General features: G+C 71.8%; 22 protein-coding genes and 1 tRNA gene (1 of these 23 running past the window's edge). 5 read left to right on the top strand and 18 right to left on the bottom strand.

What is annotated here, in order from left to right; translation table 11 throughout:
• Positions 1–132 precede the first annotated feature (132 nt).
• The 5 genes from KR546_RS04640 to KR546_RS04660 form a co-directional block, all read right to left on the bottom strand.
• Positions 133–1,155, bottom strand: a complete 1,023-nt coding sequence (locus KR546_RS04640) for an oxygenase MpaB family protein (protein WP_238443538.1) — start codon at positions 1,153–1,155, stop codon at positions 133–135.
• Positions 1,156–1,208: 53 nt separating this feature from the next.
• Positions 1,209–1,526 carry an acylphosphatase gene (locus tag KR546_RS04645; protein ID WP_238443539.1) on the bottom strand — a complete coding sequence of 106 codons (318 nt, stop codon included), beginning with the start codon at positions 1,524–1,526 and terminating at the stop codon, positions 1,209–1,211.
• Positions 1,527–1,674: 148 nt separating this feature from the next.
• Positions 1,675–1,747, bottom strand: a tRNA-Thr gene (locus tag KR546_RS04650).
• 196 nt (positions 1,748–1,943) lie between these two features.
• Positions 1,944–2,816: a molybdopterin-dependent oxidoreductase gene (locus KR546_RS04655; RefSeq protein ID WP_238443540.1), complete on the bottom strand. Its 873-nt coding sequence runs from the start codon at positions 2,814–2,816 to the stop codon at positions 1,944–1,946.
• Positions 2,813–3,889 (bottom strand): NAD(P)H-binding protein, encoded by a 1,077-nt coding sequence (locus tag KR546_RS04660; RefSeq protein WP_238443541.1) that lies wholly within the window; start codon positions 3,887–3,889, stop codon positions 2,813–2,815. Before KR546_RS04660 ends, KR546_RS04655 begins: the two co-directional genes overlap by 4 nt.
• A 146-nt stretch (positions 3,890–4,035) precedes the next feature.
• Here KR546_RS04660 and KR546_RS04665 point away from each other — a divergent pair, with 146 nt between their 5' ends.
• The gene (locus KR546_RS04665; protein WP_238443542.1) at positions 4,036–4,743 is read left to right on the top strand and encodes a CPBP family intramembrane glutamic endopeptidase; all 708 of its coding nucleotides are present in this window, start codon (positions 4,036–4,038) and stop codon (positions 4,741–4,743) included.
• Positions 4,744–4,768: 25 nt separating this feature from the next.
• On the opposite strand, the gene KR546_RS04670 is transcribed toward KR546_RS04665, so the two are convergent.
• The 3 genes from KR546_RS04670 to tmk form a co-directional block, all read right to left on the bottom strand.
• Positions 4,769–5,164 carry an acyl-CoA thioesterase gene (locus KR546_RS04670; protein WP_238443543.1) on the bottom strand — a complete coding sequence of 132 codons (396 nt, stop codon included), beginning with the start codon at positions 5,162–5,164 and terminating at the stop codon, positions 4,769–4,771.
• Positions 5,165–5,235: 71 nt separating this feature from the next.
• Complete coding sequence (locus tag KR546_RS04675; protein ID WP_238443544.1) at positions 5,236–6,510, bottom strand: DNA polymerase III subunit; 1,275 nt, start codon at positions 6,508–6,510, stop codon at positions 5,236–5,238.
• Positions 6,507–8,696, bottom strand: a complete 2,190-nt coding sequence (gene tmk / locus KR546_RS04680; protein ID WP_238443545.1) for a dTMP kinase — start codon at positions 8,694–8,696, stop codon at positions 6,507–6,509. The genes KR546_RS04675 and tmk overlap by 4 nt, the downstream gene beginning before the upstream one ends.
• A gap of 226 nt (positions 8,697–8,922) precedes the next feature.
• On the opposite strand from tmk, the gene KR546_RS04685 reads away from it, so the two are divergent.
• The gene (locus KR546_RS04685; protein ID WP_238443546.1) at positions 8,923–9,744 is read left to right on the top strand and encodes a class I SAM-dependent methyltransferase; all 822 of its coding nucleotides are present in this window, start codon (positions 8,923–8,925) and stop codon (positions 9,742–9,744) included.
• 4 nt (positions 9,745–9,748) lie between these two features.
• On the opposite strand, the gene topA is transcribed toward KR546_RS04685, so the two are convergent.
• The gene (gene topA, locus KR546_RS04690) at positions 9,749–12,325 is read right to left on the bottom strand and encodes a type I DNA topoisomerase (RefSeq protein WP_238443547.1); all 2,577 of its coding nucleotides are present in this window, start codon (positions 12,323–12,325) and stop codon (positions 9,749–9,751) included.
• 576 nt (positions 12,326–12,901) lie between these two features.
• On the opposite strand from topA, the gene KR546_RS04695 reads away from it, so the two are divergent.
• A complete protein-coding gene (locus tag KR546_RS04695) occupies positions 12,902–14,998 on the top strand; it encodes a sodium-translocating pyrophosphatase (RefSeq protein ID WP_238443548.1) in 2,097 nt (698 codons plus the stop codon).
• Positions 14,999–15,241: 243 nt separating this feature from the next.
• Here KR546_RS04695 and KR546_RS04700 read toward each other — a convergent pair whose 3' ends face one another.
• Entirely contained in the window at positions 15,242–16,096 is an 855-nt protein-coding gene (locus tag KR546_RS04700) for a hypothetical protein (protein ID WP_238443549.1), read from the bottom strand.
• The gene (locus KR546_RS04705; protein WP_238443550.1) at positions 16,093–16,710 is read right to left on the bottom strand and encodes a class I SAM-dependent methyltransferase; all 618 of its coding nucleotides are present in this window, start codon (positions 16,708–16,710) and stop codon (positions 16,093–16,095) included. The genes KR546_RS04700 and KR546_RS04705 overlap by 4 nt, the downstream gene beginning before the upstream one ends.
• 312 nt (positions 16,711–17,022) lie before the next feature.
• Between KR546_RS04705 and KR546_RS04710 the strand changes: the two genes are divergently transcribed.
• Positions 17,023–19,254: a DEAD/DEAH box helicase gene (locus KR546_RS04710; protein WP_274387620.1), complete on the top strand. Its 2,232-nt coding sequence runs from the start codon at positions 17,023–17,025 to the stop codon at positions 19,252–19,254.
• A gap of 30 nt (positions 19,255–19,284) precedes the next feature.
• Here KR546_RS04710 and KR546_RS04715 read toward each other — a convergent pair whose 3' ends face one another.
• The 6 genes from KR546_RS04715 to KR546_RS04740 form a co-directional block, all read right to left on the bottom strand.
• On the bottom strand, positions 19,285–19,659 hold the full coding sequence (locus KR546_RS04715) for an Rv3654c family TadE-like protein (protein WP_238443552.1): 375 nt from the start codon (positions 19,657–19,659) through the stop codon (positions 19,285–19,287).
• Complete coding sequence (locus KR546_RS04720) at positions 19,656–20,006, bottom strand: TadE family type IV pilus minor pilin (protein ID WP_238443553.1); 351 nt, start codon at positions 20,004–20,006, stop codon at positions 19,656–19,658. The genes KR546_RS04715 and KR546_RS04720 overlap by 4 nt, the downstream gene beginning before the upstream one ends.
• 44 nt (positions 20,007–20,050) lie before the next feature.
• Positions 20,051–20,380 (bottom strand): hypothetical protein, encoded by a 330-nt coding sequence (locus KR546_RS04725; RefSeq protein ID WP_238443554.1) that lies wholly within the window; start codon positions 20,378–20,380, stop codon positions 20,051–20,053.
• Between the two features lie 17 nt (positions 20,381–20,397).
• Complete coding sequence (locus KR546_RS04730) at positions 20,398–21,486, bottom strand: hypothetical protein (RefSeq protein ID WP_238443555.1); 1,089 nt, start codon at positions 21,484–21,486, stop codon at positions 20,398–20,400.
• Complete coding sequence (locus tag KR546_RS04735; protein ID WP_238443556.1) at positions 21,483–22,691, bottom strand: TadA family conjugal transfer-associated ATPase; 1,209 nt, start codon at positions 22,689–22,691, stop codon at positions 21,483–21,485. Before KR546_RS04735 ends, KR546_RS04730 begins: the two co-directional genes overlap by 4 nt.
• A gap of 183 nt (positions 22,692–22,874) precedes the next feature.
• Positions 22,875–44,978 carry a choice-of-anchor D domain-containing protein gene (locus tag KR546_RS04740; RefSeq protein ID WP_238443557.1) on the bottom strand — a complete coding sequence of 7,368 codons (22,104 nt, stop codon included), beginning with the start codon at positions 44,976–44,978 and terminating at the stop codon, positions 22,875–22,877.
• A 466-nt stretch (positions 44,979–45,444) separates the two neighbouring features.
• On the opposite strand from KR546_RS04740, the gene KR546_RS04745 reads away from it, so the two are divergent.
• A complete protein-coding gene (locus KR546_RS04745) occupies positions 45,445–47,106 on the top strand; it encodes a right-handed parallel beta-helix repeat-containing protein (protein ID WP_238443558.1) in 1,662 nt (553 codons plus the stop codon).
• 14 nt (positions 47,107–47,120) lie between these two features.
• Here the strand turns inward: KR546_RS04745 and KR546_RS04760 are convergent, their stop codons facing one another.
• Positions 47,121–57,671, bottom strand: partial view of a Calx-beta domain-containing protein gene (locus tag KR546_RS04760; RefSeq protein ID WP_338019091.1) — the final stretch only. The gene runs 24,384 nt beyond the window's last position; only the last 10,551 of its 34,935 coding nucleotides appear in the window; the start codon falls outside the window, past its right edge — the gene reads right to left on this strand; the stop codon is at positions 47,121–47,123.

Genomic DNA, 57,671 nt, shown 5'->3' on the forward strand with positions numbered 1-57,671 from the left:
TGCGGGGTCGGGCGTGTGGGCGGCGGGGAGGGTGGGCCGTGGCCGCCCAGATCCATGACCAGTGAACCTCGCCGCACGCGGCAGGACCCCGCTCCGGTGCGGTCGAACGACCGCCTCCGCCCTCCGCGAACCCTACTCCCCACGGCTTCCCGATGCCTCTCGTGCCGGCCCGGCACGGCGGAAGTTGCCGACGTCCTGGGCAGCGCCGGTCCGCTCCAGGGCGGCCCGCCACGCCGGCGAGTCTCCCATGGCCCAGCCCAGCAGCCGGTCACTGCCCGCCCCGAGCGCATGGTCGACGCGGTGTCGGGAGAGTCCGAGCACGTCGCAGAACCGGTCCGGCAGGGTCGCGACGGCGGCCCGGAACAACACCCGGTAGCCGGCCGTCTGGGCCCGCCCGAGCGGCGGATCACGCAGGAACGCCACGGCCTCCTCCATGCCGGGGGACGGGCCGACCGCCGGGTGCTCGGCCAGCCACGCGTCGAGCCCGGCGGCCGTGCCCGGCAGGGGGTCCGCGTCCAGCAGTGCACCCAGCCGTCGCTGCTCCGTCACGAACTGGTCCGCCTCGGCCGTGGTGAGGACGTGCCGGGAGTAGGCCCGGTGGGTGGCCAGGAACGAGGCTGCCAGCGCGTTGTGGACCCAGGCGGCGAGGTCGGGCCGGTCCGCGTCGTAGGACCGACCTCGGTGCGAGATGCCCTCGACGCCCCGGTGGCGTCGCCGGACGAACGCGATCGCCTCCTCGGCCTCCGGCATCGAGCCGAAGGCCGTCGCGGTCACGTAGTGGGCGGTCCGCGACAGGCGCCCGAGCGGATCCTCGCGGTAGCGCGAGTGCTGGTCGACCCCGGCCACGACCTCGGGATGCAACGCCTGGATCAGCAGTCCGCGGATCCCGCCGATGAAGGTGGTCGTGCGGCCCATCACGCGCCAGGTCACCGACCCGGGGCCGAACAGGCCGGGGTCACCCCGGTGGTCGAGCGTGTGCACCAGGGGCGGGTCCCCGTGTCCGAACGGCTCGGCAACCGCACCCGCGATCCGGTCCCGGACCCGATCGGGCAGGACACGCGGATCGGGCAGGTTGCGCAGGTCGAGCGCGCGACCGGATCGGCTGCCGGGGGGGCGGCTGCTCGGGGAACGAGTGCTCGGGGAATGGCTGGCCATGACTCTGCCTCCGGGCCCCGCGCCACGTGGGTCGGTGACGGTATCGCGGTCGCTCAGCGACGGACGTCGAAGCCGTCCACGCCCACCGCATCGGTGGTCGACACGTCGATCTCCGCCACGCGCGCGGCCGACGGGCCACCGTCACGCATCCAGTCGAGGACGGCCTCGACCTGCTCCTCGGCGCCCTGCAGGTGGGCCTCGACCTCGCCGTCGGCGGTGTTGCGCACCCACCCGACGAGCCCGTGCCGGCGTGCCTCACGACGGGTCGAGGCACGGAAGAAGACCCCCTGGACCCGCCCGGAGACCCGGACGTGGCGGGCGACGACCGGATCGGTCCCGCCCGCATCGTGCTGGTCGGTGGTGCTCGTCATCGGCATGGTCCTCGCACGGCGGCACTCCCACGATGCTGCCCGACGACGCCGGGACCTGCACGCCCCGACAACGGACGACGCCTCCCCACCGGAGCGGGGAGGCGTGGTGTGTCCGGGCATCCGGCACGATGGCCGGACGGACGGTCGGAGCTGGAGAGGGGATTTGAACCCCTGACCTATCGCTTACGAGGCGATTGCTCTACCAACTGAGCTACTCCAGCAGGACGGGGCGACGATGCGCATGGCGCGGCGACGCGGCCACGCAGCGTACCGGCGGCGTCCGGCCCCACACGCAAGACGTGGGTCGCCATGGCGACCCACGTCCTTCGGGAAGTGTCCCGTGGTGCAGCGTTCCCGCGCATCGAACCCGGATCATAGCAGGAACACCAGGATCAGGTCGTCTCGGCGCGCCTGGGCTCAGTCGCCGGCCAGTCGCTGCTCGGCCCAGGGGTCGGCATGCATGTGGTAGCCCCGTTCCTCCCAGTACCCGGGGACGTCCCGGTCGACCACGCGGAGCTCGGTCAACCACTTGACCGACTTCCAGCCGTAGCGCTGCGGGACGACCAGTCGCACCGGTCCACCGTGGGCCACGTCCAGCGGCCGCCCGTCGTGTGCCCAGGCCACGAGCACGCCGGGCGCGCGGAGGGCCTGCACGGACATGTTGGCCGAGTAGGCAGGATGCCCGTAGGCCAGCACGTGCGAGCCCTCGGGGCGCACGCCGGCCCGGTCCAGCAGGTCCGTGGCCGGGAGGCCGGTCCAGTCGTTGTCGAGTCGCGACCACCCGGTGACGCAGTGGAAGTCGCTGGTCGCCGTCAGCCCGCCGCCGTCGCGCAGCTCGTCCAGCGCGAACACGAGGCGATCGTGGACGCGTCCACTGACCGTCACCGACCACCCGGCGGTGTCGGTCGGCGGGGCCTCGACGTGCAGGACCGGGAACCCGGGCGTGAGGTGCTGGTTCGGGGGCACCCGAACGGGGTCGGAGACGTCGGTGGGGGCACGTCGCATCCCCGCCGACGGGCGGGCGGTGGCCGCGAGGTCGGCGCCGTCGAGGTCGAGCATCCGGCGCGAGACCTGGGTCGCGAACGTGTCCACGAAGGTCCGGTCCTGCTGGTCGGTGACCGGCAGCTCGTCGAGTCGCTGCCGGGCCTGGTCGAGCACGCCGCGGGCACGGTCGCGTGCACGAGCCGGATCGGTGGCGGCGGGGGCGGCCTTGGCGATCTCGTCGGCGCGCACCACCAGCCGCCGGACCTCGGCATGGCCCGGCCGGTCGTGCCCGGTGTCGACGCTCACGGGCGTCGCAGCGCCACCGCGGCGTCGGCCGCGGTCGACAGCAGGTTGCGGGGGGCGAGGGCGGCGGGGACCAGGCGGCGAGGGAGCCCGGGCAGCCGTTGCAGGACGTCCATGACCAGCCCCACGTCGAGGTTCGCACCCACCCAGTCGGGATCGCCCGGCATGGCCGCGTACTCGCCCTGCTGGGCGAGCGACGCCGCGAGCGCGTCGGCGACCCCGGTCGGCATGACCCGGGACTCGTGCCGGTCGGAGACGACCGAGTCGTGGGCCAGCGACGCCACCAGTGGCGCGACCGTGCCCGGGTCGATCGGGGTCACCTGCGACACCAGCGTCCCGGTCAGCACCGGTGGGGGTGCCGGGACCGGTCCCATCAGGTTGGGTGGCAGTCCCCGGACGCCTCGCATGACGTCGACGAGGTCGCGGTAGGCGCCGGTCTCGGGCCCACCCACCTCGATGATCCGGTGTGGTCCCCGGGGGCCGTCGAGCAGGACCTCGACCAGGACGTCGAGGAGGTCGGGCAGCGCGATCGGCTGGCACCGACCGGTGACCCAGGACGGGTGCAGCAGGACCGGCACCGGGGCCTGGGACGCGAACCTGATCAGCTCGTAGGAGGCCGAGCCGGCCCCCAGCACGATCGAGGCGCGAACCTCCGTCACCGGCGTGCCCGTGTCCGCCAGGGTCCGGCCCGTCTCGACGCGTGACCGCAGGTGGGGGGACAGGTCCGCGTCCTCGTCGGCCAGTCCCCCGAGGTAGACGAGGTGTTCGACCCCGGCCAGCGCGGCCGCCTGCGCCATGGTCGAGGCTGCGCGTCGCTCGCTGGCGACGAAGTCCTCGACCGCCTCCTCCATCGCGTGCACGAGGTAGACGACCGCCTCGACGTCGAAGCACGCGTCGGTCACCGAGCGGGCATCGGTGATCTCGCCCTCGACGACACGGACCTCACCACCCCACGGCCGCTGGGCCGCGCGGGCCCGGTCGCGGGTCAGGACCACGACGTCGTGGCCCTGGGCGAGCAGCCGCGGGACGAGCCGCGAGCCGACGAAGCCGGTCGCGCCGGCCACCAGGATGCGCATCGACGGTCCTCGCTCGGGGACGTCCCACTGTACGGCCGGCGAGGCCACCCCGACCGGGCCGACCGGGCCACCCGGGGGGCCCGGCTCGACCCTCGTCCGCAATACCCTCGACACCGCTGCATCGTTCCCACGACCCCGGTTCCCACGTGCCCGACGACCCCGTCACGACCCCCGACCCGGCTCCCCCGACGACCACCGAGCGGGCAGCCGAGGGTGCCCGCCGGAGCCGCCCGTTCCGCCGGCGCCGGTGGCTCGCCGTGGCCACGGTCCTGGTGGCGATGCTGTGGACCGTGCTGCTGGAGACCCTGCCCTTCGGGGGCGTGCTGGGGGCCGCGGTGATCACGGCGGTCGCGATGACCGCCGTGGCGCTGGTCGTCGTGGCCCGGCGCTACTACGACGTCCGGTGGCAGGTCGGCCACGACGTCTGGCTCGCCGCGCCCGTGCTCGCCGTCCACCTGCTCGTGAGCTACATCGCCATCCCCGCGGCCACCGCGGTGATCCCCCTGGTCGGCCGCCAGGCGAACCAGCTCGTCTTCACGGCCACGTCGGACCTGCCCGAGTGGGCCGTTGCGTTGGTCGCGGCACTGCTGGTCGCACCGCTCGAGGAACTGTGGTGGCGTGGCACGCTCCAGACGGTGCTGCGACACGGACGATCGCCGTGGCGCGCCATCGGGCTGACCACCGCCGCGTTCGTCGCCTTCCACCTGCCCACGTTCCAGCTGCCGTTGATGGGGGCGGCCCTGCTGGGCGGGATCGCGTGGGGCTGGCTGCGCGAGCGGACCGACGGCGTGCTCGCCCCGATGCTGGCCCATGCCGGCTGGACCCTGGGCATGGTGCTGGCACCACCCACCTAGGCCTGTTCGGGTCGCACGGTGGACCTCAGCCGCCGGTGAGCGCCGTCACGAGGTCGGCCGGTGGACGGATCGGTCGTCCGCCCGCGTCCGTGGCCGCCGATCGCACGGTGGCGCTGGCCAGGAGGTCGTCATCCCGCAGCAGCCGCTGGTCCCAGATCGAGCTGGCGCGCCGCAGCTGGTCCAGGTCGGTCTCGACCACCAGCCGGTCCCCCAGCCCAGCCGGCGAGCGGAACCGCACCGCCACCTCGACGACGACCAGCTGGATCCCGCGATCGCGCAGCACGTCCAGCCCGAAGCCCAGCTCGTCCAGCAGCTCGACCCGGGCCTGTTCGAAGTAGTTGAGGTAGACCCCGTGGTTGACGTGCCCGTAGGCGTCGAGCTCGTGGAAGCGCACCCGCATGCTGGTCCGCCACGTGCCCACGCCCTGCCTCCTCGACCGGTCGGCGATGAACCTAGCGGTCCGGGTGGCGGGGACGAACGTGGCGTCCGGGTCTAGGCGGCCCGGGTGGAGGCGAAGACCGCCACGGCGACGGGCAGCAGGAGCCGCTCGAGCTGCAGTTGGGGCTGCGCGCTGTTGACCACGACCGCCTCCTGGATGGCCGGGATCTCGGCCAGGGCGGCCAGGGCCGTCGGCACCGGGACGGCGGCGGCGTCCTCGGCGAGGTGGTCGGCGTCGAGGTTGACGACGTCGGCCGGGTCGCCGCCGGACGACATCGCGACCAGGTCACGCAGGTGCAGGCCGAACTCCTCGAGGAACCGGTTGATCGCCTCGAGTCGCACCTGTCGCTGTTCACGGTGGTGGCGGGCCTTCAGCCGCGTGCGCATCCCGGGCGGCCAGCCCCGCTCGCCGAACGACTCGTTGAGCCGCTCGACCTCCGCCGCCTGGCGCTGCTCCTCGGCCGTGGCGCGGGCGTCCGCCCACGCGAGGACCTCGGCGGCGACGGCCCCGACCGCGATCGGGCCCTCGATCCGCAGGCGGGTGACCACGCCCAGGTGCCGCGCCCTCACCAGGCCGGTCTCCAGGACCGGGCCCTGGCCCTCGCTGCGTCCCTTGCACTTGGTGTTGTCGCAGGTGCGCGGCAGTTCCGACGGGTCCATGCCCGCGCCACCCCGCACGAGCCCGCAGGTGGGGCACTCCACCTGGGTGAACTCGGCGAGCCGGTCCGGGGACCCCTGCGCGGCCCGGACCAGGGCCGGGACCCGGTCGTCGTCGACGCCGAGGTCGCGGGCGCGGACCGCGAGGTCCGCGGTGCTCCAGGCGGTCAGGTCGATCCGTCGGCACCGGGACAGGATCGTGTCCAGCAGGGGCGCCACGGTGGTCGTCTCGAGCACCCAGATCGTCGAGGGCGGCGGCTCCTCGAGCACCTTCAGGAAGGCGTTCTGGGTCGACTCGTTCATGCGGTCTGCCTCGACCACCCGGCAGACGCGGCGCCGGCCGTCGACCAGGGTGCGCGAGGCGGTGGGGATCCACTCCTCGCGGACGCTGTCGACCAGGTGGTTGGCGCCCTCCGGACGGAAGGTGACCACGGCGGGGTGGCTGGCACGGGCGATCCGCGTGCAGGTCGCGCAGGTGCCGCATCCCTGGCCGTCGGTGGCGTCGGGGCAGTTCAGCGCGGCGGCGAGGGCGGCGACCAGGTCCTCCTGGCCGACCCCGCGTGGCCCGACCAGCAGCAGGGCGTGGCCCAGGCGATCGGCTGCGAGGGTCTCGCGCAGGCCGCGGGCGGCCGCGGACTGGCCGACCACGTCGTCGAAGGTCGCGACCGTCACGTGCCCGACCCCGGCCCACCACGGGACACGCCCACCTGGGGATCGTCGGCCGCCTCCGACTCCCCGCCGGCCAGGACGTCGTCGGCGGTGTCGCGGTCCAGGTCGAGGCGATCGTCCTCGACCGTGTCGTCATCGGCGTGGTACCCGTCGTCGCCGTCCTCGTCGTCGAGCACGGCCGGCGGCAGCACGTCGGGATCGACGTCGACGGTGGCCGGGTCCAGTCGTCGGAGCACGGCCTCGCGGATCTTGGCGTGACTCTCCTCGGCAGGCCGGGTGGCGTCGACGACCAGGTAGCGGCTGGGCGTCATCGCGGCCAGCCGCCGGAAGGCCTCGTTGACCCGCAGGTGGAAGTCCAGCCCCGCGGACTCCAGCCGGTCCAGGCTGGTCCCGGACCGTCGCAGGCCCTCGTCGGCCGGCACGTCCAGCAGCACGACCAGGTCGGGGGCCACGCCACCGGTCGCCCACCGGTTGAGCCGGGCGACCTCGTCACTGCCCAGGCCACGGCCCACGCCCTGGTAGACGATCGAGGAGTCCACGAAGCGATCGCAGATCACCACCTTGCCCTCCTCGAGCGCCGGCGAGATGACCTCGGACACGTGCTGGGCCCGTGCCGCGGCGTAGATCATCGCCTCGGCCCGGTCCGACATCTCGCGTTCGTCCGGATCGAGCACCAGGTCACGCAGGCGTTCGCCGATCGCCGTGCCGCCCGGCTCACGGGTCAGGATCGGCTCGACCTCCCCCTCGCGCAGGACCTCGGCAAGCAAACGCATCTGGGTGGACTTGCCCGCACCGTCGCCACCCTCGAAGACCACGAACATGCCCCGGGTCCGACCGTCGTGCAACGGCATCCCCCCGGTCAGCTGGAGGGCCCGGTGCACGGCCCAGCCGGAGTAGACCGCACCGACCAGGGCCAGCAGGCCGGCGGCGATCAGGGTGATCCGCACGCCACCGATCTCGTACACGCCGCTGCGCGGTTCGGGGCCGATGACCCCCACCAGGAACGGCGCCATGGTCGTGGCGGCGAACAGCGCGGTCCGCACTCCGGTGTTGAAGGCGCCGAAGGTGCGGCCCCGGATCTCGTCGGCCGAGTACTCCTGGAGCATCGTGTAGCCGGTGAGCAGGGCGATGCCCCCGCCGGCACCCATCAGCAGGGCCGGTGCGATCGCCAGGTCCAGGCGTGGCATCAGCGCGGTCGCGATCAGGGCGCCACCGGCCACGCCGATCGCCGGGGCGAACATGCGCTCCTTGCCCACCCGCGGCTCGAGCCAGGTCGACGCCAGCACGCCCAGGAACAACCCGGTCCCCACGATGCCGGCCAGGATGCCGAACCCGTTGGGGCCGGCGTTGACCATCCCGGCGTAGAACTCGCCCACCGCGATCACCGCGCCGGCCGCCAACGCCGCACCCATGACGCCCATGATGAGCGCACGCACCAGTGGCTGGCCGGCGATGAAGCGCAGGCCCTCCATCATCTGCTCGCCCGCACCGGGTCGCTCCTCGCGCTTGGCGAGGCGCTCGGGCCGTCCCGAGATGCCGGGGATGCGACTGACGAACCAGGCCGACAGCAGGAAGGTCAGGCCGTTGAACCAGAACGCCAGGGCCGACGGACGCGCCTCCAGGAAGGCGATGTCCGGCAGGAACGAGACCAGGCTGACGATCGCGGCGTAGCCGAAGAAGCCCAGCGGGAACGTCCCGTAGGTGGACAGCAGGCTCAGCTGGTTGGCCTGGACCAGGTGCCCGCGCGGCACCAGGTTCGGGATGATGGCGTCCTTGACCGGGATGAACAGCGTCGCCATGACCTCGACCGCGAGGGTCGCCAGGATCAGGGCCCACACGTCCGCGGCGAACGGGATGGCCAGCATCACCAGCGCCCGGCCGACGTCGGTGAAGATCATCAGTCGCCGGCGGTCCCAGCGGTCGGCGAAGACACCGGCGATCGGACCGAGCAGGATGGTCGGCAGGAACCGGGCGGCCAGGACGGCGGAGAGCCCGAACGCGGCCCCGCGGGTGTCGCTGCCCAGGATGCTGGTGGTGAACGCCGTGATCGCGGCGAAGCCCATCCAGTCGCCCAGGGACGACGACAGGCTGGCATAGAGGACCCACTTGAACGGCGACCGCAGCACCGGCCCGAACTGGCCGGCGCCACCGGAGGTGGCCGCGTGGTCCGACGGCGTGTCATCATCCATTCCGCGAAGGGTAACCGTGGGTCGGCGGGATCCTGCCGATGCTCCCCCGGCCATCCGTCGCGCCCGTCGACCTCCCCGCGGTGCTCGCTCGGGAGGTCGGATGGTGGCGGTCCTGGTTGGACGTCACCGCCCGGACGGGGCACGCTGTCGGACCGACCGATCCCCACGTCGCCCGCACCCGTGTCGTGCCTCCGGGTCTCGCCGGGCGAACCATCCTGGAGCCTGCATGGCCACCGCGCCCCCCGCCGACGCCCTCGAGGCCGCGACCTGCTTCCGCTGCGGCGACCCCGGCCGGCTCGAGTTCACGGCCCGGCCCTTCGGCGTGCGCCGCTGCCCGGACTGCGACATCGTGTTCATCTCGCCCCGGCTCGACCTGGACGGGCGCGGGGCGCTCTACGACGACGCCGGCTACTTCGAGGGCAGCGTCTACTCGGGTGCCGGTGACGACGACGAGGGTGGCCTGGCCACCTTCTGGCAGCGCCGCTGGGCGTCGGGCCGGCTGGACACCCTGGCGCGCTACCGGGGCCAGCCGGTCGACACCGCCGACGGCCGCCTGCTCGAGGTCGGCTGCGCCTACGGCCTGTTCGCCGCCCGGGCCCTGGCCCGCGGCTGGGACGTGGCGGCGATGGACGTGTCGGCCGCCGGCGTCGCGGCGACCTCGGCCCGGCTCGGGATCGACGTCCACCACGGACTGCTCGACGACGCCCCGTTCGCACCGTCCAGCTTCGACGTCGTGGCCGCCTGGGACGTGCTCGAACACGTGCCGGATCCCGGGGTCTTCCTGGCCCGGGTCCACGACCTGCTGGTGCCGGGCGGGACCGTGGCGCTGTCGTTGCCGAACGTGGCGTCGCTGCCGGCGCGGTCACTCCGGACGCGGTGGTGGACCCTGCGACCCGACGAGCACATCTGGCACTTCTCGCCGGAGACCCTGGCGGCCACGCTCGCCGATGCCGGGTTCACCCGCATCGCGCTGACCACCAGCCCGCTGACGGCCGGCAACCTCGGCCGCCTCGACTCCATGCTGGCGATGGCCACCCGCCCCGCCTGAGGGGTCAGGACTTCTTCTTCGAGGCCTTCTTCTTCGGGGCGGCCTTCTTCTTGGCCTTGCCCTTCTTCTTCTTGGGCTTCTGCTCGTCGACGTAGGTCAGCGACGGCATCGGGGGGTACTCCTCGGGCTCGGACAGCGGGGTGCCACCGAGCTCGGGGTCGTAGGCCTCGATGCCGGGGACGACCTCCATGGTGGTCACGGTCGGCAGTTCGAAGTCGTCGGCCTCGAACACGTGCTCGAGCTCCGGACCGGCACAGATGACGGTCGGGACCTTGCGGTTCTTCGGCGGCTTGCGCAGGGGCGCACCGCACTCCGGGCACGGATGCGACAGTGGCACGGACCAGACCGCGAACTGGTCGTCGGGGTAGCCCGTCGAGCCCAGGAACGGCTTGCCGTACCGGCTGCGACGCAGCTCCATGAACGATCCGGGATCGGTCGGCGAGCGGAACGCCTTCACCTCGCCGTCGGCGTCCCCCTGGCGATCCATGTAGACCGCCCGGTTCTGGACGTTGAGGATGCCCTTGCACTTCGGGTAGTTCTGGCAGCCGTAGAACAGCCCGTACTTGCCCTCGCGCGGGATCATCAGCCCGCCGTCCTCCGGGCAGACCACGTTGGGGTCGGGCTCCGGCTCGGGCTCCGGCTCGCCCACCGTGCCGTCGTCGTTGAGCGGCAGGGTCCCGTCGCAGTCCGGCCAGCGTGAGCAGGACGCGAACCACTGCTTGGACTTGCCGGAGAACACCCGCTCCATCGGCGAGCCGCACACCGGGCAGTCGGCGGGCTCGACCAGCGGCGTGCGGGGCCGCTCGGGCTTGCGCTCGTCCACCCAGGTGTCGACCTCGTCGAGGAACCTGGTCACGGTGCGACACCACTGCTCGTCACCCGCCGCGATCTCGTCGAGGGTCTCCTCCATGCGCGACGTGAAGTTGACGTCGACCACCTCGGTGAAGTGGTTCTTGAGGAAGACCGTGACGACCTCGCCCAGCGGGGTGGGGAAGAAGCGGCGGGACTCGAGTCGGACGTACTCGCGGTTGACCAGGGTCTGGATGATCGAGGCGTAGGTCGACGGGCGGCCGATGCCCTCGGCCTCCAGGGTCTTGACCAGCGTGGCCTCGGTGAACCGTGGCGGCGGCGTGGTGAAGTGCTGGTTGGCCAGCAGCTCGGCCAGGTCCAGCGCCTGGCCCTCGGTGATCTCGGGGAGCGAGTCGGCGTCGCGCTCGTCGTCCTCGGCATCGGGGTCACGCCAGTTCGTGTAGACCTTGATGAAGCCGTCGAACTTGAGCACCTGCCCGGTGATCCGGAAGGTGAACTCCTGCTCGGCATCGACGACGTCGGCCGAGACCCGGTCCTTGATGGCGTCGGCCATCTGGGTGGCGACGGTGCGCTTCCAGATCAGGTCGTACAGGCGCAGCTGGTCGGTCGACAGCTGGCTGGCGACACGGTCGGGCGAGCGGAACGCCGAGGTCGGACGGATCGCCTCGTGTGCCTCCTGGGCGCCCTTGGTCTTGCCGCTGTACTGCCGCGGCTTGGCGAGGGTGTAGCGGTCACCGAACTTCTCGTCCACGAGGCTGGTGATCTCGCCGACGGCCTGGCTGGACAGGTTCACCGAGTCGGTGCGCATGTAGGTGATCAGCCCGACCTCCTCGCCCTCGATGCGCATGCCCTCGTAGAGCTGCTGGGCGACCCGCATGGTCCGTGCCGCGGAGAAGCCGAGCCGGTTGGCGGCGTCCTGTTGCAGCGTGGAGGTGGTGAACGGTGCCTTCGGGCGCTGCTTGGCCTCGGTGCGGCGCACCTCGGCGACGTGGTAGTCACGCCCCGTGGCGCGTTCGACGATGTCGTCGGCAGCCTCCTGGTCGCCGACCAGCAGCAGCTCGGCCAGTTTCTTGTCGTTGCCCTCGTGCTTCTCGATGTCCTGGGGCTTGGCGATGCGGCGGTCCCCGACCGCGTACAGCCGTGCGTCGTAGGTGTCGGTGGCGTCCTCGGCGTCGGCCATCGTGGCGTCGAAGTCCCAGTACTCCTGGGGATCGAACGCGCGGATCTCGTTCTCGCGGTCGACGATGATGCGCAGGGCCACCGACTGGACGCGCCCGGCCGAGATGCCCGACGAGACGGTCCGCCACAGCACCGGTGAGAGCCGGTAGCCCACGATCCGGTCGACGGCGCGCCGGGCCTGCTGGGCGTCGACCAGGTCCAGGTTGAGCGTCCGCGGCGCGGCGAACGCCTCCTGGATCGCCTCCTTGGTGATCGAGTCGAAGGTCACCCGGTGCGTGGTCTCGACGTCCAGGCCGAGCTCGTCGGCGATGTGCCAGGCGATGGCCTCGCCCTCGCGGTCGAGGTCGGGGGCGAGCCAGACCGTGGCCTCCTTGGCGGCCTTGCGCAGGGCCGACACGTGCTTCTTGGAGCCGTCCGGGACGATGTAGGTGAGGTGGCAGCCGCCCGCCTGCTCGACCTCGATCGCGAAGTCGGACCGGGGCAGGTCGCGGATGTGGCCGTAGGAGGCCAGGACCTCGTAGTCGTTGCCGAGGTAGCGCTGGATCGTCTTGGCCTTGGCGGGCGACTCGACGATGACGAGGTTGTCTGCCACGTGCTCACTTCCCCCGGGGAGATGGATGCCGAGCGGGATGGCTCGACTGGCCGAGTTGCTGGTCCGCTCGACACGGGTCAAGGTGCGCCCTGGGCCCCCTCCCGTCAAGCCGGCACTGCCGCGAGACGTCCTGTGGGCCATCCGGCGACGGCTGGCCCCCTAGGGGGCCGACCACCGCAGCGTGTCGTGCGCACAACGCGCACCTCGGTCGAGTCGACCCGCCGGCGGCCGTCCCCGAACCCGCGTCGGGCACCCCGATCCCGATCCGAGACCCGGCCCCACGGGGGCTGGTTCCGTGGCGTGTGGCAGATGTGGCCGTCAGGTAGTCTGCCCGACGGCTTCGCCGGTCCTCCCGAACCGGCCGTCGCGCACGCCCATTCGAACCTTCCATCACGGTCCCGCCCGGCACGGGCATGGCTTCGCTCGCCCGCACGGCGAGCCGCTGCGGACCGTCGGAGTCGAGGTGGCGAGCCGCCCGCCGGCGGCGACGGTCCCACGAGAGCCGGGCCCACCCGTCCGGCGGAGACCACCCACGTCCACACACACGTTCCACCACGAAAGCTCAGGAGCTCATCCATGGGTGTCATCCCGTACCTGTCGGCCGCTGCGGCCCTCGCAGGCCTCGCCCTGGCCTGGTACTTCAGCCGCATCGTCAACCGCGCCGACCCCGGCAACGAGGTCATGCAGGAGCTGGCCGCCGCGATCCGCGAGGGGGCCCAGGCCTTCCTGCGTCGCGAGTACCAGTGGGTCGCGGTGTTCGTGGTGGTCATGACGGTCCTGATCGCCGTCGTGCTCCCGTACGGCGCGCCGTGGGGTGCCGTGGCCTACCTGATGGGCGCCATCTTCTCCGCGATCGCCGGCGTGGTCGGCATGCAGATCGCCACCTCCGCCAACGTGCGGACGGCCAATGCCGCCCGTGACGGCGCCGAGAAGGCCCTGCCGCTGGCGTTCAAGGGTGGGGCCGTCATGGGCTTCACCGTGGCCGGGATGGGGCTGCTGGGGATCTCGCTGGCCTACATCATCTTCATCCACATCCTGGGCGTCGACGACGCCTTCAGCGTGGTGGCCACCTTCGGGCTGGGCGCCTCCTCGATCGCGCTGTTCGCCCGCATCGGTGGTGGCATCTACACCAAGGCCGCCGACGTCGGTGCCGACCTGGTCGGCAAGGTCGAGGCCGGCATCCCCGAGGACGACCCCCGCAACCCCGCCACCATCGCCGACAACGTCGGCGACAACGTGGGTGACGTCGCCGGCATGGGCGCCGACCTGTTCGAGTCCTACGCCGGGTCGATCGTCGCACCGATCGTCCTCGCCGCACTGCTGTTCGGTGGCTTCCTGACCGGCAACGCCGGCGAGATCACCGAGATCACCGAGGGCTCGCTGCTCCAGGCCACGTTCCTGTTCCCGCTGCTGATCGCCGCGATCGGCATGATCGCGTCGATCATCGGCGCCCTGCTGGTCCGGGGTCGCCCCGGCCGGTCGCTGTCCTCCCAGCTGCACTTCGGCACCAACCTCGCCATGGTCCTGACCGGTGTCGCGGCGCTGGCCGCCGGTTGGTGGCTGTTCGCCGACGTCGACGAGGTCGGCAACGGCCTGCTGCTCGGACTGGTGATCGTGATCGGCCTGGCGGCCGGCTACGCGATCGGGTTCGTCTCCGAGTACTACACCTCCGACCACTACAGCCCCGTCAAGAAGCTGGCGGCCCAGTCCGAGACCGGTCCCGCGACGGTCATCATCGCCGGCATCGCCGACGGGATGATCTCCACGGTCGCCTCGGTCATCCTGATCGTGGCCGCCCTGGCCGGCTCCTACGGCCTCGGTGAGGTCGCCTTCAACATCGACGGCGGCGGGCTGTACGCCGCCGCCCTGGCCGCCATCGGGATGCTCGCCACCACCGGCGCCGTCGTCGCGGTCGACGCCTACGGCCCGATCTCCGACAACGCCGGTGGGATCGCCGAGATGGCCCACCTGCCCCCCGAGGTCCGCGAGGTCACCGATGGGCTCGACTCGCTGGGCAACACCACCGCCGCCGTCGCCAAGGGCTTCGCCATCGGCTCGGCCGCGCTGACCGCGCTCGCCCTGTTCCGCTCCTACACCGCGGCCGTCGGCCTGGACGTCATCGACCTCACCTCGGTCGAGGTCATCTCCGGGCTGTTCCTGGGCTCGATGGCCACCTTCGCCTTCGCCGCGATGACCATGAAGTCGGTCGGGCGAGCCGCCCAGGCGATGATCGTGGAGGTCCGCCGCCAGTTCGCCGAGATCCCCGGCCTGCGCGAGGGCAAGGAGGGCGTCAAGCCCGACTCGGCCCGCTGCGTGGACATCTCGACCGCCGCGTCGCTGAAGGAGATGGTCCTGCCGGGGTCGCTGGCCGTCGTGCTGCCCCTGGCCGTGGGCTTCTTCTCGCCCGCCGCGCTCGGAGGCCTGCTCGCGGGCGCCCTCGCCACCGGGTTCATGCTGGCCATCTACATGGCCAACGCCGGTGGGGCGTGGGACAACGCCAAGAAGTACATCGAGGCCGGCCACCACGGTGGCAAGGGCTCGGAGGCCCACAAGGCGGCCGTCACCGGCGACACCGTCGGTGACCCGTTCAAGGACACCTCCGGCCCGGCCATGAACATCCTCATCAAGGTCATGACCATCGTCTCGCTGGTGTTCGCCCCGGCCTTCCTCTAGGTCGACACCGCACCTCCAGCCCGAACGGGTCGCCTCCGGGCGACCCGTTCGGCGTTCCACCCGTGTTCCACACGGACCGAACGCCATCACCCAGCTGTGCGCCGAGCCCGCTGGCGTTCCACCCGGGCACCACACGGACCGAACGCCATCACCCAGCTGTGCGCCGAGCCCGCTGGCGTTCCACCCGGGCACCACGCGGGCCGAACGCCAGACGCGAGTGCGGGCGGTCGGCGGGGCCGGGGATCAGAACAGGGAGGTGTCGTCGCGCTCGGGGTCGTCGGCTGCTGCGGACTCCGGGACGAGGCGCTCGTCGGTGACGGCGGCGCTGGTCGGCTCGTCGGGTTCCGGCGGGCTGGTGGTCGTCGGCGGGTCCAGCAGCGCCAGCCAGGCGGGCTCGCCACGCCGGTCGCCGTCGTCCGCGGTGCCACCCCGGTCGTCGCCGGCCTCGGCGGGGTCGTCGCCCTCGACCTCGGCAGGGGCGTCGGCCGGGTCGACCGGGTGGCCGTCCTCCTCCGTGACGTCGGGACGGCCGTTGCCGGCGAGCCCGTCGTCGGCCCGGTCCTCGCTCGGCCACGGGTGGGACGCGGTCAGGGCGGACGCGTGGTCCACCTCGGCAGCCGGTGCCCCGTCGTCGGGGGTCTCGTGGGCCCCCTGGACCTCGGCGACCACGCCCGAGGGCATCACGACGTCGAAGCCGTGCTGGCGTGACAGGTCGGTCAGCAGCTCGACCATCCGGTTGCGCTGGCGGCGCTGCAACCCGGCACTGGCCGGCACCGAGATCGGGGGTCGGCCACCCTTGGGCACGACCACGAGGGCGGCCCGGAACCAGCCCGGACGACGCACCTCGACGTGGTCGATGCCGGCCCACAGGAGCCGGTGCTCGCGGAAGGCGTGCACGGTCAGGATCCCGTGGCGGTCGAGCACGGCACGCTGGCGCCACCACGCCAGTGCCAGCACGAACGCCAGGATCGCCGCCGGCAGTTCGAAGGCGAGGCTGCGGGTGTCGACCCACAGGATCACCCCGGCAGCGAGGAAGCCCAGCCCGACCAGTCCCCAGATCGAGGCCACCAGTCGACTGCGACGCTGCCCGAGTATCACCTGCGCCCCATCGCCACGACCCAGGGACGACGACGGTCCACGATCGGGTCACCACGCAGCTCGACGGTCACGTCGGAGAAGCCGTGGTTGTCCAGCAGGGACTGCACCTCGCCCTCCGTGGCCTGGCTGCGATGGACCGGTCCGAGGACCTGGTCGTCCACGAGCTCCATGTCCGCCGTCCCCCGGTAGCACGAAAAGTACACCGGGCCCGAGCCCATTCGCGTCATCAGGTGCCCGAAGACGTGCGGCCACTGCGCCCGCGGGAGGTGCGTGAAGGCCGACGACAACCACATGCCGGAGAAGGTGTCGACGGGGAAGGGCAGGTCGTGCATGAAGGCTCGGACCAGCGCGTGACGCGGCATCAGCAGGCGGGCGTGGCGGAGCGCACCGAGCGACGCGTCGATGCCGACCGGGTGGAGCCCTGCGTCGGACAGCAGGCGCAGGTCGTTGGCGGGCCCGCAGCCGATGTCGGCGACCAGCGCGCCACGGCCGGCCCACTCGGCGAACCGGTGGACGCTGGTCGACGGCCGCTTCATCCGGAACAGCTGCTGGTAGGCGTCCGCGTGTTCGTCGTAGGCCGCGATGCTCGCCAGCGTGCGGTCATCGACCTCCACGTACACCTCCACCCACCCGCGCGGCCCTCGGCCGCCGGGAACGTCGTCATCGCCCTCGAAGGGTAGTCCGTGCCGGCCGACCCCCTTCCGCGTGGCCCACGACGGCGCGGCACACTCGACGCCGGCCGTCCGCTCCGGACAGGCCCGATCGGATCGACGGGCACCTCCGGTGGTGCCCCCCGGCCCGTGTCCAGCCGTCCCCGACCGAGGTGCCCCGTGGATCCGCGCGACATCCTCGAGCTGGTGGCGGCCAGCTCGGCGTCGGGTGCCACCGCCTCAAGCGCCCGGCACGGCTCGACCGCCGACGGCCACATGGAAGACGACGAGGGGCTGGTCCACGTCAGCCGGCTGCCGGCACGCACGCCCGACTGGCGTGACCTGCCGCCCATGGACGACCTGCTCGCCAGCCGGCTGTCGATGCTCGGGATCGACCGGGCGTTCTCCCACCAGGTCGACGCGATCGAGGCGGTCCGGGCCGGCCGGCACACGATCGTGGCGACCGGCACCGCGTCGGGCAAGAGCCTCGCCTACCAGGTCCCGGTGATCGACACGCTGCTGGGCGACGACACGGCCACGGCGCTGTACCTGTCCCCCACCAAGGCGCTGGCGCGGGACCAGTTGCGCCAGGTCCGCGCGTTCCGGCTGCCCGGGGTCCGCGCCGCCGTCGTGGACGGCGACACCCCGACCAGCGAGCGGGACGCGATCCGCCGCCGGGCCAACCTGGTCCTGACCAACCCCGACCTGCTGCACCACTCGGTCCTGCCCGGCCATCGGTACTGGGGCGACTTCCTGCACCGGCTGCGCCACGTCGTGGTGGACGAGGCCCACACGGCCCGCGGGGTGTTCGGCTCGCACGTGTCGCTGGTCCTGCGACGGCTGCGACGCTTGCTCGAGCGCTACGACGCCGACCCGACCTTCGTGCTGGCGTCGGCGACGATCGGCAACCCCGCCGACCACGCCGCCGCCCTGACCGGCCTGGAGGTCGAGGCCGTGGTCCGGGACGGGTCAGGCCGAGGGCCGCTGGAGATCGGCCTGTGGCAGCCCCCGTTCGACGACCGAGCGGACGGGCGTCGCCGGTCCCTGCTGGGAGAGGTCGGTGACCTGCTGGCGTCGTTCGTCGCGGCCGGCACCCAGACGTTGGTCTTCACCGGGTCGCGCAAGGCTGCGGAGGTCATCGCCGGCAACGCCCGCGACCGGCTCGATGCCGAACTGCGCGCCGGTGTGCGGTCCTACCGGGCCGGCTACCTGCCCCAGGAGCGACGCGACCTGGAGGAACGACTCCGCGACGGCCGGATCCGGGGCCTCGCGGCGACGTCGGCACTGGAGCTGGGCATCGACGTGGCGGGCCTGGACGCCGTGGTGCTGGCGGGCTACCCGGGAACGATCGCGTCGATGTGGCAGCGGTTCGGACGCGCCGGGCGGGGTGGCGAGGCCGCGATCGGCGTGCTGGTGGCGGGCGAGGACCCGCTGGACCAGTACCTGGTCCACCATCCGGACCAGCTGCTGGGGCGCTCCGCCGAGGACGCCATCATCGACCCGCAGAACCGCTACCTGCTCGGCCCGCACCTGCGCTGTGCCGCGCACGAGGCGCCGCTGGACGTCGAGGACGCGCCCCGCTGGTTCGGACCGGCCGCGACCGACGTGCTGGATGACGAGGTCGCGGCGGGACGGCTCCGGGCCCGCGCCGGCAAGGTGCACTGGACCGGTCGACGTGGTCCGGCCGGCGATGTCGACCTGCGCTCGATCGGTGGTGGCGAGGTGCGGATCATCGACGCCGAGACCGGTGCCCTAGTGGGCACGGTCGACAGCGCCCGTGCCCGCGACACCGTCCACGAGGGTGCGATCTACCTGCACCAGGGGACGACCTGGGAGGTCGCGGCGCTGGACCTCGAGCGGGGCCTCGCGGCGGCCGAGCGGGTCCGGACCAACCACACCACCCGCCCACGGCGTGACACCGACGTGCAGATCGTCGACGAGCTCGAGCATCGCGACCTGGGCGCCGTCCAGCTCGCACTGGACCGGGTCGCGGTGACGAACACGGTGACGGGCTACGACCTGCTGCGGCTGGGTTCCCGCGACGTGCTCGCGAGCGTCCCCCTGGACCTGCCACCGCTGCACCTGGACACCGTGGCGGTCCGCTGGACGATCACCGAGGACGCGCTGGGCGCCGTCGGGGGCGGACTGCTGCCACGTCGCTGGCCGGGCTCGCTGCACGCCGCCGAGCACGCCGCGATCGGCATGCTGCCGTTGCTGGCGCTGTGCGACCGCTGGGACATCGGTGGGCTGTCGACCGTCCGGCATGCCGACACGGGACTGCCGACCGTGTTCGTGTACGACGGCCACCAGGGTGGTGCCGGGCTGGCCGAGACGTCGTTCCGACGCTTCGCGGAGCACGTGGAGGCGACCCGGGACGTGGTCGCGGGCTGCCGCTGCGACTCGGGCTGTCCGTCGTGCGTGCAGTCCCCCAAGTGCGGCAACGGCAACGACCCGCTGGACAAGGCGGGGGCCGTGGACGTGCTGGTGCGCCTGCTCGCCGCGACCTGAGTCCGGGCGTCCCGGTCACCGCGGCGCCGGTCATGGTGGGACCAGCCGGGCCCGACCGGTGGCCGTCACCACGGGACCGGCCACCTGCACCAGCGGACCGAGGTCCGGGAGGTCGACGGCGACCTCGACCTCCACGGGCAGGCGGTCGCAGGTGCAGCGGGTGAGCCGGGCTCCCATGGCGGTCGCGACCCGCTGGGCTGCCACGTGGGGATCCGTGGACCCCGCCGGACCGGCGTGCGCCCCGGCGGCGGCGAGGGCGGCGTGGTCGGCCGCACCGTCGGCGACCGCCCGGGCACGCAGGAGCACCCCGACGTGGACGGCGACGGTGAGCACGACCAACGCCGCGAACAGCGCGAGGATCGTGACCAGCAACGCGTTGCCGGCGGGGTCGCGGCACCGGTTCACGGCGGCACCACCGGCTCGACCATGGCTGCCGCCCGACCGACCACGGAGCGTTCGGCGCCCAGCAGGTCGTGCTGCACCCGGACGTCGACCGTGACGACCTCCCCGACACGACGGGGGCCGACCTGGACGACGGCATCCGGTCCGGCGACGGCCACGACCCCGCGGACCACCGGCGCGTCGTCGGCATGGACCGCGGCCAGGCGGGCGCCCACCCTGGCCGCCTCCTGGACGACCAGGCTGGTGCGCACGACCGCGACCAGGGACAACACCCCGACGACCAGCAGTGCCACCAATGGCAAGGCCAGGGCGAACTCCAGCGCGACGACCCCACGTTCGGATGCCCGCACGATCGACCTGGGGCCGGCGGGCACCCGGCGGCGAGCCCGGCCGGTCACAGGCCGACGAGGTCGGACACGCGGTCGAGGATCGAGCCCAGCAGGGCGCTGATGCCCCCACTGGTGGCCCATTCGAGCAGGACCGAGACGATCGTCGCGGCGACCACGGCCAGCAGGCCGTACTCGGTCGCGACGGAGCCGTCCTCGGACGACGCGCGCCCCGCGGCGGTCGTCCCGTCGGACGTGGTGGGCTCGCTCGACGCCGCAGGGTGGTCCCCGCGGGTGGGCGATCGATGGCGCAGCTCGATGACGCGGGCAGGGACGGGCTGTCGACCGGCGCCTGCCGACGGGTCGGCGAGGGGATGGTGGTGTGGACGGGTGGGCATGGATCCTCCGATCCGGTTCAGGGGCCCGCCACCCGCGCCAGCCCGTCGAGCACGATCGGGGCACCGATCGCCAGGACGGTGGCGGGGACGAGCACGAGGGCAGTGGGGAAGGTCAGTCGGGCAGGAAGCCGGGCGACGGCAGCCCGCTCGCGGGCGGCGTCGTCCGCCCGGAGCCGGTTCGCCAGGTCACGCAGCACCGGGGCACCCGGGGCACCGGTCGTGGCCAGGTCGCGCACGGTCGGGCCCAGCGGGCCCAGCGCCAGCTCGCGGTCCTCGCCGTGGGAGTCCCGGGGCCGTCCGTCGGCCGGAAGCTCGGGACGCAGGGCCAGGTCCATCGCGGTCGCTCGCAGGGCACGGGCGAGCTCGGCCCGCCCATCGTGTCTGGCATCGCCCCTCCCGCCGACGTCGAGCCGGTCCCCGGCGAGCCGCAGCGCGGCGGGCAGGTCGTGGCCGGCCGACACCGCGACCGCGACCAGGTCGGTGGCCAGTGGCAGGTGGGGTGACGGCTCCGACGGCCGCGGCCGCATCCGGGCCGCGACGAGTACGGCCACGACCACCCCGGGGACGGGGCCCGCCAGCCACCACGTGAGCGGCACCACCACGACCAGCCATCGCGGTGCGGTCGATCGGTGCTGCTGGGGTCGATCCGCGCGGGACAGGATCGCACGCATCCACAGCCAGGCGACCGCGAGCAGCACGGCGACCACGCCCAGCACGATCCGGCCGAGCGGATCGTCGAGGAAGAAGGCGCCGAGGTCGACCCCGGTGACGGCCGCCAGCCCCGGGACGGCCAGGATCGGCAGGGCCAGCAGGGACCTCGCGACCGTCCGGGCCGGGGCGATCGCGGCCAGGCGCTCGTCGGCGACCCGGCGACGTCGCTCCGCACCGTCCAGTGCGGCCGCCACGACGGGTTGGAGCGGGGCACCGCACGCCCTGGCCAGCCCGACCATGTCGGCGACGTCGGGCTCGAGGTCGGCCAGGGCATGGTCGTCGAGGTCGTGGCCTCCGACGCCGGTGCGCAGGCGCAGCAGGGCGCGATCCCGCCGTGCCAACGACGCGGGATCAGATCCCGCCCGGCGGCCACTCGCCAGCCCCGGAAGCCTCATGCCCGCCACCGTTCGTCGAGCACGCGGACACCGTCGTTGGTGGTCACGGCAACCACCCGGTCGACCCGGCGCCGCCGACCGTCCCGGACCAGCGACACCACCACGTCCACGGCGGCGTCGACCTGGGCACGTGCGGCGGCCAGCGGGAGCCCCGCCTGCAGCGCCATCCCCTCCAACCGGACAAGGGCATCGCCCGGGGAGTTGGCGTGGACGGTGGTCATCGTGCCGTCGTGACCGGTGTTCATCGCCTGGAGGAGGCTCGCGACCTCGGGACCACGGACCTCGCCGACCACCAGCCGGTCGGGGCGCATCCGCAGGGCGTGGCGGACCAGGTCGGCCAGTGACACGCCACCACCGCCGTCAGGTGCCGGCTCGACCACGCCCAACGCCACGGCGTGCCGGCTGGGGTGGCCCAGCTCGGGCGTGTCCTCCAGCACCACGACCCGGTCGTCGCCGACCTCGGCCAGCAGCCGGGCGAGCAGGGTCGTCTTGCCGGATCCGGCGCGGCCGGCCACCACGAGGTTGCGACGTGCCGCCACCAGCTCGACCAGCACCTCGCGCAACTCGGCGGGGACGCTGCCGGAGGCCGCCAGGTCCTCCCAGGTCGGCACGACCGAGGCCACGCGTCGCAGGGTCAGGACCGGCCCGGCCACCACCGGTGGAATGGCCGCGTGCAGGCGGATCCCGCCCGGCAGCGTCGCGTCGACACAGGGGTGACCCCGGTCGAGTCGTCGGGCGGTCGGCGCCAGGGCGCGCCGGATCGTGGCGAGCATCGCCCCGTCGTCGCGGAACGACACGGCCGTGCGCTCGAGCCGTCCGTGGCGGTCGACCCAGACCTCGTGCGGGCCGTTGCAGCACACGTCGGTGACGGCCGGGTCACGCAGCAGGCGATCGAGCGGCCCCAGACCGGCGATCTCGTCGACGAGGTCGCGCACCAGCGCCGCCCAGTGGGCCGGGGCCAGCACGACGCCCTCGGCGGCCAGCGCCCGGGCGACGGCCCGACGGACGACCACCCGGTCGGTGCGGTCCCGACCGGCTGCCTCGTCGGCCACCACCCGGTCCAACACGGCGGCGTGCAGGACGTCGTCGACCCCGTCGGCTCCCGGGACGACACGCCCCGACGGTCCGCCGCGCAGGCGACTCACCCGGGCAGACGGCCCCATCGAGGACGGGGCAGCCCGGTCCGAGCGCGCACGAGGGGACATGGATCCGGCTTCCTGTCGCCCCCGACAGCCACCAGGGACCAGGAACCTACGACGCCCACCCGAACAGGCGGGACCCGCGCCGACCCTGCTGTGGACAACGACCCCGCGGGGCCCCAGCACCGGAACGGTCCCGCGAGCACGGTCGACCCGCGCCAGCCCGTCAGGCCGACCCGCGCCAGCCCGTCAGGCCGATCCGACCTCACCGGTCGCGGGACGCGTCCGCCTGCGCAGCAGCGCCCCGACCAGGAGCACCATCGTCAGCACGACAGCGAGCGTCCCGCTCGCCCCGGTCCCAACGGCGACCGCCTCGACGACTGCCGGCATGGCCGCGGCCCGGACCACCCAGCCGTCGAACGAGCCCGCGACGGCGTGCACCGCCACGATGGGCGGCAGCCCCGCGTCGCCCGCCACCCACGACAGGTCGCCACCGACGGCAACGGCGAGGACCGGCCCTGTGCTGGTGGTGTCGGTGGCTCCGGGGGACCGGACGGCTCCCTGCCACGTGGCACCCCCGACCCCGGAACCTGCCGTCCAGGTCGCGTCCGTGGCCGTCGTGGCCACGACCGTCGCCACCTCGCCGGCCCGGTCCTGGCGTTCGCGCGACTTGGGCATCACACGCAGGTCGCGCGCCGCCATGCCCGCCGTCACGCCCCCAGCGAAGGAGCCCTGCACGGACATGCTGCTCGTCGCCGCAAGCGCATCGACTGACTCGCGTGTCGCGGAGAGCCCGGCCAGACCTGCAGCCGTCCCGAGGGTCGTCCCCGACGTCGACGAGTCGACGGCCGGGGGGGCTACCGACGCCGCGTCGAGGACCCAGCGCACGCCGGGTGCCAACACGGCGGCCATCACGCCACCATCCTGGTGGTCGAGCCCCAGGACGTGGCCCAGTTCGTGCAGGAGCACGGTCAGGAGGTCCACGGACCCCTCGACCACGGGGCCGTCACCGACGTGCCAACCCCACCCGGCGGCGTTGGTGTCCAGCTCGATGGTCGCGCCGTCGGCCAACCCCAGCGAGGCGCCGTCGAGGTCCCGGAGCACCACGGACAGCCCCTCCAGCACCGCCACGTCGACCCCCGCAGACCGCCAGGTGGCAACGGCGGCGGCGACCAGACGATCCAGGTCGTCCGACGAGAGGGTCGTCGTCACGGGGTCCGCGGCGGCAGCGGTGGTGGCCAGGCCCTTCTTGCCACCCTTGTTGCCGGGCTGCGGGTCGTCCGGCGAGCCCTTCTGGTCGCCCCAGGCGGCATCCTGCTGCAGCACCATGCCCAGTTCGCCGAACGGCTCGCCGTTGCGACCACCGGTGCACAGGGTGTTGCCGGCGCAGCGGGTGATGTCGGCGCCCGCGGCCGTGCCGAGGGCGAGCAGGAACGCCTCGATGTGGGGCGCCGGACTCCGCGTCACCGGACCGCGACCGAAGGGGTTGTAGGGGACCCAGTAGCTGTTGAACTCGCCACTCCAGTCGAACATCCGGTCGTCTTCCGAATTGCCGATCAGGATGTCACGACCTGCGCCGCCGTAGCTGACGTCTGCGTAGCTCGTCGACGGGTCCGGGGTGTCCACGACGTCGTTGGCGCCGCCGTTGGTGGTCTTGTCGTCGTCGCCGTCGTGCAGGTCGTCGCCCCAGCCACCGAACATCCAGTCTGCGCCGGTGCCACCGACCAGCCAGTCGAACCCGCCGTCGCCGAACAGGCGGTCGTCGCCGTCGCCGCCGCCGGCCACGTTCTCCGGCACCACGTCGCCCAGGAACCAGACGGTCCCGCCGCCGGCCGCCTCGACCTCGATGCGGGCGAGCGGGTCGTTCTCGTCGTACCAGCGGAACTCGCCCGGCCGGAAGCCGTGCTGGAGGACGTCGCGGCAGCCACCGCACGCGGCGTCGTACTGGTCCGGGCCGTACACCGCGTCCAGGAAGGCGAACGGGTCGTCGAAGTAGTCGGCCCCGCCGTACACCTGGTCGGGAGCCTCGGCGCCGGACAGGAAGTCGTCACCCTCGTTGGCGTGGACGAAGTCGTTGCCCCAACCGCCGTACAGGATGTCGTTGGCGCCCATCCGGAAGGTCGTGAAGGTCGCGCCGGTGATCGCGATGTCCAGTTCCACCGTCTTGCGGAGACGTCCGGTCGCGTAGATCGTCGTGTCGAGCTTGTCCCCGCTGGGGGCGATCTCGTCCTCGGTCGTGGCGGGGCGTCCGTGCAGTGGCTCGGCCGTGCCATTGCGTGCGGTCAGGACGTACCCCTCGTCGCCGATGATCCCGTCGGTGCCGGCGCCACCGGAGATCCAGTCGCCGCCCTCGCCGCCGTAGAGGTCGTCGTCGTGGGCGTCGCCGTACAGGACGTCGTCGCCGGTCATGCCGTGGACGACGTCGTCGCCCGACTCGCCGTGGATGGTGTCGGCGGCACCGATGTTGGTCCCGGTGCCGACCACCCAGGTCGCGGTGGCCGGGTCGGCCGGGTCCGCCACGAACCAGTAGCCGGCCCCCCCGATGGGCGTGTAGTCCAGCTTCACGGCGACCGTGGGGATCACGTCGGCCACGTAGGTGAAGGTGGCGAAGCCCCCTGCGGCCGTGACGATCCGGAACACGTTGCCGTTGTCACCCACGATCGTGTCGGCGTCCCGGCCGTTGTCCAGGCCCGCGGCCGTGTCGTTGCGGGTCGCGTGGTCGCCGTTGCCACCGAAGATCGTGTCGCTGCCGTCCGGGCGCATGGCGCGGGTGACCAGGCCGAACAGGTCGCTGCTGCCACCGATGATCGAGTCCCGTCCCAGGCCGCCATGGACGACGTCGTCGCCACCGTTGCCCTCGACGTGGTCGTCGCCGTCGGTGCTCGGGTCGGTGGCCGCCACGATGGTCCACGGGCCCCCCGCGAGCGTGAGCAGCACCCCGTCGCCGTGCAGCACGTCGTCGCCGAGCTGGCCGAACACCAGGTCGTGGCCCGCCCCACCGGCCGCCATGTCGTCACCCCAGCGGGTCGCGTCGCCGGCCTGGATCGTGGCGTCGTGGTCGAGCAGCGTGATGGTCCACCGCCAGGTGCCGAGCGGGTCCACCCGGTGGGTGGTGGTGACCCCGCCGGCCAGCGTCGTGCCGGCCAGGGTGCGGATGGTCGGGGCGGCGCCACCGAGGTTGCGGGTCAGGATCCCGCGGTCGCCCAGCACCACGTCACGGCCGGCTTGGCCATCGAGCGCGTCACCGTCGACCCCACCGAGCAGGACGTCGTCACCGGCGCCACCACGCACGACGTCGGCCCGGTCACGCTCGGTCCAGGCAGCCTGCGGGTACAGCGTGTACAGCACGTCGATGGTCTCGAACACGCCGTCGTCGGCGTAGGTGTCGGCATCCGCCAGGGTGCTACCACCGGCAACCACTGCCGCCGGCAGGTCGACCGGTGCACCGCCCAGCACCACGTCGTACACGGCGCCCAGCCCGTCGGTGGCCACGTCGCGGTACAGGACCACGCGCCCGTCGTCGCCGAACAGCACGTCGTCGTTGCTGCCACCCTGCAGATCGTCCCGGCCGTCCTCGCCGAACATGATCAGTTCGAGCGAGGCGTCGGTTCCGTCGACGGTGTCGTCACCGTCGTCGCCGTACACCACCAATCGCGCCTCGGCGACGTCGGGGGCGTCCACCATGATGGTGTCGTCGCCGTCGTTGCCGTACACGGTCGTGATCAGCACCTGCAGGGGGGAGTCGTCGATCGCGCCACCGAGCACGGACTCGACTGTGCCGACGTCGGCGCCGGTGCCGAGGTGGACCGTGATGCCGCGGCCGAACATGCCGACGTCGGCGCCCCGGGTCCAGAACCCCTGGCCGGAGACGTCGCCACCTGTCGTGCCGTAGGTGATGGTCCCGTCGGCCAGCCCCGCGATCGTGTCGGCGCTGATCGTGAAGCCGGTGTCGGCAACGGCGCTCTGGTGGTCGGACACGGCCAGCGTGTTGGAGCCGGTGCCGACCTCGATGACCAGGTCGCCGTCGACCTCGTCGAGCGTGCCGACGTAGGTCCGGTCGTCGTAGTTGACCGTGCCGTGCAGGGTGCGCTCGTGCAGTTCCTCGAGGTCCTCGGCCGGGTCGGAGCCGATCGCGCCCTCGAAGCCCTCCACCTCGTCACCGGTGACCTGCGTGTCGCCCTGGTCTGCGTAGCTGGCGGCGGCGTCCGAGACGTACACCACGTCGTCGCCCGGACCGGTGTCCAGCAGCGTTGTCGTGGCCAGCGTGCCGCGGACGTTGAACCGGTCGTGGCCGTCGCCCAGGCGGATGTCGAGCGTCTCGAGGGTGTCGTAGGTGATGCCGTCGGTGCGCAGCAGGTCCGTCGCGTACGTGCCGGTCGGCTGGCCCGCCGTGTGCTCGGCGACCACCTCGAACGTGACGTCCAGGCCGGCGAGCTCGCCCTGGAAACCGACCAGCAGGACGCGGATGCTGCCCGGCTCGCCGACCCGCTCGCCGGACTCCCACACGTACACGCTGTTCGCGCAGCGGCTGTCACGCTCGCCGGTGGTCCCCAGCCGGCCGCAGCCCGTCTTGAGGTAGCGGTCGTCGTCGATCGAACCGTCCGGCAGCACCCACTGGCGGTTGAGATCCTCGTCCAGCGCCAGCGTGCCGTCCTCGTTGACGATGTAGCCGTCCGCCGGCAGCGGCTCGAGGTACGGGAACAGCGCCTGCTGGATCAACCCGGCCAAGAGGTATCCGTCCAGCCCGTCGACGACCGTGGCGCCGTCGTACGAGCGGTAGTCGCCGTACGGCGTCTGGCCGATCGCCACGAGTGCCGCGATGGCCGCGTCCGTGATGTCGACCCACTGGTCGATGTCCACGCCCGGGTCGTCGACGTCCAGGGTGCCCGCGGCCCGGAAGGCCTGGATCCGGATGCGGAAGCCGGTGACGTCGGCGGACAACTCCAGCGAGAACAGGTCGTCGACGGTGGTGGACACCATGTCGAAGCCGACCAGGCTCGTCTGGGTCAGCGTCCCCGTGTCGTCGTCGCCAGCACCGCTGCGATCGTCGCCGCTGTCGTCGACCACGACGGTGTCGTCGCCACCCTCGCCCGAGACGAGCAGCTGCGCGTCGATGGACTCCAGCGTGCCGGCGTCATCGGTGACGGTCACGGTGTCGTCGCCGGCGCCACCGAGGATGCGGGTGTGGCCCAGGATCTCGCGGACGGTGACGACGTCGTCGCCGTCGTGGCCGCGGATGGTGGTGGTGCCGACGTGGGTCGTGACGACCTCGACGGTGTCCACGCCCGAGCCGAGCAGCACGTCGAGGGCCTCGATGCCGTCGTACTCGATGCCTCGCGGGCCCATCCCCAGGCCGAGCAGGGCGTACCGGCTCACCGTCACCGACTCGTTGCCGTCGGGTGCCGCACCGATGCTGTCGAGGTAGTCGTGGAAGCCGTCGGACAGCGTCGAGGTCTGGGCGCTGGCCGTGGTCACGTCCAGCGACTGGTCCGCGACGTCGTCCTCGTCGTGCACGACCAGCGTGTCGACCGCACTCTGCTCGATCACGTCGTAGGACGAGTTGGGCGTGATCCGCAGGTCGGGGCTCGACTCGCCGGGCAGCATCACCGGGGTGAAGTTGGCGAGCGGGTAGCCGAAGGTGGACGGTCCGCCGTCGACGTACAGCGCGCCCTGAATGCGGTTCACGCGGGCCGGCGCCTCGGCGGTGGCCTGCAGGATGCGACCGTCGACGACGTCGTCCTGGACGGCCCGCAGCTGCACCTCGAACCCGGTGGCGAGGTTCGCGACGGTGAAGACGAGTTCGTGCGACAGCGCCCACGCGGACCACACACCGCCACCGACCGGGCGGAACCGCAGTTCGACCTGGACCGCCTCCCGCGTGATCCGGTCCGTGCCGTCGTCGACCTGGGTCAGCGTCGGGATCGACCGGGCAGTGACGGTCACGGTCTCGCCGGCGGCAAGGGTGCCGCTCAGCCGGATGGTGTAGGAGTCGAGGACCTGGGCGCTGCTGTCGGAGTCGGTGGTGACGGGCCCGTCGGTGTCCTCGTCGACGCCCTCGGTCACGACGGTCGCGCCGTCGGACTCCTCGATGATCACCTGGACGTCGTCGGGGTGGGTGTCGTCGTCGATCGTGCCCACGACCAGCACGCCGACCTCGCCGCCGGCCACGAGGTGGCGGATGGTCGAGAACCGGAAGCCCTCGACGATGTCGTCGTCGACGGCGGTGACGACAATGGTGACGACCTCGCCCGGCGTCAGCGCGACGGTCACGTCGTCACACTGCATCGCGCCGCCGTCCACGGCGACGCAGATGCCGGCGGGCAGGTCGATCGTGACCTCGACCTCGGTCGTGCCCGTGCCGGTCAGCCCCAATTGGTAGCTGTCGATGGTCGTGCCGTCCTCGCTGACGGTCGTGCCGACGCCGGACTCGACCGCGACGACCTCCTCGACGTCGTCGTCGAGCATGCGCACGAACAGGTCGTTGAGCACGACCGCGTCGTACTCGCCGACGCCGCGGACCTCCCACGTGTCCAGCGCCGCAGGGGCGATGCCGTCGTCGAAGCCCCCCACGACCGTGATCGACCCGGCCGTGTTCGACGCGATCTCGTAGAGCTCCTCGTCGCCCCCGGCGCGGCGCAGCACGAGCGTGAGCCCGGACAGGTCGCGGACGACACCGTCGAGCAGGAACGCCGAGGTGTCCACCGTGAGCAGGGTCGTGGCCGTGGAGCCGGCCGCCACCACACCGTCCAGGTAGCCCTCGACGGTGTGGCGCACCGCCGTGGTGCGGTCACCCTCCCGGCCGGTGTCGATCACGGCACGCACGTGGATCGTCTGGGCGAGCCACCAGTTGGTCTCGTCGAAGACCAGGACGATGCCACGCGTGTCCCACGTGCCGTCCGCACCGGTCAGCGACAGCTCGACGTTGAACTCCGGGCCGAAGGCGCTGTTGATCTGGTCGTTGGTGAGGATCGCCGTGAGGGCGTCGATCCGGACCTTGCTGTCCGGACGCTTCGTCAGGCGGACCTGGTAGGTGTCGGTCAGCCAGGCGACGAAGTCGTCGGTCGAGCCGCTGGCGCGCTCGGTGACGACCGTCGAGCCGTCCGATTCGATCAGCAGGACGGCCGCCTCGTCGTCGTCGACGACCTCGGCCGCGACGCCGTCGATGGTCGTGCCCGCACCGATGCCCTCCTCGATCTCGTGCACGACGAGCGCGCTGTGGCCGACGAGGTCGTCCGCGGGGACGTACACCGGCGCGTAGGTCGTGCTGCCGTCCTCGCCGATGACGGTGGGCACCAGGTTGGACGCCACCTCGATCGTGTCACTGCCCAGCCCGCCGTAGACCTCGACGGCGACGGCCGCGTCGGTGGACAGGACGTGGATCCGGTCATTGCCCTCAACGGCGTCGACGGCCAGCAGTTCGATCGCGGCGAAGTCGATGAAGCGGCCACCGCCGTAGACCCCATCGGCGGTGACCACGAACACGTCGTCGGCCTCGGTGCCGATGATGTAGAGGCGGTCGTAGCCGTCGCCACCGTTGACGTTGACCGGGGCGTTCATCGCGTAGGAGATCGTGTCCGCGCCCGCGCCGGCGACCAGTTGGGTCTCGGAGTCCTCCTCGATGAAGGTGCGGATGACGAACGTGTCGTCCCCGTCCTCGCCGTTGAGGGTCAGCACGGCCCGGTTGCGGAACACCAGCATCAGGTCGTTGCCGGCGCCACCGTTGACGGTCGTGGACTCCGAGATGCCGTTGGACAGCATCCCCTGGGTCGTGTCCAGCAGGAACGGCGGGACGAACTGCGGGTCGAAGCAGGCGTCGCTGCCCGGACCCTCCGGGATGCCGGTGTCGAAGCCGTCCAGGCAGGCCTCGCCGAACAGCTGGCCGACCTGGACCGAGTCGTCGCCATCTCCCAGGTCGATGGTCGTGGCCACGGTCGTGTCGTCGAGGGCCACGCTGTCGTCGCCCGACAGCGTGCGGACGACCAGGTTCTCGATGCCGTCTCCGTAGAAGACGAACTCGGCGCTGGCCCACCCGGTCTCCACGTCGACGAAGCCGTTGAGCAGGGCGACGAGCTCGGCCCGCAGGAGGAACTGATCGTCGCCCCCCTCCCCGAGGTCGTCGGCGTCGGTTCCCTGGACCACCAGGTCGTCGATGCCGCTGCTGCCGCTGTCGTCGACGGTGACGAACGACTCGTCGGTGCTGGACAGCTGGACGAAGAACGTGTCGCTGTCGTTGCCACCGTTGAGGGTCAGGTCGGCGTCGATGTCGTTGGTGTCGGGCGTGCCGGCGAACAGGTTGACCTGCAGCGAGTCGTTGCCGGTCCCGCCGAACACCTCGGTGGCGTGGTCGATCGTCTCGACGTCCAGCACGTCGTTGCCGGCCCAGCCGTTGATCGTGGTGACCGCGCCGGTGCTGGCGAGCTCGACGTGGTCGGTGTCGCTGCCGAGGTTGACCTCGAGCGTCTCGACGCCGGTGTACGCGATCCGCCCGGTGGAGCCGTCGACGACCCGGTCGGCGATGGCGACGGCGGCGTCCAGCGGCACCAGGCCGGAGGTGTCGACCGTGATCGCACCCAGGTCGTGGCCGGCCGCGCCGCCGAGCGCCCCGGTGAACGTGATCCGGAAGGTCGTGCCGTCCAGGCGGATCAGGCTGGTGCGCGACACGAGCACCTCGCCCGGGCTCGCCCCGAGCGCGGCGACGATCGCGGCGGCGACCTCGGCGCCGGTGGCGTTGAGTGCGAACGTGGCGTCGTTGCCGTCGATCGTCAGCACGACGTCGCCGTAGGATCCGTGCTCGATCGTGAGGACGCTGACGCGGTCCGACGCGGTGTTGTTGGCGTCGATCGTGGCACCCAGGCCCTCGACCGTCGACGCGGTCACCGTGCCGACCTGCTCGGTCGCCGTGGCCTGGTCGTTGACGGTCAGGTCGTCGTCTCCGGTGCCCATGTCGACGTCGAGGAGGCCGACGACGTCGTCGATGGTCTGGTCGCTGCCGCCGACGTCGACCGTGTCGTTGCCGGCGCGGGTCCACAGGCCGGTCTCGCCGGCATGCGTCGAGTGGACGACGAACGTGTCGTTGCCCGTGCCCAGCCGGATGTTCAGGTATTCCAGCCCGGCGTAGGTGATGCCGTCGGCGCCCATGCCGAGGCCGGTCAGCAGGGTGCTGGTCAGCTCACCGGTGTTGTCGGCGCCGTCAGCCCAGTCGGACACGTTGACCGTGTCGCCGGCGCCCGCACCGCTGCCACCCTGCCCGTCGATGGTCAGTGCCCCGAGGATGGTGTTGACGGTGCCGCCGGTCGGGCTCCCGGTGCTGGACACGTCCACGACGTCGTCGCCACCGCCCAGCAACAGCGTGGTGTCGGTCTCGCTGTCGGCGTCGGTGTTGCCCGGGCCGTTGGTGCTGGTGACGTCGACGAGGTCGATCCCATCGCCGAGCGCGACCTGGAGGTGCTCGACGTCGCGGTAGGTCACGCCGCCGGCCATGCCGAACCCGGTGATGGTGGAGCGCGTGATCGTGCCGGCGGTGCCACCACCGTTGCCGGTGTCGTCCAGCCACAACCGGTCGCTGGCCTGCGGCGCGTCACCGTCGATGGTGACGACTCCGTCGATGTTCGCGATCGTCCCGCCGGTGGCGATCGCCCCGCCGTCGTCGGCGACCGACAGGCTGCCGAGCTCGACGTCGTCGTCGCCGGCCTCGCCGTGGATGGTCACGGTCGACCCGGTCGGCGCGCTCTGCAGCGCAAGGTCGTCCGCGCCGGCGCCCAGGTCGATGGTCGTCACGCCGCCGTGGACGGACACCACGGTCAGGCGGTCGTCGCCGCTGCCCAGGTCGAGGTTGAGCGTTTCCAGGGCCAGGTACGTGATGTCGCCGTTGCTGTAGCCGGTGAACGTGTCGTTGGTGAGGGAGCCGGTGTCACCGGTGGTGTCGGCCCGGTCGCTGATCGTGGCGAGGTCCGACGTGCCGGTCCCGCCATCGAGGACCAGGTCGGCGTCGATGTCCACCAGCGAGCCGGCGTTCGTGCCGGCGTCGGACGACACGTTGAAGATGTCGTTGCCACCACGCGCCTCGATGGTGGTGACGCCCGACGTGCCCTGCACGTCGATCGTGTCGCCGCCGCTGCCCAGCCGGACGTCGATCGTGGCGAAGCCGGTGTAGGCGATGCCGTCCGGGTGCAGGTCGAGGCCGTCGAGCAGCGTCTTCGTGACCAGCAGGGTGTCGCCGCTGGTGTCGCTGGTGTCGTCGACGTCCAGCGAGTCCGTGCCGGTGCCGCCGTCCAGGTCCAGCGGGGCGTCGATCGTCGACACGACGCCGCTGGGGTTGGAGCAGGTCCCGGCAATGGCGTCGCACGTGGCGGCGCTGCCCACCACGACCTCGTCGGCACCGGCCCCGAGGTCGATGGTCAGGTCCGTGAGCAGGCTGGTGACGGCGATGTCGTCGGCGCCACCCAGGGTGTTGATCGTCACGGTGTCGTGGTCGGGGGTCGCGGCGGCCACCACCAGGCCGGTGTTGGCCACGACGAACGTGATGTGGCCGATCCATTCCGCGCGCAGGGTCGGGACGTCGGCGGGCGTCGCGACCTCGACCTCGAACACGCCGTCGCCCTGGGACAGCGTGGGCGGGGCCGCCTCCATGGCTCCGGACACCAGCACGGTGTCGTCGGTGCCCAGCAGGTTCAGCGTGACCGTGTCCTCGCTGATCGTCTCGGGGACGATCTCCTCGCCCACCGTGGGACAGTCGGCCTCCGTCTCGCCCGCGCCCAGCGACGCGATGCACTCGTCCCGGTCGGCCTGCGTGGCGAGCACCTGGGCCTGGTACGGCGCCGAGGAGATGACGAGGTCCTGGAGGCCCACGCTGTCGACGGCACCGGTCAGGGTCAGGTCGTCACTGCCCTGCAGACGCAGCAACAGGTACTCGAGCCCGGTGAGCACCAGCGGCGTCGCGCCGTCGTAGGACAGCTCGAGGTCGTCGTCGGACGTGTCCGTCGTGCCCTGGTCGTTGAGCGACAGGACGATCGTCTCGCTGGTCAGGGCCCCCACGACCTCCAGGCTGTCGTAGCCCAGGCCCGGGTCGAGGGTTTCGCCGGCCAGTTGCGAGCCGTAGCCGAAGAAGACGTCGTCGCCGTCGCCACCGATCATCGTGTCGACGCCACCCTGCCCGTCCAGGAAGTCGTCGTCGTTGCAGTCCGCGGTGCAGCCGTCGGCGGTGCCCCCGACCAGCGTGTCGTTGGCCGAGCCACCGATCAGGATGTCGTTGCCGGCCTCGCCGTACAGGGTGGCCGCCCCGGACCCGCTGGCCGCCAACCGGTCGTCGCCCGTGCCGCCGTGTGCCAGCACCGGGGCCGTCACGTCGGGGTAGACGACCAGCGAGTCGTTGCCCTCACCGAAGCGGCCCTCGATGTCGGTCACGGCGCTCGCCAGGTGGGCCTCGGTCCGGCCGAACGCGGACACGACGTAGTGGTCGACGCAGGGCAGCGGGCCATCCAGGTCCGGGTCGATGCACCGCAGGAAGACCTCGTACTCCTCGTCGGTGGCGTTCGGCGAGACGGTGCGACGGTTCCCGCGGTCACCAACGTTCAGCAGCAGGGTGCCGTCCGGCTGCAGCTCGGCGAGGTTGGGTGGTGGGATGTCGGCGTTGATCAGCCTGTCGGGCAGCGTGAACGTGGCGATGGTCACGGTCTTGGTGACGTCGCCGAACAGGGTCTCGACGGTGAACCGTGCCTTGACCTTGACGGAGGAGCCCAGCGCGCCGCTGACCGACACCTCGACCTCGACCCCCGCCAGGGTGATGCCGAGGATCTTGACCTTGACGCTGCCCTCGACCGAGGCCAGGAAGGTCCGGCCGCCGTCGGGCAGGGACCCGTCCACCTGGGGCTGGCCCAGCGCCTGCAGGTCGGCGAGCAGGGCCGCCGGCAACGGCTCCATGACCTGGTTGTCGCGGTCGTAGTAGTTCGACAGGTCGTCGCGGCAGGTCTTGGAGGTGTCGCCACCCGAGCGCAGGCAGTACGACGCGTGCGCGGTGAGGCGACCCTCGATGCCGGTCCCGGCGATGGTCAGGTCGACGCGCCCGGTCAGGGTGAACTTGAAGCTGCCCCAGGACGCGATGAACCCGGAGGCCGACAGCTCGAGCGGTCCGAAGTCGGCGGACAGGCTGGCCCCGACGTACCACTGGTCCTCGCCGAGCTCGCCCCCGACGTAGATGACCACCGAGCCCGACATCTCGATGACCGACAGCACGTCGACGGAGCCGGACGTGGCCAGGATGAATGTTTCGTGGCCCGCGCGGGTGTCGATGGTGAGCGTGCCGCCGAGGTCGAGCGTGAACACCGACAGCAGGTCGGCGTCGATGTCGATCTGGGCCGACAACTGCAGGCCCTCGGACGAGATCGACGCCACCGCCCGGGCGTCGACCGACAGCCCCACGGTCTCGGACACGCCCAGCATGAACTCAACGGCCAGCACCAGCTCGAAACGATCGCCACTGACCGCCACCGCACCCAGGCCGGTGGCCGTCGCGAAGCCCGCGATGTTGATGTCGCCGGCGAGCACGACCACCACGTAGGCCCCGCAGGCGTCTTCGTCGGTCCCGCCGCAGGCCGTCCAGGTGATGTCGCCGTCGTCGTAGCCGTCCTGGCGCAGCAGGGCTCCGATGGTGCCTTCGTCGGCACCGATGCGACCGTCGACGGTCGAGGTGATGCGGGGCGCCCGAGCGTCGATCCGGTAGCAGGCGGGCTCGGCGTCGGAGGGGTCCCCCTCGCACACCACGAGGCTGGCGAGGACCGAGGCGACGAGGCTGTCGGCGCCGGCGATGGAGCAGTCCGGGTTGTCATCGGTGGAGCAGTCGGCCGTGCTGCCCACGCCGTTCATGTACTCCAGGAGCCGGTCCGGCAGGCGCATTTCCTGGTCGAACCCGGTGGAGTTGAAGATGAGTCGGGCATCAACGGTGAGTTCCAGGAGGGGAACGTCGAGCGAGAGGTTGATGCCGAAGTCTGCGGCGACGCCTTGCGAGTTGAGGATGATGACCCCGACCGCACCGATCTGCACGAGCGGGTCGGACGAACCGATGTCGGGCCCGATGGTCATCTCGCCGAGTGCGAACAGCCGCAGTTCTTCGTTGCCGGCGTCGAAGTCGAGCCCGAGGGCGAACAGTCCGTCGATGCGCGCCAGGTCATGGATCTGCAGGAACCCGGCCGCCTCGATGCTCAGGAAGGTCCGGTCGAAGGCCAGGATCATCGGGTCCGAGCCCGTGTCGACGGCCAGGCCGGCCTGCTCCACGCCCCCGGCGTCCTCGTAGGTGAAGCTGCTGAGGAAGTTGATGCCGGACATGCTGGCACCACCGGAGGTCAGAGCGAAGCCCAGGTTGAGCTGCAGGCCGAGCGTCCCGGACGCGGTCAACCCGGGGATCCCGACGACCTCCAGCGCACCCAGGTCGACCTCGGCGGCCAGGAACACGCCGGCGTCCGCCGTGCTGATCCCGACCCCGACGAACAGCGCGAAGTCCAGGTTCGACAGCGCGAAGCCGATGGCGTCGGGGTTGGTCACCAGCTGGCAGTCGTCGTTGGACGCGGCTGCGGTGACGCCGTCCGTGGGGTCGTCGTCGGCGGAGCAGTCGGTCCCGGCCGGGGCGTCGTCGGTTGGCTCGAACACCAGGTCGTTGGTCGCGACGTCGTCGACCGTGGTCCAGTGCGGCCCGCCGATGCCGACGAACGCGTACAGGTCGAGACCTGCCAGGGTCATCGTGACCAGGTCGCTGACGCTGGAGCCGTCGACCAGGGTGACGTCGCCGCCGGGTCCGAGGTTGAAGGCCAGCGACCCGCGCACGACCATGATCCCGAAGATGTCCAGGGTCACGAGCCGGACGGCGGCACGGACCTTCACCCCGTCGTAGAGCAGCAGCTCGACGACGTCCTCGCCGTCGTCGTCCAGCGCCCCGGTGCGGATCGCGAACGGCTGGCAGGTCTCGGTGACGACCACGACGTCGGCACCGAGGTCACTCGCCGTGCACCCGCTGTCCGTCGCGTACTGCTCCCAGTCGATGACCGGCAGGACCGGGACGAAACTCAGCAGCGGGGTCGCGATGTTCACCTCGACCTGGATGCCCCGGAGGCTGGCGGTGATGCCCTCGCCAACGTCGGAGAGACCGACCAGCTCGGCCACGTCGACGCTCGCACGCAGCGTGATGTAGCGGATGGGGTCGGCCACGAACGTCGGCGTGCCGATCGCCAGGGCCACGTCGAGGTCGCTGACCGCGATCCCGACGGCCTCGACGTTGGCGACGAACCGGCAGTCGGGGTTCTCCTCGTTGGCCGAGACGCCGTCGTCGGGGTCGTCGTCGGCCGAGCAGTCCGCCCCCGTGCCCTCCCGCGCCTCGAAGGCGATGTCGGTGGTCAGGTCGTCGGGGTCGACCGTGGTCCAGTGGGGGCCGCCCACGCCGATGAAGGCGTAGACGTCGGCCAACCCCAGGGTGAAGAAGCTGACCTGCTTGCGTCGGACGCCGTCGTCGCCCTCGTCGCCCAGGATCACGTCCAGCAGATCGCCGGCGAAGCCGAGCGTGTCGAGCGCCGCCTCGAGCACGTCCTCGGCCACCACCGGCACCACCGGCACCGTGTAGGCCGGGCCGAGCTCGAAGTAGCCCGACCCGCGCAGGTGCACGAACTCGGCGATGCCCACGACCAGCAGTTCGGCGCCACCCCCGATGCGCTGGTTGCCGTCGAAGGTCAACCACACCGGGGCGCCACCGGTGACCACGTCGTAGCCGGCCGGGTCGTCCACGATCCCGTCGCCGTTGCGATCCGACTCGTCGACGTCGGCGGTGCCCGCGTCGTCGTCGACCGCCGGCCAGCTCAGGGCGAAGTCGATCACCGGGGTGCCGATGAGGGCGCTCGCCCCGCCGGGCCAGCCGGTCGAGTTGTTGACCTCCACGCGTACCTGCTTGGCAGCCAGGGTGATGCCCGGCACGCCGACCAGCTCCAGCAGGTCGGCGTCAGCCGACAGGGCGTAGAAGCGGGGGAGCTGGCCGTCGATGGCCGACAGGGCATCGAGTCCGGTGCCCGTCGGCGTGAAGATGGCGAAGCCGAAGTCGATGCCGGTCCCGTAGAAGCCGACCGAGTCGGCCGCCTCCACCTCGGCCCGGGTCAGGTCGAGGTCGTCACCGGCGTCCAGTCCCCCGGGCGCCACCCCGAGGAACAGCGTGACGTCGGTTGCGCCGAACTCGAGTGACGTGACCTCCACGTTGTGCAGGTACTGCAGGTCGTCGGAGATCGCAGTCCCGTCGTCGGGCACCACGCGCAGGCACGGGTCCTCCGTGATCGGGTCGCACACGTCCCCGTCCTCGGTGCCGTCGTCGGTGTAGCTCGGCGTGGTGCCCAGGGCATCGAGCAGGTCACCGAAGACGTCGCCCGCCAGCGTGGCCACGTCGGCCGGGAAGCCGGTCGCGACCTGGACGATGTGGGCGGGACCCATCTCGAAGCCGAACGTCCCGCTCAGCCACACGAAGTCGCCCAGCTGCAGCAGCCCCCGACCGATGGTCAGGCCGATGCGCTCGTTGCCGTCGAAGTCGATCCACACCGGGTCGTTGCCCTCGCCGGTGGCCACGGCGTAGCCCATCGGGTCGCCACCGACGCCATCGCCGTTGGTGTCGGACTCGTCGTCGGGCGTGGTCGGGTCGTCGGTCATCGCCGGGAACGTGGTCGCCCAGTCGACCACTGGCGGCCCCAGGCCACCGGGCCAGGACTCCGCGGTGTTCATGTACACGTCGACGTCGGTGAAGGTCGCGGTGATCCCCGGCACGCCCACCAGCGACACCTCGTCGACGTGGAACTTCAGCGCCTGGAACGTCGGGATCCAGTCCAGCCCGGTGAAGGACGCCAGGGCCGGGGTCATGACGACGAAGCCCATCTGGGCCCCCGTGGCGAACAGGCCGATGGCATCCTCGCCGAGCTCGTCCCGGTCGACCATCCCGTTGCAGTCGATGTCGGCCGCGAGGTACAGCGAGCCGTCGCAGTCCTCGCCGTCGTCGCCGGTGCGGCGGACCAGCGTGGCGGCGATCCCGGAGTTCACCCCCAGGAACAGGCTGCCGTTGGTGATCCCGCCCCGCAGGATCTTGACCAGCAGGTCGGTGATGGTCGCGTAGTCGTCGCTGATCGCGGTGCCGCCGCCGACCAGGTCGAGGAAGTCGTCGATCACGTCCTTGGCCGCGTCGACCAGGCCCTGTGCCGCGGCTCCGAGCGACCCCGGGGCGTCCGCGGCGGCCTGGATCAGGTCGATGAGGTTGGTGGGCAGGCCCGTGGCCACGGTCACCCTGGTGGACTCGCCCTCCTGGAAGGCGAACCCGCCGGTGATGGTGGCCACGCCGGAGATGGTGGCCAGCGCACGGGTGGCCGAGATGCCGAACTGGGTGCCCTTGCGGGTGAGGTGGACGGGTTCGTTGCCGAAGCCCTCCGTCCCGGTGTCGACCCGGAAGCCTGCCGGCGTCGCCTCGTCCACCGTGGTGGTCGAGGGGTCGTCGGCGACCTCGGGGTACGAGGACGTGAAGTCGATCGTGGCCGGGCCCTGGCCGAAGCCCCAGCTCTCGCCGCCGTAGGCATTGACCGTGGCGCCGACGAGCGCGCCGGTGAACAGCCCGCCACCGAGCAACGCGGCCTCCTCGACGAATGCCTCGAAGCCGTACATCGAGTCGGGGAACAGGTCCCCGATGGCCGGGAGCGAGCCGAGGGTGGGCTCGAAGATGCCCAGCCCGAAGCTGACCCCCGTCGCGTGCAGGCCGATGGCATCGTCGCCGAGCTCGTCGACCTGGATCAGGTCGTCACCCGTGTCGGTCCACGCGCCGTTGAACCCGGCCCACAGCGAGATGTCGGAGCCACCCACCTGCAGGGTCGCGGCCTCGGCGTTCAGGAGGTACTTGAAGTCGGGGGTGAACGCGAGCCGACCGTCGGCCTCGGCCTTGCAGGCCGCGAGGTCGGTGGGGTCGCACGTCAGGACCGGCAGCAGCTCGAGCCAGTCCTCGAACTCGTCGTAGAGCCCGGTCCCGGCCAGGGCGTCCTGCACGAGCGTCACGCCGGCATCGCGGAAGGCCTCGAACGTGGCCGGCAGTTCGCTGCCGAACAGTGCCATCAGCCCGATCCGGAACTCGGTGCTGAAGCCGGTCGCGACGTCCACCAACGTCGTCGGCCCCTTCTCGAAGAACACCGAGCCGGCGATCTGGAGGTACTCCCCCAGCCGCAGGGTGGCGTTGCCGACCGACACGCGGATGCGCTGGTTGCCGTCGTAGTCGAGCAGGACGGTGGACCCGACGTCGTTGCCCAGTTCGAAACCGGGGTCGCCCCCGTCGCCGGGGAACGACGTCGCCCAGTCGATCACCGGTGGCCCGAGGTCGCCCGGCCACGGGTCGCCGTCGTTGACCTGGATCTCGATGCCCTCGAGCGTGGCGACCACGCCGGGCACGCCCACCAGCGCGGCTTCGTCGACGGTGAACCGGATCGCCGTGAAGGTGGGGACCCAGTCCAGCCCGGCGACGTCGGCCAGGAACGGGGTCGCCACCACCATGCCGAAGTTCGCCTCGGTCACCAGGAGCCCGACCGCGTCCTCGGACAGCTCGCAGGCGTCGATGATGTTGTTGCGGGCGGTCCCCGCCGCGCAGTCGTCGCCCGCCCCGTCGTCACCTGCCAGGTACGGCAGCCCGCTCGTGGAGTCGACCAGCACCGTGCCGTCGAACCCGGGGTTGTAGCCCACGAAGATGCTGCCGTCGGTGACGCTCATCTTCATGAACGACACGCCGACGTTGCTGATCGACTTCCAGTCGTCGGCGATGTCGGTCTCGGTGTCGCCGGACAGCGCGTTGACCAACGCCTCGATCGAGTCCTTGATCTCGGTCGCGATGGCCTCGAGCTCGTCGGGCAGCTCGCCCAGGGCGTTGCCGGCCAGGGCGTCGAGCAGGTTGCTGGGCAGCCCGGTGGCGACGGTGACCGACTGGCTGCCGCCGTCCTCGAAGGTCAGCCGCCCGGTGATCGTCAGGTACTCGCCGACCGACAGCAGCACGGTGTCGGCGGAGAAGCCGGTGACCGGGTCCTCGAAGTCCAGCAGGACCGGGTCGTCGGGGTCACCGGTCCCGACGGCGAAGCCGGCCGGCGTCGACTCGTCGATCGTGTCGGTGGTGGCGTCGTCGTCGATGGCGGGGAAGCTGGTCTCGAACAGGATGTAGGGCTCGGCGTCCAGCACGGACCACGCGTCACCGCCGTTGTGGTAGGCGTCGACGCCGCCCACGGCGGCGGTGAACAGCCCGCCCCCCAGCATCTGCGCCGTGTCCAGCCCGAAGCGCATCGCCCGCATCTCGGGCAGGCCGGGCAGGGTCGGGTCGAACCACCCCATGCCGAAGCTGATCCCCTCGGCGATCAGGCCCACCGCATCCGGGCTGAGCTCGGACGCCTGGATCTCGCCGTCCTCGGTGGACGGGTCGCAGGCCGTGTCGGCGTCGTCCTCGGCGACGACGCACCCGTCCTGCCACCCGGCGTTGAACCCCAGGAAGACGCTGATGTCGGTGCCGCCGACCTGCATGGTCGAGACCTCGAGGTTGTACAGGACCCCGAAGTCGTGGCTGAAGGTCAGCACGTCGCCGACGATGTCGTCGCCGTCCTCGCCGGCGGCCAGCACGGGCACGAGGAAGGTGCCGTCGTCATCGACGATGATGTCGAGCACGTCGCCGGCCCCGACGGCGTCGAAGGCGGCCCGCAGCGTCGACAGGCCGCCGCCGTCGACGAACGCGGTCAGTGCGGCGCGCAGCTCGTCGGGCAGCCCGGTCCAGATGTCCACCCGGGTGGTCGGGCCCTTCTCGAAGGCCACCGTCCCGGCCACCTGCACCACCTCGTCGATGGTGAAGCGGGCACGGTCCACGGACGCGCCGATGCGCTGGTTGCCGTCGAAGGTGAACGCGACCGGTCCGCCGGGCGTGTCCACCACGTAGCCGGCGTCGCCGTAGGTGGTCGCGAAGTCGACGACCGGCGGCCCGAGTCCTCCGGGCCACGACGTCCCGTCGTTGACCGCGATGTCGATGCCCTCGGCGGTCAGCTCCACGGCGTCCCAACCGACGAAGTCGAGGTTCTCGACGTGGCCGGCGAGCGAGGTGAACTTCAGCAGCCTGCGGTTGAGCAGGAGGTAGTCGGTGAGGCGCATCGACATCGTCAGCAGGGTCAGGTCGATCCCGTTGGCGAACAGCCCGATCGCGTCCGGGTCGAGCTCGCCCTCGTCGATCTCGCCGGAGACCCCGGTCGTGTCCGAGTCCGTCCAGGCGAAGTTCAGGCCGATGAACAGGGCGGCGTTGCTGATCGCGACCTCGAGCACCGAGACCGGCACGTTGAAGATCATCGACAGGTCGTTCGCCAGGTGCAGGTCATTCGCGTTCAGGCCGAGGTCGGCGAGCTCGTCCTGCGCGGGCAGCCCGTCGATCAGCTGGTTGGCGAAGTCGCCGACGCCCAGGTCGTCGGCGATCGTCAACAGGTTGGCCGGCAGGCCGGTCGCGACGTCGACGACCTGCAGCCCGCCACTGCGCAGGGTCACGTCCCCGCGCAGGTACACGAACCCGCCGAGGTCGATCGTGGCGGTCGTGGTCGCGCCGATGACCGGGCCGGCCGCGTCCAGGGTCAGGCCGGCCATCGAGATCGACGCGGCCGACAAGTCCAGGAAGGTGTCGTCGCCGGCCCGCGCGTTGACCTCGATCGCCAGGTCGGCCGCGTCGATCGACAGGCCCGGCCCGACGAAGTCCGGGTCGCGGAGCGTGCCCTCGAACGTGTGCCAGGCGCTGCCCAGCGTGCTGATGACCACCAGCGCGAAGGCGCCCATCGCACCGGTCGCGCCGACCGGGTTGTCCAGCACCTCCGCTCCGACGAGGCCGATGACCGGGTCGCCGGCGAGGTCGTCGCCCGTGGCACTGGACACCGACAGGACGGTCGCCGCGCCCACCGGGATGTCGGTTGCCAGGTCGGCGTCGTCACGAGCCACGAGGTCGGTGCGCGACGAGGTCACGAAGTCCAGGTCACCGCTGACCGTCACGAAGCCCGCCGCCGACACCGACAGCTCGCCGTCGCGGTCGTCGATGCTGCCGGTGATGCCGGCGCCGCTGGCGAAGTCGAAGGCGTCGTCGGCCGTGTCCGCGCCGTGCAGGTGCTGGATGTCGACGAAGTCGAAGGTCCACAGTGGCGGCCCGAGGAGGTCGAGCAGGTCCGGCGTCGGGTCGTCCTGGGTCCAGCTCCCGGCGTCGATGCCGGTGATGTCCCACTGACCCGCGATGTCGTCGTCGAGCCACAGGGTGTCGCTGCCACCACCGCCACGGATGATCACGGCGACGCCCGCGAGGGCGGCCATGACCCCGGCGTCGATGGTCAGTGCGTCGGCCCCCTCGCCCAGGTCGATGGTCAGGCTGGTCGTGGGCACGGCGAAGACATGGTCCTCGACGGTGCCACTGGTCACGTCGAGCTTGAGGCCACCGGGGTCGAGTTGGAGGGTGGCGACGTCGGCAGTGTCGGCCAGGGTCAACGTGAGCTCGTCGGTCCCGGCCACGTCGACCGGCTCGAGGCCGGCGTAGGTGAAGGTCACCCCGTCGAGTGTCACGATGCCCGATTGTGGGCCCGTGGCCGTCGAACTGGCCGAACCGACCGACCGGCGGACGTCGAGGGTGTCGAACCCGCCACTGCCGCCGTCCACGCTCCCGGTCAGCGAGCCGCCCTCGGCGATCGTGAAGGTGTCGTCGGTGTCGGCCGCCCCGACCAGGTGCTCGAAGGAGACGAAGACCACGCCGGCGACGGTGCCGCCGTCCGGTCCCGAGACCGCCCAGTCGAGGTCAGCACCTGGCCCGACCAGGGTGTCGTCGCCTCCGCCACCGTCGACGGTGACCCGGCGCGACGACGCACCGGACAGGACGAGGCGGTCGTCACCCGCCGAGCCCATGACGACCAGGTCGCGGTCCACGGGTGCGACGTCCACGCCGTCGGCGCCCACCAGGCCGACCGTGTCGCCGTCCAGGCGAAGTTCGGCGTCGAGGATGCCGTCGTCGACCGTGGCGGTCGCCACGGTCCCGTCGTCGGACCAGCGCGAGCTGGTCCCGGTCAGCGCGATCGTGGTCGGGCCGCCCGGGTCGTCGGAACCGAGGGTGAGCGTCGCGTCGTGGGTGCCGGGCGACCCGCCGGTGAAGGTGATCGTGAACTCGTGTGAGGCACCCGGGGCGAGCACACCCGGCGCGGTCGAGACGGTGAACGACCCGGTCGGGTCGTCCAGCGTCACCCCTGCCAGGTCGAGGTCGCCCGCACCGTCGTTGGTGACGACCAGCGAACCGGTGGCCGTCGCACCCGGCCGCACCCGGCCGAGATCGACCTCGGCGCGGTCGACCGACAGGGCCCCGGCGTCGTCCGCCACGGCGTCGTCGGCCGGCTCCACCGGCTCCTCGGCGGTCCCGTCCTCGCCTGTTGCTGTGCCGTCGGAATCGCCCTCGTCCGTGTCGGCCTCGTCGCCGGAGCCGTCGGTGTCGGCCTCCCCGTCGGCGGCATCGTCGGGGCCCCCGGGGGTGCCGTCGTCCGAGCCGTCGTCACCCTCCGGGGCACCGTCGTCCGTGGTGGTGCTCTCGGCGCTCGTGTCGGCGTCCTCTGACGTGGCAGCGTCGCCGTCGCCCGTCGCGCCCTCGTCGCGAGCGGCGTCATCGTCATCACCCGACGCCCCACCCGACTCCTCGACCACCTCGTCGTCTGCCGTCGAGTCGTCGCCGGTCTCCTCCGTCCCGGACGCGTCGTCTGCGGAATCCGACGTCCCGGCCGTGTCGGTCGGCGCCGGAGCCGGGACCCCGTGGACCTCGCCGACGTCCAGCGATGCCTCCATGAGGCCCGCGTCGTCGTGATCGTGTCCGGCGACGTGGCCCAGCTCGTGGCGCAGCACGGTCGCGAGGTCCATGCCATCGGCGCCCCAGCCGTGTCCGGCGGCCGTCGCATCGACCGTGATCGTGCTGCCCGACGTGGCCGCCAGTTGGTCGCCGGGCAGGTCCCCGACGGTGGCGGTCGCCCCCTCCACGGCGGCGTCGGGATCGGCCGCCTGCCAGTCGGCCCGGGCCGAGGCCAGCGCGTTCGCGAGGGTCGACGAGTCGAGTTCTGCCATGCCCTCGTCGTCGGCTGCGGCCACGGCCGCGACGACCAGGTCGGCGTCCGATGGCGGGACCACCGTGGACCAGAACACCCGTGCCCGCTCGGCCACCCCGGCCAGCTCGGCCGGGCTGGGCGCACGCAGGGTCGGAGCGTTGAATGATTCCGGCGCGGCAGCCGGGGACGCGAGCCCGATCGGTCCGAGCAGGGGCAGCACGAGCAGGCCGGCGAACAATGCCAGCATCGCCCGGTGACCCCGACTCAGCCGTTCGATGACGTCCCCAGTCCAGATGATGACCGCCGCGGCCCCCCCGGCGGTCCCCACCATGGAAGCGGTGACGCCGTGGCGGCGCGTGGGACGAGCGACGAACGTGCATGGGACCGTGGTCCCACGCGAGATGCCGGAGACGTGCCATGCACGGCGTCCGAGGGTCGACGGAACAGCCCGACCGACCTCATGCTCGCCCCTTCCTGGTGTGCCAGCCCGTCAGATGGTCCCGGCCCCCGCCGAACCCATCGATGTCGATGTTTGCAAGTGGACACCGGGCTGTCCAGTGAGGATCGCTGACGGGTTCCCTTCAGGAATTCTGACGAGTCGGGAGGGCATCCGTCGCCGTCGTCGGACCGGGCCGTCGGGCAGCGCCTAGGCTCACGCCCCGGGGGGCGTCCGCGGGTGACCGTGGTCGACGATGGACCGAGGGGCAGCAACGATGCGAACCGCCAGGGCCCTCGGTGCGCTCCTGCTCGTGGCTGCGACCCTCGGCGCGTGCGACGGGGGCACCACCGCCACACCGACGACCTCACCGAGCCCCAGCGGGTCACCCGAGGTGCTCGGACCGGAGCCGCTCGCCGCCGAGCCCACGGACTGCCCGATGCTGGCCACGCGGATCGTGGACGCCCTGCAGGACTGGGTCGACAGCTTCCCGACCACCACCGAGCCCGGCGAGGCCCCCACGGCCACCCCCGACACCGACCTGCCGACCCTGGCCGGCGAGCTCGCCCCGCTGGCCGCCGACCTGGGCTGCGACCGGGACACGATGGCCCCGCTCGTGGCCGACGCGCTGGCCGACCTCACCGCCGAGGGGGCGCTGCAGGAGGCCGTCGCGGACACCCTCAAGGCCGACCCCCTCGGCTCGCTGGACCCGTCGGACCCCGACGCCGAGGTCCGCCCGGTCACCACGGGCGAGGAGTTGGTCACGGCGATCGCCGAGGTCGGGTCGGGCTCGACGATCGAGCTGCCGGACGGGCCGGTCGACGTGGACGAACCGCTGGTCCTGCTGCGTCCGATCACCATCACCGGGACGGCGTCCAGCGTCGTGCGGTCCTCGGCCGACGGCGCGGCCTTCATCCTGTCGGCCGACGGCGACGTCACCCTGGAGCAGTTCGAGGTCGTCAACCTGGCCGACGCGGCGTCGGGGGTCGTGGTCAGCGCCGGCGGCTTCCAGCTCACCGACCTGGTGCTGCGTGGCGCCCGGGCCAACGCGAGCGGGGCGGGTGGCTTCGGCGTCGTCGTGCTGCCGTCCCGGGGTGGGCTGGTCCGCGGCGGCGAGCTCGCCACGGTCGAACGCGTCCGGGTCGAGGACGCCACCGGCGGCGGCGTGGTGCTGGGTGGCTCCTCGGACCCCCGGGTCGTCGACGTGACCGTCGTCGGGCCACAGGACGAGCGCGTCGGCTGTGGGCTGTGCTGGATCGGCGCCGCGAGCGGGACCGTCGTCGACGCGACCGTGACCGGCTGGCAGGTGGGTCTGCGCATCGACGAGCAGGCCAGCCCGGTCGTGGAGGGGGGAACCGTCGACGACAACGCGGTCGGCATCACGATGGGCGGTACCGGCGCCCCGGAGATCGACGGCACGACGCTGGCCGGCAACGACACGGGCGTCGAGGCCGCCGGGACCGTCGGTGGCAGCCTGGTGGGCCTGGTGGTGACCGACGCCCGGGACGTGGGCGTGCGGATCACGGCCGGGGCGACTCCCCTCGTCGAGGACCTCGAGGTCGGCGGGTCGTCCAGCGCCGGGTTGGCCGTCGTCGACGACGCCGCCCCGGACGTGCGCGGCGGTGACCTCACCATCGACGGCGAGGTCGCCGCGATCTGGGGTGGCCGCGCGACCGGCAGCGCGACCGGCCTGGCCGTGCACGGTTCGCGGATCGGGCTGCAGGTCGGGGACCGCGCCGCACCGTCGCTCACCGACCTGACGGCCACCGACGTCGGCGACGTGGCGATGATCGCCACGGAGACGGCGGGTGGGTCGCTGGACGGGCTGGTCTGCGACGAGGACGAGCGTGGCACGGTCGTGCTGGTCGAGGGTGCCGAGCTGGACGTCCGGGACGCCGGTGACTGCGAGGTCGTGGAGCAGGCCGTCGAGGAGGGCTGAGCCCGTCCGTGCGCTCAGCGGGGTCGGCCCTTGTCGTCGTCGTCGATCGTGATGGTCGTCGACGCGACGGAGCCGAGGTCGGCGCCGGACTGGACGGCGAGGTCCACGGCGAACCACTCGGCGTCCTCGCGGACGCCGTCGCCCAGGATCGACAGGTCCACGGTGGCCACGGTCTCGCCGGGCGCGAACGTGATCGTGTGCGTGACCGCCACGAAGTCCTCACCGGCCAACGCCGATCCCGCCCGGGTGGTGATCGTGACCGTGACCGGGACCGTCGTCGGCTCGGACAGCACCAGCGACAGGGCCAGGCTCGTCGTCGCGTCGCCCTCCGTGACGGCCAGGTGCGCAGTCGCCATCGACACGGTCGGGACGACGGGGTCGGGTTCGGACGGTTCCGAGTCGGACGGTTCGGGGTCGGGTTCGTCGTCCGGCGGATCGTCACCCGTCACTGGTGCGGGCCCCGTCGCTGCCGCGACGGTCGGGGAGTTCGACGCCACCATGCCATCGGTGCGGACGCGGACCCGGTCGACCTCCAGGATGCCGGCGAGGGACAGCAGCCCGAGCTGGCCGTCCGCGACGGGACTGTTGAAGCCCCAGCTGCCCCCGAAGGCCCCGTTGACCTGGACGCTGACCGAGGCGCCCTTGACGGTCACGACGACCGTCAACCACGTGGCGTCCGGCAGCGACAGGCCCACGCTCGAGGCGACCACGGTCGATCGCCCCGGTGCGACGTGGCCGATCTCCACGCGCTGGGCGGCCAGGTCGACGATCACGTACTTGTAGTCGTCGACGGCGTAGGCGTCGAAGAACAGGCCACCGATGCCGCCGGCCGACAGCCGGATCCGGGCGGTCACCTCCAGGAACGCGTTGGCCTCGACCCGGCCGCCGGGGTCGACCACGGCCAGGGCCGGTGCCGGGCCGGACTGGGCCAGCACGCCGTCGGTGACGGTCCAGTCGCCGTCCAGCGGCGGGGTCGCGACCAACCCGAAGCCGTCCTCGAACTCCTCGGTGACGTCGACGTTCACGTCGGGGGGCAGCACCTGCAGCGACAGGTTGTCGAAGCGCCCCCGGGCGTTGTCGGACCCGACGCCGATGAGCCCCTTGTTCAGGCCGACCGCCTCTCCGTCGACGATGCGCGGGTCGAACGTGTACGTGAACAACTCCTTGCCGGCGACGTCGACCCACACGGTCGTGCCGTTGACGTACACGACCACGTCGTACCACCTGTCGGGCTTGACTCCCCCCTGCACGGAAGCCTGGCGCACCACGTGCCAGCCGCTCGCGTCGCGATACCCCATGACCAGCTTGTTGGTCGAGTCGTCGATGCCGGCGAACTTGAAGTCGGTCGGGCCGAAGTAGTCGAAGATGACGTAGGCGTTGGCCTTCCACCCGCCCGTGGCCTTCTCCATGAGGATCTGGGCGTGGACCTCGTAGAAGACCGGCAGGTACGCGTCGGCGTACCAGACCGAGGCGGCGTCGGCGCCCATGGATCCTGCTGCCACCGACAGGGTCGCACCGCTGACGGTGAAGTCTCCACTGTCGACGAAGAACGCATCGGTTGATCCGTCGTTGAAGGTGGCGGTGCGCAGCACGTCCCGCTTGCCGCCCGGGATGTTTCCGGCCTGGGGATCGGCCGGGGCACCGGTCTGGTCCTGCCACAGGCCCTTGTCCTTCTGGGTGACCAGGCCGACCTCTCCGTAGGGCTCGCCGTTGCGATCGGCGAAGTCGATGTTGGTGTCGGCGGCCCGCGTCGGGTCGGCACCCTGGGCGGACGAGAGCGCGTAGAGGAACTCGAACAGGGCTGGCGGCACCTGGCGGCTGACGGTGGCGATGCCGAACGGTGCGAACGGCACGATGTAGGAGTTGAACTCCCCGACCCAGTCGATCAGGCGGTCGCCACCGGTGTTGCCGATCAGGATGTCGCGGCCGGCACCACCGACGGCACGATCCTCGTAGGTCGGGTGGGTGTCGGGTCCGTCGTTGAGCCACGAGCTGCCGGTGGCGGTGCAGGTCCCGTTGGGCAACGACTCGAGGCACCCGGCTTCGAGGTTGTCGTCGGCCTGCAGCAGGTCGTTGCCCCACCCACCCCACAACGTGTCGTTGCCGGTGCCGCCCACGATCCAGTCGTTGCCCAGGTCGCCGAACAGGACGTCATCGCCGTCGGTGTTCGCGTCACCGAAGCCCTCACAGGCGCCGTTGGGCGCGAACGCCACGCAGCCGTTGACCACCGGCCCCTCGTCGTGGGTGTTGTTGAGGAAGAAGTGGTGCGGGAAGTCCTCGATCGGGCTGCTGGACGTGCAGACCTTCCCGGACGGCGTGTAGCCGGTGCAGCCCCACACCTCGCCGGCGTCGTCGAACAGGATCGTGCGGCGCGGGTCGTACTCGTCGTAGAGGTCGAACTCGCCGGCACGACGGGTGCGGTCGTAGTGCCAGCCGTCCGGGTCGTCGGGGTTGTAGCGCAGGATGTCGCCGGGGTTGACCGGGTGCCCGAAGTCGATCCGGACCAGGCCGTCGCGCTCCGCGACGCACTCCGGGTCGACCCCGGCGCCACACGAGGTCACGTAGTTGGGGGCCCAGCCCGCCACCAGCGCCTCCGCACCGGTGATGGCGTCGTCACCGGAGCCACCGTGCAGGGCGTCGTCCCCGAGCCCACCGAAGATGATGTCGTCGTAGCCACCCTCGGGCCGGAACAACGGGTCGATGTCCATCGGGTCGACGTTGAACGGGGTCAGGTTGACCGTGCGCTTCAACGCCCCCGTCACGTGGATCGTGGTCTCCTGCACGTGTCCGGGCGTGTAGATCACCTCGTCGAGGACGTTGCCCTCGATGGTGCGGGTGTTGGGGTCGGACGGCAGCAGCGCGAGGACGCCGTACAGCGGCTCGCTGTAGCAGGTGGCGCCGTCGGCCACGCACGCGTTGCCGTAGGGCGTCGAGCCGTTCGGGTCGAGGTCCCACCCGGTCGAGGCGTTGCGGCTGGTCGAGATGCGGCCGTCGTCACCCAGCACCGCATCGTCGCCGGTGCCGCCGGAGATCCAGTCGTCGCCGTAGCCACCGACCAGGTCGTCGTGCTGTCCGTCGCCGAACAGCACGTCGTTGCCGACCATCCCGTAGGCGACGTCGTCGCCGGCCTCGCCGTGGATCTCGTCGGCGAACCCGCGGTCGGTGGCGGCCGACGTGGCGTCGAACGCCGGCCCGCCGAACGTGTAGTCGAGCAGCTCGACCGCCCGCGGGATGATCCGCAGGCCACCGGCGTAGGTGTCGTAGGCGTAGGTGAGGTAGGCCCCGGAGTCGATGCCGTGGGTGCCGACCAGGCGCAGGATGCGGGCGTTGTCGCCCGCGATCACGTCGGCGTCGCGGGCGTGGCCGGTGGGGACCGTCACGATGGAGCCGTCGGGGCCGATCGTGGCGTCACCGGGGTCGTTGCGGGCGATGTCCACGCCGGCGCCGCCGAACACCAGGTCGGCCCCGGTCGGGCGACAGGTCGCGCCGGAGCACGTCGCCAGCGAACGCCAGTCGAACCCGGCGGCGGTCAGCGTGATGCCCCACGCGGTGAACGGCGACGCGCCGATGGCGACGTCGGTGAGCTCGACGGTCGCGCCTGAGCTGTCGACGACCAGGGTGAGGTCGATCCTGGCGTCGCCACCGGCGTCGATCGGGCGACCGGCCACCACGATGGTCGCGCCGTCGTCGGACACGTGGACGACCAGCCAGGGGTCCTCGGACGCGATCTCGGGCGAGGTGATGGTGACGTGCTGGCCGACCAGGCCGTCCAGGTACAGGTCGGAGCTGTCACCGACGATGTCGTCCTGGCCGAGCCCGCCGAAGATCGTGTCGTTGCCGCCGTTGCCCTCCACGTAGTCGTCGCCGTCGTCGTCACGCTCCAGGGACGGGTTCACGTGCAGGGTCTCGTCGACGGTCTCGTCGTCGCTGCGCCACGCGCCGATGCGCGTGCCGTCCGGGCCGTCGGGCAGCAGCACGGGACGCGGGCCGTCGGCGGTCGTGCCGTACGTGCTCTCCTCGAAGACGAACCAGTGCGCGGTGCCGTCCGCGTCGACGTAGGAGTCGACCTGGCCGTCGCCCTGGATCACGTCGTCGCCGAGTTGGCCCCACAGCTCGTCGGAGCCGGCGCCACCGGCCAGGTAGTCGTCGCCCCAGGTGCGCAGGTCCGGGTCGTCGGGGATCAGGGCGCTGGCGTCGTCGTGGTCGAGCAGGACGATCCGGAACTGGGTGATGCCGGTCGGGTCGTCCAGCATGGCCGGGTCGTAGAGGTTGCCCGGGTCGACCGCGACCTGCGCGTGGCCGTCGGTGCCCTCGGGGATCGAGGTTCCGTAGACCTGGGTGCCGTCCACGGCGCGGTGACGCGGGTCGAGCGTGTCCGGACGCACGCAGCACTCGGCGTTGTCGCCGGCGATGGCATCGGTGCCGGTCCCGCCGTCGATCACGTCGTCACCGTCGAGGGCCCCGGCGACGTTGCTGCCACCGATCAGGAGGTCGTCGCCCTCCTCGCCGTAGATGATGTCGTCGCCCTGCTGGCCCATCACGATGTCGTTGCCGGCGCCGGCGTAGACGAGGTCGTTGCCCGACCCGGTGTTGGTGGTCGTGTTGGTGGCGACGAACTCCAGCGGGCCACCCAGGTCGACGCACACCCCGTTGGGGTTGTCGGGGTCGTAGGGCGTGTCATGGGCACAGCGCACGCGGCCCTGGTCGCCGAAGATGATGTCGTCACCGCCGTAGCCGTAGATCACGTCGTCGCCACCGCCACCGAACAGGATGTCGTTCTCGTCGCTGCCGTAGACGGTGTCGTCCCCGCCGTCGTCGTCGCCGAAGCCGATCGTCTCGATGATGCAGATGATGAACTCGTGCACGGAGAACGACGTCTCGTGCAGGTCGGTCACCGACGGATCCGACGCGATCCGCACGTTGTCCCCGAACGCCAGGTTCTTGCCCTGCCCCGCCGTGATCGTGTCGTTGCCCGCCCCGGTGATGATGATGTCGTTGGCGTTGCCGGTGGTGACCACGTCGTCGCCACCCAGGCTGGTCCATGCCTCGTAGGACGCGATCTCGTCGATGTCATGGGTCGTGTCACCCGGCTCACGCTCGGTCACCAGGTAGTCGACGTAGCCGTAGTCGCCGATCACGATGTTGTTGCCGTCACTCAGCGCGGCCGTCTCACCGAAGTTGGCGACGACCGTGTCACCGTCACCACCACCGAACACCATGTCCCGGCCCACCCCGGTGGTGATCGTGTCGGCGCCGCCGAACTCGCCACCGTCGGCGACGTAGCCCTCCACCAGTTGCAGGATGGCGACCGGATAGTCGTCCGGGTCGTAGTCGGGTGGCAGGGGCGATGGGATCGGCCGGTTGAACTCGCCGACCTCGATGCCCATGATCCGGCCGTGGTCGCCGAACACGATGTTCTCGCCCGTGTCGGCGAAGATGACGTCGGGCCCGATCCCACCGAACACGAAGTCGTTGCGCGTGCCGGTCGTGATCGTGTCGGCGCCGCCGAAGCCCTCGTCGCGGGACGCCACCCAGTCGAGGCTGATCGGGCTCGGGTCGTGGGCCACGTAGTCCAGGAGCCCGTAGTCACCGAACACCACGTTGTTGCCGTCCGGCGCGACCAGCACACCGAGCGCGTCGTACTCACCGTCGTTGGCCACGATCACGTCACCGGCGGCACCGCCGAACACGATGTCGCGGTCGGTCCCCGTGGTGATGGTGTCCGCTCCCCCGGCCTCGACACCTGCCGGCCCGGTGGCCGGGTTGATCGTCTCGACCAGGGCGAACGTCGGCACCTGGAACGCGTCCACGGGCGTGCGGGTGTCGATCGGTCGGTTGCGTCCCGCGTCCTCGATGCCCGTGATCCGCCCGTGGTCGCCGAACACCACCGACGCACCGTTGCCGGTGGCGATGACGTCGCCCTGCGCACCACCCGCCACGATGTCGTCGTCGTCACCCGTCGTGATCACGTCGAGGCCACCGAGTGCGAAGTCGATGCTCTCGACCAGGTGCAGCGTCGTGACGTCTGCCTCACCCGGGATGTAGGAGAGGTGGCCGTGGTCGCCGAACACGACGTTGGCATCCTCGTCGCCGGTGATCTCGTCGTCGCCGTTGCCACCGAAGATCCGGTCACGTCCCACGTTGCCGTGGACGACGTCGTCGCCGCCGTCCTCCGGCTCCGCCGTCGCGATGTCCCGGATCCAGCCGGTGGTCTGGATGCGCTGCAGTCGCGGGTTCGTGTCGGGCAGGTACCGGACGTTCTCGTCGGTGTCCTGGACCACGATGCCGTGGTCGCCGAAGATGACGTCGGCGAACTCGTCGTACGGGGCCAGCGTCCCGACGAGCACGGCCGTCGGTCCTTCACCGAAGAGCACGTCGTCGCCGGCGGCCAACAACGTGTCGGCCACGTCGGCATCCGAGGAGTTCGCCGTCGGCACGGTCAGCAGGCGGGTCAGCGGATCGACGTTGAAGCCGCTGTCGCCGTAGACCAGGTCGACACCGCGACCGCCCTCGATCATGTCGTTGCCGGAGCCACCAGCCAGGTGGTCGCCGGTCTGGGAGCCCAGGATCAGGTCGTCCCCGTCGCCGCCGTAGGCGATGATCCCGACCGTCGGGCCGGCGCCCGGGGCGACGCCTGCGAACAGGGCGGAGGCATCGATGATGTCGTTGCCGGGCCGCGCATACGGGTTGGCCAGCCCGAAGATCCACGTGGCGTCCTCGTGGACGACCGGCGCGCCGTCCAGGTGGGTCAGGTTCGGGAAGGCATCGTGGGGCTTGGGTCCGAAGTCGGCGCCCGACACGGCACTGGCCGGATCGCCCGAGTACCACACGCCGTCCTGGCTGGTGTCGCCATAGAGGACCAGGAGGCTGTCGGGGCCGGCACCACCGGTGACGGTGAACTCGTCGCCACCCACCCGCGCGCCGCCGGTGCGCGGATCGAGGACGCGGACGCCGTTGAAGAGCGTCCCGAGGACGACGGGCTGGTCGAGGACCAGGACCGTGCCGCCCTGCGCGAGCCCGACGACGGTGAACGTGGCGATCACCGTGAAGGTCCCGTCGGCGGCGACGGTGCCCAACTCGACGACGTCGCCCACGCCGACGTCGGCATCGGCCCACGCCACGCGGTCGTCGCGCAGGACCAGGTTGCCGGTTGCGGTGAAGCTGCCGACGACCTGGCGCAGGGCATTGCCGCCCCCGTGGACGATGGTGATGCCGCCGTGATACGCAGGCTGGCCATCGACGGTCTCGGGTGCCGGGTTGAGCGTGGACTCGATCAGCAGCGTGTCGTTGCCCTGGCCGAGGAACAGCTGCAGGACCTCGATCGTGGTCTGGCTGGCGTCGGTCAGGTAGTTGCCGTCGGCGTCGATCGCGATCCGCCCGAAGCTGATGCCGCCCGGGAAGACGGCCGGTTCGCCGAAGGCGGTCGGCCCGTCGAACACCAGGTCGCCGGCCATCCCGAAGCCGGTCAGGCCGGTGGCGGTCAGGACGCCGGTGCCGTCGGCGTTGCTGCTGTCGTCGTAGACGTGGAGGACGTCGATCTGCTCGGCCTCGGCGGGCTGCACCGGGATCCCCAGCAGCGGACCGTCGGCCTCGCCCGGCAGCTTGACGGCCGGTGTCAGCGAGCGGTCCACGCCCGTCGTGCCACCCTCGACCGCGAGGGGTCCGGCGAGCCCGGCCAAGAGGTGCTCGCGCACGCCGAAGATCTTGATGTTGTCGCGGCCCGGTGGCGGGTCGTAGAACGGGTCGGCCTCGAGCGTCACCGTGACGGGGATCCACCAGTTCGTCGCATCGAACGTCACGGTCATGGCGATGCGCTGGATCTGGATGGCGCCTGCGGCGAAGGCAGCGGTGCCGGCGCCACTGACCGGGACCAGGCGCAGGATCGAGTCGATGCCGTCGGCAGTGGGGCGCTCGACCAGCAGGATCTTGAAGTCCCCGGTGACCCCACCCTGGGTGAGGCGGACCAGCTGGCCCTCGACGAAGCCGTGGCTGAGCCAGTCGACCTCGACCAGGGCGCCGCCGATCTCGATCCAGGTGCCCTGGATGCGCAGGAGCGACTTCGAGGCAGGGTTGCCCGGGTGGCTGTCCACCGGCGCGAGCACCGCCACCGTGCCGGTGTAGAAGCCGGTCGGGTCGGCGCGCATGATGCTGACGGCGGCCGCACCGGGTGCGAAGGCGGCGCCGGCGACGGTGATGGTCGACGCCGTCACCGCCAGGATCCGCCGGGCCTGCAGTGCGGTGGTGGCGTTGGGTCCACCGACGACCTGGATCCACGCGCCGACCACGAACCCCTCGGCCACGAAGCTGCCCAGTTGGCTGCCGGCACCCCGGGTGATCGTGACACCGGTGAACACCGCGGTGCCGCGGAAGCCCTCGGTGGCGCGGTAGTCGCCGACCGGGGACAGGGTGACGCCCGGACCGGCGACCACGTCGGTCTGGCCATCCGTGAGGATCTCGATCGTCACGGGCGCCGTCGGCGCGCTCGTGAGTCGGATGGTGTAGTCGTCGCGGTCGACGTCGTTGACGGCCTGGCCCGGCTCGCGCGTGACCACGACCGTGTCCCGGCCCGACAGGTCGACCACGACGCCCGGCGTGTCGTCGTCGAGGACCGTGATGCCGATGCGCTTGCTGTCCCCCACCGCGAGGTAGCCGGCATCCGGGGTCGCGCCGTCGTCACCGGCGATCGCGGCGATCGTGTGCGTCACGGCGGTCGTGCGACGGTCCTCCCGGACGAAGTCCTGGGAGGCCGCCACCCGGACGAACACGGGCAGGTACCAGTCGGTCGCGTCGAACTGGATGGTCGGCGCGACCCGGACCAACGTGATGACGACGGCCGCGGCATCGGCGACGGCGACCCGCGACGACAGCGTCAGCGTGGTCGCGGTGACGGCCGTCACGCGGACGACCAGGCCGTCGTTGGTTCCGCCCACGATGCGGACCCAGGTGCCGGGCGTGAAGCCGGCCGCCTGGAAGTCGACGCCTGCGCCGGCGTGGACGCGGTAGGCAGCGCCGCTCGCGCCCGTGAACGAGATCGGGCCGGTCACGGCACCGGCGCCGGCGGTGCCGACCACGCGCCATGCGAACCGCGGGTCGGCGCTGGTGAGCACGACCTCCTCGTCGGACAGGGCCAACTCGACGGTGACCGTGCCGCCCGTGGGCGCCGTGGCAAGTTCCACGATCCACGTGTCGACGATGCCCGTCGTGGCGTCGCCCTCCAGCACCCGGGTGGTCCCGTCCTCGACGGTCGGGTCGTCGTGCTCCACCTCGGTGATGATGACTTCCGCGAGGTCGTTGTCACGGACCACGACCTCGACGTTGCGCACGGCGACATGGTCGAACTCCGGGTCGGCGGAGATGACCGAATGGCTGACGGTCACCACGCGTTCGCCCTCGGCCAACAGGTCGTCGAAGGCGAACACCGAGATCGTGAACTCGGGGCCGGACGCGTCCGGCGTGGTCCAGTCCGCCGGGTCGAACACCAGCACGACGGCCCGGTCCCGGACCAGGACGACCTGGCCGTTGATCGAGATCGTGTGGGAGAAGTCGTCCAGCGTGATCAGTCCGCTGCCGGCCGCGACCAGGATCGACTCGCCGCACTGGGCGCCCGCCACCTGCTGCCCGGCCACGTCCACGCAGGGCTGCAGGTCGGCTTCCTGCTGGGCGGACCGTGCCGCCGAGACCGTCACGTAGACCGTGGCCGTGGGCTTCTTCGCCAACCGCACCGTGTACGTGTCGACCGACCCGGGCCCGTACCCGGCCGGCGACCCACCCTCACGGACCGACGTGAAGCCGTCCGACTCCGTGATGATGACGAGCCCGGTGCCCTGGCCGGCGAGGTTGACCTCCACGCCCGGGGCCACCTCGGTGTCCCAGTCCGGGTCGGACGACTCGACCGCGTGGTCCACGACGCCCGAACCCCCCTCCAACTCCCGCGTGACGATGTCCTCGACGACGTCCCCACCCACCGAGATCGTGTCACTGCCCAGGCCACCGATCACCCGGGTGGCGACGCCGAAGGGCGTCGACAGGACGAAGATCTCGTCGTCACCCTCGAGGCCGTCGACTTCCACGACCTCGACGTTGGCGTAGCGGACGTTGATGCCGGCCCCGAAGATGCCCTCGGCCGTGACCACGATGTCGTCGGGGAACTCGGTGCCCAGGATGACCACCTTGTCGAAGCCCGACCCGCCATCGATCGACACCGGGGCGTTCACGTTGTAGGCGACCTCGTCCTGGCCTCCGCCGGTGCGGATGAAGGTGTCCTCGGCGGTGGAGAACCCGCCGCCGCCGACGATCGGGTAGGCGATGCCGTCGGCGTCGACCCGGATGCGCTCACGGTCCCCGGCCGGCGTGGCGATCGTCTCGGTCAGGGCGAGGGCGAAGGCCCGGACCACGAACACGTCGTTGCCGTCGTCGCCCTCAAGGCGCAGCTCGGCCTGGTTGGAGTACACCTTGAAGGTGTCGTCACCCGTGCCACCGTGGGCGACCAGCGCGACCGAGATCCCCGGTGACAGGTACCCGCGGGTCGTCGCGACGAGGGCGGGGAACACGTCCCACGGAGCCAG

The sequence above is a fragment of the Salsipaludibacter albus genome (genome assembly GCF_019798055.1).
In the GTDB taxonomy this organism is placed as follows: Bacteria; Actinomycetota; Nitriliruptoria; order Nitriliruptorales; family Nitriliruptoraceae; genus Salsipaludibacter; species Salsipaludibacter albus.

What these genes read in the sequence shown, in the direction of transcription:
- KR546_RS04660 (WP_238443541.1), bottom strand. Translation starts at nt 3,889, where the DNA reads ATGCGCATCCTGGTGGCCGGCGCGACCGGCTTCGTCGGCTCGCGGCTC.
- KR546_RS04730 (WP_238443555.1), bottom strand. Translation starts at nt 21,486, where the DNA reads ATGAGGCTTCCGGGGCTGGCGAGTGGCCGCCGGGCGGGATCTGATCCC.
- KR546_RS04695 (WP_238443548.1), top strand. Translation starts at nt 12,902, where the DNA reads ATGGGTGTCATCCCGTACCTGTCGGCCGCTGCGGCCCTCGCAGGCCTC.
- KR546_RS04745 (WP_238443558.1), top strand. Translation starts at nt 45,445, where the DNA reads ATGCGAACCGCCAGGGCCCTCGGTGCGCTCCTGCTCGTGGCTGCGACC.
- KR546_RS04685 (WP_238443546.1), top strand. Translation starts at nt 8,923, where the DNA reads ATGGCCACCGCGCCCCCCGCCGACGCCCTCGAGGCCGCGACCTGCTTC.
- tmk (WP_238443545.1), bottom strand. Translation starts at nt 8,696, where the DNA reads ATGGATGATGACACGCCGTCGGACCACGCGGCCACCTCCGGTGGCGCC.
- KR546_RS04645 (WP_238443539.1), bottom strand. Translation starts at nt 1,526, where the DNA reads ATGACGAGCACCACCGACCAGCACGATGCGGGCGGGACCGATCCGGTC.
- KR546_RS04735 (WP_238443556.1), bottom strand. Translation starts at nt 22,691, where the DNA reads ATGTCCCCTCGTGCGCGCTCGGACCGGGCTGCCCCGTCCTCGATGGGG.
- KR546_RS04725 (WP_238443554.1), bottom strand. Translation starts at nt 20,380, where the DNA reads ATGCCCACCCGTCCACACCACCATCCCCTCGCCGACCCGTCGGCAGGC.
- KR546_RS04740 (WP_238443557.1), bottom strand. Translation starts at nt 44,978, where the DNA reads ATGCTGGCATTGTTCGCCGGCCTGCTCGTGCTGCCCCTGCTCGGACCG.
- KR546_RS04640 (WP_238443538.1), bottom strand. Translation starts at nt 1,155, where the DNA reads ATGGCCAGCCATTCCCCGAGCACTCGTTCCCCGAGCAGCCGCCCCCCC.
- KR546_RS04710 (WP_274387620.1), top strand. Translation starts at nt 17,023, where the DNA reads ATGGAAGACGACGAGGGGCTGGTCCACGTCAGCCGGCTGCCGGCACGC.